Annotated in this window: 42 protein-coding genes and 6 pseudogenes (2 of these 48 running past the window's edge); 29 read left to right on the top strand and 19 right to left on the bottom strand. The window is 68.3% G+C overall.

Going from position 1 to position 57,671, the window contains the following annotated elements:
* The 3 genes in view from SM418_RS07480 to SM418_RS07470 are tightly spaced (each overlapping or abutting the next) and all read right to left on the bottom strand, a layout consistent with a single transcriptional unit that may run on beyond the window.
* Positions 1–262, bottom strand: partial view of a DUF8175 domain-containg protein gene (locus SM418_RS07480; protein WP_371939920.1) — the 5' end (the start) only. The gene continues 482 nt to the left of window position 1, outside the view; 262 of the gene's 744 nt are visible here — the first part of the coding sequence; the start codon lies at positions 260–262; the stop codon falls past the left edge of the window.
* Positions 259–564 carry a hypothetical protein gene (locus SM418_RS07475; RefSeq protein ID WP_371939919.1) on the bottom strand — a complete coding sequence of 102 codons (306 nt, stop codon included), beginning with the start codon at positions 562–564 and terminating at the stop codon, positions 259–261. Before SM418_RS07475 ends, SM418_RS07480 begins: the two co-directional genes overlap by 4 nt.
* Positions 561–1,052: a hypothetical protein gene (locus tag SM418_RS07470; protein ID WP_371939918.1), complete on the bottom strand. Its 492-nt coding sequence runs from the start codon at positions 1,050–1,052 to the stop codon at positions 561–563. The genes SM418_RS07475 and SM418_RS07470 overlap by 4 nt, the downstream gene beginning before the upstream one ends.
* Positions 1,053–1,236: 184 nt before the next feature.
* Here SM418_RS07470 and SM418_RS07465 point away from each other — a divergent pair, with 184 nt between their 5' ends.
* Both SM418_RS07465 and SM418_RS07460 read left to right on the top strand, forming a co-directional pair.
* Positions 1,237–1,542: a helix-turn-helix domain-containing protein gene (locus tag SM418_RS07465; RefSeq protein ID WP_371939917.1), complete on the top strand. Its 306-nt coding sequence runs from the start codon at positions 1,237–1,239 to the stop codon at positions 1,540–1,542.
* Positions 1,543–1,575: 33 nt separating this feature from the next.
* A complete protein-coding gene (locus tag SM418_RS07460; protein ID WP_371939916.1) occupies positions 1,576–2,550 on the top strand; it encodes a C40 family peptidase in 975 nt (324 codons plus the stop codon).
* Positions 2,551–2,849: 299 nt separating this feature from the next.
* Here SM418_RS07460 and SM418_RS07455 read toward each other — a convergent pair whose 3' ends face one another.
* Entirely contained in the window at positions 2,850–3,026 is a 177-nt protein-coding gene (locus SM418_RS07455) for a hypothetical protein (RefSeq protein WP_371939915.1), read from the bottom strand.
* Positions 3,027–3,130: 104 nt separating this feature from the next.
* Between SM418_RS07455 and SM418_RS07450 the strand changes: the two genes are divergently transcribed.
* Both SM418_RS07450 and SM418_RS07445 read left to right on the top strand, forming a co-directional pair.
* On the top strand, positions 3,131–3,349 hold the full coding sequence (locus tag SM418_RS07450; protein WP_371939914.1) for a helix-turn-helix domain-containing protein: 219 nt from the start codon (positions 3,131–3,133) through the stop codon (positions 3,347–3,349).
* Positions 3,350–4,325: 976 nt separating this feature from the next.
* A complete protein-coding gene (locus SM418_RS07445; protein ID WP_371939913.1) occupies positions 4,326–8,867 on the top strand; it encodes an NACHT domain-containing protein in 4,542 nt (1,513 codons plus the stop codon).
* Positions 8,868–9,716: 849 nt separating this feature from the next.
* Here SM418_RS07445 and SM418_RS07440 read toward each other — a convergent pair.
* The 3 genes from SM418_RS07440 to SM418_RS07430 form a co-directional block, all read right to left on the bottom strand.
* Entirely contained in the window at positions 9,717–10,019 is a 303-nt protein-coding gene (locus SM418_RS07440; RefSeq protein WP_371939912.1) for a hypothetical protein, read from the bottom strand.
* A gap of 93 nt (positions 10,020–10,112) precedes the next feature.
* Positions 10,113–10,700: a hypothetical protein gene (locus SM418_RS07435; RefSeq protein ID WP_371939911.1), complete on the bottom strand. Its 588-nt coding sequence runs from the start codon at positions 10,698–10,700 to the stop codon at positions 10,113–10,115.
* Complete coding sequence (locus tag SM418_RS07430; RefSeq protein ID WP_371939910.1) at positions 10,697–13,882, bottom strand: CHAT domain-containing protein; 3,186 nt, start codon at positions 13,880–13,882, stop codon at positions 10,697–10,699. Before SM418_RS07430 ends, SM418_RS07435 begins: the two co-directional genes overlap by 4 nt.
* Before the next feature lie 2,738 nt (positions 13,883–16,620).
* Between SM418_RS07430 and SM418_RS07425 the strand changes: the two are divergent.
* Positions 16,621–17,664 (top strand): annotated as a pseudogene (locus SM418_RS07425) (IS701 family transposase); the annotation flags it as partial.
* Between the two features lie 1,028 nt (positions 17,665–18,692).
* Here SM418_RS07425 and SM418_RS07420 read toward each other — a convergent pair.
* A pseudogene (locus SM418_RS07420) lies at positions 18,693–20,060 on the bottom strand (IS1380 family transposase).
* 353 nt (positions 20,061–20,413) lie between these two features.
* On the opposite strand from SM418_RS07420, the pseudogene SM418_RS07415 reads away from it, so the two are divergent.
* Positions 20,414–20,866 (top strand): annotated as a pseudogene (locus SM418_RS07415) (transposase); the annotation flags it as partial.
* An 868-nt stretch (positions 20,867–21,734) separates the two neighbouring features.
* Here the strand turns inward: SM418_RS07415 and SM418_RS07410 are convergent.
* A pseudogene (locus SM418_RS07410) lies at positions 21,735–22,334 on the bottom strand (transposase family protein); the annotation flags it as partial.
* Positions 22,335–22,435: 101 nt separating this feature from the next.
* Here SM418_RS07410 and SM418_RS07405 point away from each other — a divergent pair.
* The 9 genes from SM418_RS07405 (at position 22,436) to SM418_RS07365 (ending at position 31,709) form a co-directional block, all read left to right on the top strand.
* Complete coding sequence (locus SM418_RS07405) at positions 22,436–22,870, top strand: hypothetical protein (RefSeq protein WP_371939908.1); 435 nt, start codon at positions 22,436–22,438, stop codon at positions 22,868–22,870.
* Between the two features lie 32 nt (positions 22,871–22,902).
* A complete protein-coding gene (locus SM418_RS07400) occupies positions 22,903–23,301 on the top strand; it encodes a hypothetical protein (RefSeq protein ID WP_371939907.1) in 399 nt (132 codons plus the stop codon).
* A gap of 286 nt (positions 23,302–23,587) precedes the next feature.
* Positions 23,588–24,214 carry a hypothetical protein gene (locus tag SM418_RS07395; protein ID WP_371939906.1) on the top strand — a complete coding sequence of 209 codons (627 nt, stop codon included), beginning with the start codon at positions 23,588–23,590 and terminating at the stop codon, positions 24,212–24,214.
* Complete coding sequence (locus SM418_RS07390) at positions 24,211–25,506, top strand: nucleotidyl transferase AbiEii/AbiGii toxin family protein (RefSeq protein WP_371939905.1); 1,296 nt, start codon at positions 24,211–24,213, stop codon at positions 25,504–25,506. The genes SM418_RS07395 and SM418_RS07390 overlap by 4 nt, the downstream gene beginning before the upstream one ends.
* Before the next feature lie 726 nt (positions 25,507–26,232).
* Entirely contained in the window at positions 26,233–27,138 is a 906-nt protein-coding gene (locus SM418_RS07385; RefSeq protein ID WP_371939904.1) for a phytoene/squalene synthase family protein, read from the top strand.
* Position 27,139: 1 nt separating this feature from the next.
* On the top strand, positions 27,140–28,132 hold the full coding sequence (locus tag SM418_RS07380) for a phosphate acyltransferase (protein WP_371939903.1): 993 nt from the start codon (positions 27,140–27,142) through the stop codon (positions 28,130–28,132).
* Between the two features lie 171 nt (positions 28,133–28,303).
* Positions 28,304–29,089 carry a carotenoid biosynthesis protein gene (locus tag SM418_RS07375; protein WP_371939902.1) on the top strand — a complete coding sequence of 262 codons (786 nt, stop codon included), beginning with the start codon at positions 28,304–28,306 and terminating at the stop codon, positions 29,087–29,089.
* Positions 29,077–30,546 carry a phytoene desaturase family protein gene (locus SM418_RS07370; RefSeq protein ID WP_371939901.1) on the top strand — a complete coding sequence of 490 codons (1,470 nt, stop codon included), beginning with the start codon at positions 29,077–29,079 and terminating at the stop codon, positions 30,544–30,546. Before SM418_RS07375 ends, SM418_RS07370 begins: the two co-directional genes overlap by 13 nt.
* Entirely contained in the window at positions 30,543–31,709 is a 1,167-nt protein-coding gene (locus SM418_RS07365) for a glycosyltransferase family 2 protein (RefSeq protein ID WP_371939900.1), read from the top strand. Before SM418_RS07370 ends, SM418_RS07365 begins: the two co-directional genes overlap by 4 nt.
* On the opposite strand, the gene SM418_RS07360 is transcribed toward SM418_RS07365, so the two are convergent.
* Positions 31,615–32,343, bottom strand: coding sequence for a glycerol-3-phosphate acyltransferase (locus SM418_RS07360; protein WP_371939899.1), 729 nt, complete (start codon positions 32,341–32,343; stop codon positions 31,615–31,617). The two genes, SM418_RS07365 and SM418_RS07360, sit on opposite strands and share 95 nt — an antisense overlap.
* Here SM418_RS07360 and SM418_RS07355 point away from each other — a divergent pair.
* Positions 32,342–33,007, top strand: coding sequence for a spheroidene monooxygenase (locus tag SM418_RS07355; protein ID WP_371940126.1), 666 nt, complete (start codon positions 32,342–32,344; stop codon positions 33,005–33,007). The two genes, SM418_RS07360 and SM418_RS07355, sit on opposite strands and share 2 nt — an antisense overlap.
* A gap of 50 nt (positions 33,008–33,057) precedes the next feature.
* Here SM418_RS07355 and SM418_RS07350 read toward each other — a convergent pair whose 3' ends face one another.
* From SM418_RS07350 to SM418_RS07340, 4 genes and pseudogenes are all read right to left on the bottom strand, one after another.
* On the bottom strand, positions 33,058–34,527 hold the full coding sequence (locus SM418_RS07350) for a phytoene desaturase family protein (protein ID WP_371939898.1): 1,470 nt from the start codon (positions 34,525–34,527) through the stop codon (positions 33,058–33,060).
* A 545-nt stretch (positions 34,528–35,072) separates the two neighbouring features.
* Positions 35,073–35,321, bottom strand: a pseudogene (locus SM418_RS37955) (IS982 family transposase); the annotation flags it as partial.
* 24 nt (positions 35,322–35,345) lie between these two features.
* Positions 35,346–36,770: an aldehyde dehydrogenase family protein gene (locus SM418_RS07345; RefSeq protein WP_371939897.1), complete on the bottom strand. Its 1,425-nt coding sequence runs from the start codon at positions 36,768–36,770 to the stop codon at positions 35,346–35,348.
* A gap of 480 nt (positions 36,771–37,250) precedes the next feature.
* Positions 37,251–37,973, bottom strand: coding sequence for a hypothetical protein (locus tag SM418_RS07340; protein ID WP_371939896.1), 723 nt, complete (start codon positions 37,971–37,973; stop codon positions 37,251–37,253).
* Between the two features lie 216 nt (positions 37,974–38,189).
* On the opposite strand from SM418_RS07340, the pseudogene SM418_RS07335 reads away from it, so the two are divergent.
* A pseudogene (locus tag SM418_RS07335) lies at positions 38,190–38,311 on the top strand (IS5/IS1182 family transposase); the annotation flags it as partial.
* A gap of 394 nt (positions 38,312–38,705) precedes the next feature.
* Positions 38,706–39,170, top strand: a complete 465-nt coding sequence (locus SM418_RS07330; protein ID WP_371939895.1) for a hypothetical protein — start codon at positions 38,706–38,708, stop codon at positions 39,168–39,170.
* Positions 39,171–39,442: 272 nt separating this feature from the next.
* Here SM418_RS07330 and SM418_RS07325 read toward each other — a convergent pair whose 3' ends face one another.
* Positions 39,443–42,130 (bottom strand): TIM-barrel domain-containing protein, encoded by a 2,688-nt coding sequence (locus SM418_RS07325; RefSeq protein ID WP_371939894.1) that lies wholly within the window; start codon positions 42,128–42,130, stop codon positions 39,443–39,445.
* 131 nt (positions 42,131–42,261) lie between these two features.
* Between SM418_RS07325 and SM418_RS07320 the strand changes: the two genes are divergently transcribed.
* Complete coding sequence (locus tag SM418_RS07320; protein WP_371939893.1) at positions 42,262–42,705, top strand: transposase; 444 nt, start codon at positions 42,262–42,264, stop codon at positions 42,703–42,705.
* Positions 42,706–42,875: 170 nt separating this feature from the next.
* On the opposite strand, the gene SM418_RS07315 is transcribed toward SM418_RS07320, so the two are convergent.
* Positions 42,876–43,070 carry a DUF2795 domain-containing protein gene (locus SM418_RS07315; protein ID WP_371939892.1) on the bottom strand — a complete coding sequence of 65 codons (195 nt, stop codon included), beginning with the start codon at positions 43,068–43,070 and terminating at the stop codon, positions 42,876–42,878.
* A gap of 12 nt (positions 43,071–43,082) precedes the next feature.
* Entirely contained in the window at positions 43,083–43,508 is a 426-nt protein-coding gene (locus SM418_RS07310) for a ChaB family protein (RefSeq protein WP_371939891.1), read from the bottom strand.
* A gap of 908 nt (positions 43,509–44,416) precedes the next feature.
* Between SM418_RS07310 and SM418_RS07305 the strand changes: the two genes are divergently transcribed.
* Together SM418_RS07305 and SM418_RS07300 are read left to right on the top strand one after the other, a co-directional pair.
* Positions 44,417–46,840, top strand: a complete 2,424-nt coding sequence (locus SM418_RS07305; protein WP_371939890.1) for a pentapeptide repeat-containing protein — start codon at positions 44,417–44,419, stop codon at positions 46,838–46,840.
* A 515-nt stretch (positions 46,841–47,355) separates the two neighbouring features.
* Positions 47,356–47,691 (top strand): YkvA family protein, encoded by a 336-nt coding sequence (locus SM418_RS07300; RefSeq protein ID WP_371939889.1) that lies wholly within the window; start codon positions 47,356–47,358, stop codon positions 47,689–47,691.
* 30 nt (positions 47,692–47,721) lie between these two features.
* On the opposite strand, the gene SM418_RS07295 is transcribed toward SM418_RS07300, so the two are convergent.
* On the bottom strand, positions 47,722–48,063 hold the full coding sequence (locus SM418_RS07295; protein WP_371939888.1) for a hypothetical protein: 342 nt from the start codon (positions 48,061–48,063) through the stop codon (positions 47,722–47,724).
* Positions 48,064–48,080: 17 nt separating this feature from the next.
* A complete protein-coding gene (locus SM418_RS07290; protein ID WP_371939887.1) occupies positions 48,081–48,509 on the bottom strand; it encodes an aminotransferase class I/II-fold pyridoxal phosphate-dependent enzyme in 429 nt (142 codons plus the stop codon).
* Between the two features lie 68 nt (positions 48,510–48,577).
* Between SM418_RS07290 and SM418_RS07285 the strand changes: the two genes are divergently transcribed.
* The 8 genes from SM418_RS07285 to SM418_RS07250 all read left to right on the top strand — a co-directional run.
* Entirely contained in the window at positions 48,578–49,189 is a 612-nt protein-coding gene (locus SM418_RS07285) for a LysE family translocator (RefSeq protein ID WP_371939886.1), read from the top strand.
* Between the two features lie 26 nt (positions 49,190–49,215).
* Entirely contained in the window at positions 49,216–49,947 is a 732-nt protein-coding gene (locus SM418_RS07280) for a B3/B4 domain-containing protein (protein ID WP_371939885.1), read from the top strand.
* An 833-nt stretch (positions 49,948–50,780) separates the two neighbouring features.
* Positions 50,781–51,251 carry a hypothetical protein gene (locus tag SM418_RS07275; RefSeq protein WP_371939884.1) on the top strand — a complete coding sequence of 157 codons (471 nt, stop codon included), beginning with the start codon at positions 50,781–50,783 and terminating at the stop codon, positions 51,249–51,251.
* Positions 51,252–51,444: 193 nt separating this feature from the next.
* Entirely contained in the window at positions 51,445–51,879 is a 435-nt protein-coding gene (locus tag SM418_RS07270) for an NUDIX hydrolase (protein WP_371939883.1), read from the top strand.
* Positions 51,880–52,052: 173 nt separating this feature from the next.
* Positions 52,053–53,567: a DUF3375 domain-containing protein gene (locus tag SM418_RS07265; RefSeq protein WP_371939882.1), complete on the top strand. Its 1,515-nt coding sequence runs from the start codon at positions 52,053–52,055 to the stop codon at positions 53,565–53,567.
* On the top strand, positions 53,560–54,231 hold the full coding sequence (locus SM418_RS07260; RefSeq protein ID WP_371939881.1) for a DUF4194 domain-containing protein: 672 nt from the start codon (positions 53,560–53,562) through the stop codon (positions 54,229–54,231). Before SM418_RS07265 ends, SM418_RS07260 begins: the two co-directional genes overlap by 8 nt.
* Positions 54,228–57,584 carry an ATP-binding protein gene (locus tag SM418_RS07255; RefSeq protein WP_371939880.1) on the top strand — a complete coding sequence of 1,119 codons (3,357 nt, stop codon included), beginning with the start codon at positions 54,228–54,230 and terminating at the stop codon, positions 57,582–57,584. The genes SM418_RS07260 and SM418_RS07255 overlap by 4 nt, the downstream gene beginning before the upstream one ends.
* Positions 57,536–57,671, top strand: the 5' portion of a protein-coding gene (locus SM418_RS07250; protein WP_371939879.1) for a Wadjet anti-phage system protein JetD domain-containing protein. It continues 1,142 nt past the right edge of the window; the window shows 136 of its 1,278 coding nt (coding positions 1–136); the start codon lies at positions 57,536–57,538; its stop codon lies beyond the right edge, outside the window. The genes SM418_RS07255 and SM418_RS07250 overlap by 49 nt, the downstream gene beginning before the upstream one ends.

Raw genomic sequence — 57,671 nt, 5'->3', positions numbered from 1 at the left:
CCGCAGCGGAGTAAGGCAGCAGAACGCCGTGGTAGTCCCGCCACGCCACCCCGGCGAAAGAGACTTGCGGCGCGCTGACCATCTGCCCGGCTCGCGCCGTCGTTCGCACGATCACCGGAGTCGTCGCGGGAGGCGTCCTGAAGACCGGAGGCGCCAGAAGCCCGACCAGCACTCCGCCGCCGATCACCGACGCCGCGATCACCGGGCCGCGACGCCACCAAACGACGTTGTCCGACGACTTCGTGTCGTTCGCCCGGGTCATTTGAAGAACACCCCGACGATCGGAGCCGCCGTCGCCGCCAGACTCAGCCCGCCCAGCACCCACGGGATGCCGGTCGCTCCATCAGCGGCGAACGTGGACCGGTTCTTGCGACCGATGGCCATCTGACCAGCGCAGATGAACAGGCCGGCGACGCCGCAGATCAGCACACCCCATTTGCCCCACGACAGCAGCGTCTCCATCTTGCTATCGAGCCCAGGCGGGGGAGCCGGGGGCGGATCGGGCACATCGACATCCGCGCCCACGAGCAGGACCGCGGCGAGCATCGACGAGACCAGAGTCATCGGCGCTCCTCACTGACCAGGCGCCGGATCTCAGCGAGGGCCTGGTGCGCCTTGCCCGGCAGCGCGACCGTCGAGGGATCCTCGACGAGCCGCAACGTCCGCACGTGCGGGACGCGCACCACGCCACCGACCCGCGCCGTCAGCAGTCCGTACCGGGCCGTCGCGTCCCGCGACTCCGGACCGCCGTCACTGACGATCGCCAGCACGGTCACGCGCTCGCCCCACTCGTGCAGCGCACCGATCGCAGCGGTGGCGTGCGTGGCCGCCACCGCGGTGTTGCGCGCCGCCAGCAACACCGGACGCCCCTTGGCCTGCAGCGGCGCCTGGCCGAGATCCAGCAGCTGGCCGATCGAGCCCATGTCCCACGCCGCGGGCAGCAACGCGGCCAGCGTGGAGGTCCCGGCACCGCCGTGCGCGCCGGCCACGACCACGTCCATGACCTCGGCCGGCTGCTCAGCCGGGATCGTTCCGGTTTGTCGAAGACTCACCCGCATACCCCCAAATCAATGCGCTGGGTCGTTGGTCGCTTACAGTACGTGGCAAGATTATGGAGCGCAAGCAACGTCAAACAGTTTCTTCGAGAACCAACCGACCTCAAGAACGTGCTTCCGCAGCGCCCGTCCACCACACTGGACAGGACGACCCGTGACCGCCGAACCAGGAGCCCCCGCGATGACCGAGACACCCGGCCGCGACCCCGACGTCCTCACCACCGCCGAACTCGCGACCAAACTCGGCCTCTCGCCCCAGACCGTCCGCCGGATGGCCAACGCCGGGCAGATCCCCGCCCTCAAGACCGGCAAGGACTTCCGCTACTCCTGGCAAGCGGTCCGCGAGGTGCTGCGGCAGCCCCACCACCCGGGGGAGACCGCACATGAGCCACCCGAACCCAAGAAGGGCGCCGGATACCGCGCCCAACGCCGCGCCCGCACCGGCGCCCAGAACCAGACCACCCAGGAGCAGGTCAGCCAGGAGTAACCCGCCCCGGCGGCCGGTGCAGCGGCCGACGCGGTGAAAGCCGCCGCCACCGCATGCGCCGCCGCCCTCGCCCTCCCGCTGGCCCTGGTCATCCTGCTCGCCGGCCAGAACTCCGCCGCAGGAACCGGCTCAGAACTGGCAGGCGCGCCCACCGCCCAAGCCGAACACGACATCCCACCGGCCTACCTGCGCTGGTACCTCGACGCCGCCACAACCTGCCCCGGCCTGCCCTGGAACGTCCTGGCCGCCATCGGCAAGATCGAATCCGACCACGGCCGCTCGACCGCACCCGGCGTCCACTCCGGCCAGAACTTCGCCGGAGCCGGCGGGCCCATGCAGTTCCTCGCCGCCACCTGGGCCGCCTACGGCATCGACGGCGACCACGACGGCCGCAAAGACCGCTACAACCCCGCCGACGCCATCCACGGCGCCGCCCACTACCTGTGCACCAACGGCGCCGGGAAAGGCGGCAAGCACCTCTACCGGGCCATCTGGCAGTACAACCACGCCGACTGGTACGTCCGCAAAGTCCTGGCCCAAGCCGCCCTCTACGCCGCCCCCACCGCCACCGGACGCGGCGCCACCGCCGTCGGCGCGGCCCTGCGCTGGCTCGGCACCCCCTACTCCTGGGGCGGCGGCGGACCCTCCGGTCCCACCTACGGCATCGCCCAAGGAGCCGGCACCAAAGGCTTCGACTGCTCCGGCCTCACCCAGAACGCCTGGGCCCAAGCCGGCATCCGCCTACCCCGAGTCGCCGCCGACCAGTACAACGCCGGAAGCCACATCCCCCGGCCCCAACTCCAGCCCGGCGACCTGCTCTTCTTCGCCACCAACCCCCGCAACCCCGCCACGATCCACCACGTCGGCATCTACTACGGCCGCGGCCGCATGATCCACGCCCCCCACACCGGCGACTTCGTCCGCATCTCCCAGTTCACCGGCAACCCCTACCGCGAACGCCAATACATCGGCGCCACCCGCCCCGCACCCCACACCACCGGAGCCTGACCGGAGGCCTACGCATGCACCGACGCCACCACGCCAACCGCTCCGCCCATGCCTCCAAGATCGCTCGCACGCGTGCCCACGGACCAGTTCACCGCCAGTACCTGAACACCTCACCGCCACCGAAGGGGGTTAAGACCTGCTCGCCTCACGAGCCCATCCGGGCCAGCGGTAGCGGCTGGCAAACAGCGGATGTCCTGGTCCTGCTCACCCGCGTCAAGATCACCTTTCAGGCCCTCCCGTTCGCCAACGTCGGCGACGGCTCCGGAGACGCCGCCATCCTTCGCTCCAACCGTGACCACTCAGCCGCCCCAGGCATCGAACTGCCTCAGGCCCGCTGCATCCGCCACGACGGTGCTGTCGAGCCCCTCGACAGTCATCTCCTTCGCGAAGTGGCTCTCCTTCACGAAGACGGAAAGGGGGAGGTCATCAGCGACTCCGGGTGGTGCTCCGAGTGACCACTTGTTGCAGATTCCCATGCCATGCATGTGAACGCTGCGGTGCTCCGATCTTGTCGGAACCGGTACAGACCTCCGGTGATAGGGGTGGGTCGATCGCCCGCTCTGAGCGCGGCGGGGCACGTATGAGCGATACGGCAGCCAAAAGTGGCTCCACGGATGACGGGGTTCGGGTGCGCGTGTACACCGTGGAGCAGGTCGCCGAGATCCTGCAGGTCGGCCGCGACAAGGTCTACATGCTGCTCCGGACCGGACGCCTACGCAGTATCAAGATCGACAGGCTCCGACGGATCACCGATCGGCAACTCGACGAATTCATCGCCTCAGTTGAACACATGAGGTGACTCGATGCCCGGCTACTTGGCCTCGCTGGCATGGATCGGCCCCTGAGAACTACTGGGCGGTTGGGCTGGCCGGGACCGGTAAGTACCAACATTCCTCATCGGGTTCGGTGTCGCCGCAGTCCAGACCAGTCACAAGGTCTGCTGCTTCACCGCCGCCTACCTGGCCGAGACCCTCTACCGCGGGTTGGCCGCCACCTCCGTTGGCCGCGTCATCAAGGCCCTCCTGTGCGGGGACCTCGTCAGTCTCCACGAGGTTGAGTTCGCGCCACTGGCGATCGGCTCCCATTGACTCTTCGGTCAGTAGGGCCGGTTGCCGCCCGAACATCCCTCGCCGTAAGCCTCCTCGGCGGGCTCCTGCGCCCCAGCAACCACCGTGATTGCGAGGTAGGCGGATGTTGATCGGTGCCTTGCTGCGCGTGCTCTCGCCTTGCTGGCCCTGTCCCCAAGTCAGACTTGGCCCTCATGGCGGGCATTTAAGGTATTTACTCTTCGAATGTGCTCCCAAAATAAGATACTCACTGGTCCGTGAGCTCGCCGAGAACGACATCCCCGTCGCGGTGGCCTGCCGAGTGTTAGGAGCTTCCCGGTCCGGTTGCACCGACTGGCTCGGCAGGCCCGCCTCCATCCGGGAGCAACACAACACCGAGCTGGTGAAAAGGTGTGTTCATTCACGTGGTTCTTCGGCGCCACCCCAATCGACGATTCCCGTGCATCCACGATGGACGACCACGGATCATGGCAGTTTCAGGCAGGTCATGCATTAGGTATAATGAGAAGTGTTATTGCTAGTCGTCCGTCATTCGGGCTGGAGAAAGCTGTTTGAGTCACGACCCAACTATTGAGGCTTCGGTCCCGCGTATCGAGTCCCGCGTATCGAGTCCCGCGTATCGCGCCGTCCTTCCCGTATACTCGGCCCCCTGTTGACCGCCGCACTCGGGGCGGTTCGCTCGGTGGCTTGGAGTCGAGAGGTTGCGGCATGGCAAAAGTAACGGCGTCAAGCTTCGACACGCTGCGTACCTGGAACGGCGAGCAGAGCCGGGCCTTCGAGGAGTTCTCGTTCCAGCTACTCAAAGACAAGGTGCCGTCCGGAACACGGGCGATCCGGACGGGCAATCCCGACGGTGGGGTGGAGTGGTACGCCACGCTGTCGGATGGCACCGAGCATGGTTGGCAGGCTAAGCATGTCCACGGTATCGATGCACTGTTGACCGCGATGGCCAACTCGGTGAAGCGGGTTGCTAAGGAACGATCGAACCTACGCAAACTGACTTTCGTTATCTCCTGGAACCTGGCCACTAGCAAGGCAGGCAAGGGTGGCGCTGAGCGCAAGTCTCAGCGACAGAAGTACGAAGATAAAATCAACGCTTGGCAACGAACCATTCCTGGCGCGGACAAGATCGAGTTCGACCTGGTGCAGGAAAGCGACCTGCTGGATGAGCTGGCCAAGCCGGAGCACAACGGCCGGCGCTGGTTCTGGTGGGGCGACCTTGTCTTCGGCCACGACTGGCTGGTAACTCGGTACGACCAACAGGCTGCTGCGGCTAGTGAGAAATACCGACCTGACCTTCAAGTCGACGTCCCTATCCAGGAAGACCTGCTCGCGCTTGGCTTCGACCAATCAGTCCTCACTATCTTCAATCGCCTTCTCCGCGACGTCATCTCGGCCATAGCCGACGTACATATCTGGGCGAAGGACGAGGATGCAACGGCGGTGGCGCTCTACCAGGCAATCCAAGACGCGGCCACCGTGTTGAACGCCACCGCCGGAGCTCTTACGCTGCAGGCGGGCGATTCGCCGGCCGTGCTTGATCCTCTGCTCGCTGAAGTAGAGGCATGCCGGAAGGCGATCTATGCCGCCGAGGAGCACGAACGCAAAGTCGAGGCGGAGTGGCGGAAACTGCCCAACGATGACCCGAAGAAGGTCAACAAACCATCGGAGCGGACCAGCGGCTACGGCGTTCGAGGCCTAGCCTCCGCTATGGACGAGTTGATCTACTGGCTCGAATCATCAACGGGCCGCTCGCTCCTGCGCCGGGCCTACTTCCTGACCGGGCAGGCGGGGTCGGGCAAGACGCACCTGTTGCTCGATGCCACGAGGCGAGCCCTCGACGCCGGTCGTCCCGCAGTGTTCCTTGCGGGTGCACAGTTCGGTCAAGGCAATCTGTGGGCAAGCATTGCGGATCAGCTCGGTCTGGAAGCGGTCGGGGCGGATGTGCTGTTGCGTGCTATGGACGCAGCGGGTGAGGCTGCTTCCACCACCGGCAGCCGGTTCGTAATCTTCATTGACGCCCTCAATGAGACCACTCCGCCGGACTTCTGGCGCGTCCACCTACCTACGCTGCGCGCGGCCATTGCGCCCTATCCGCATGTTGCGCTTGTAGTCTCCTGCCGGGACACCTATCAAGACCTCGTTCTGGAGGGCGCCGAGGGATCTCACTACATCCGGCGCACACACCCTGGGTTCGCTGAGCGGGAGATCGAAGCCACGCAGCGGTACTTCGCGCATTACAAGCTTGAAGCACCGAAGCTTCCGCTGCTGACTCCTGAGTTCACGCTGCCGCTCTTTCTACGGCTGTACTGCGAGAGCTTGTCGCAGGCGGAAACCGGTCCGCTCCCGGATGGTCATCAAGGGCGGGTCGCCATCTTCGAGCGCTACCTTACGGCCAAGATCGCGACGGTCGCCAGGCGCTTCCGGCCTACCGCAAGTTCCAGCTATGAACTGAATGCGGCGAAGTCACACGTGAGCCGTGTTCTCGACGGCTTGCTCGACGAACTGTCACGCCTCGGCCGCGAGAGCATGAGCACCGATGCGGCCGAGGCGGTTGCCCGGGCATCATTGGGTGACGCGAGTGCCGATGCGACGAGGGTCCTGGGTCTTCTCCAGGATGAGGGGGTCCTCACCCGCGAGCGCCTCTACCTGGGCAGCGGTAACTTCGACGAAGGTGTCCGGATTGTCTTCCAGGCTTTTGCGGACTTCCTGCTCTTGAAGCGTCGTCTGGCGCTGTCCGACGACCCGCTCAATGATCAAGCGGTCAAGACGTGGTTGGCCGAGGAGTGTAGCTGGGGCATCAATGAGGCAGCAACGATCTTGTTCCCGGAGGTGTATGGCGTTGAGGTACCGGATCTCCTGGGCATCAAACTAGGCGCTGAACCAAAGCAGCATGAGGACCAGGACGCTTGGGGTCGCCACCACCGCGCCCGCCAACTCTACCGCTCGCTGGTGGAGACCTTGCCATACCGCGACTCGCGAGCGATCTCCCAGCGCACTATCGATCTCTTGAACGACGCGCAACGCTACCTATTGCGCGATGAGTTCTACAGGGTGCTGTTCATGCTGGCTCCGCAGCCGGGCAACCGCCTGAATGGTGACAGGCTGCACCGCTATCTCATCAGGCAGCGTATGCCACAGCGGGACAGCGACTTCGGGTTTGCTACCTATTACGAGTTGTTCGAGACGTTCAGCCCCGCAGCCCGCCTTGCTCGCTGGGCGGCGGGCGGCCCGTACCCGGCGTATGACGCCGAGGTGATCGAGCTGGCCTGCATACCACTGTGCTGGCTGTTGTCATCTCCCAACCGCTTCATGCGCGACTGGGTCACCAAGGCGCTCGTGCAGTTGCTGCGCGGCCACCTCGACGTCATGCGTGCCCTCTTTGAGCGCTTCTGGAATGTCGATGATCCCTACGTGATACAACGGGTGGTTGCCATCGCCTATGGCGCAATTCTCCGCAGCACGCCAGCGGAGGCCAACCAAGCGAAAGTGCTCGCTGAAGCTATACACATGCGTGTCTTCACTCGCCCGGTCCGAGCAGACGAGCTACTGCTGGATGCCGCGCGGGGCATCGTCCGGTGGGCGGTGGCCCACCGACTGCTGCCGGACACTGCGTTGGACTTGTCTCAACGTCCGTACGGACTGAAGCCACCTGGGCCGCCACCAACGGAAGCTACGATCGAGGCCAAGTACGGCTGGCACAAGGACCAACCGGATGATGAGAGCTACTCATCCATCACCTTCTCGTTGCTGAGCATGGGCGACTTCGGCCGTTACGTTGTCGAAGCGGGCCTACACCACTTCTCGCGCTACCGCATCGGGCAGGAATACCCCAAGCGCGAATACCGCAAGCCGCGGTTCTTCAAGAGCCGATGGGAGAAGTTTGTAGCGTCACTCAGCGGTGACCAGAAGGACGCGCTGAGTGACTGGTTGTGTAACCCCGAGCAGCGGAGCATGAGCCGCCTCGACTTCTTGCTCCGGCGAGAAGACGATCCGCTCAGCGATGAGCAACATGAACTACTCGACGCGGTCTTTGTGTACCCAAAGGTGGTCAACGACGAATACCCGGCCGATGGCGCTCGGCGCTGGATCTTTCGCCGGACCCTCAGTCTTGGCTGGACACCAAAGCTTTTCGGCCACAGGGACCGCAGCATTGGGCACGGTCGCATGGGGCGGGAAAGCCACAAGGTCGAGCGCTGGGGCAAGAAGTACCAGTGGATGGCCTACCACGAGTTGCTTGCCCGCGTCGCGGACAACTATCAGGCCTCCCGGCGCTTCGATGACAGCGGACCGTACGAGGGGCTGCATCAGATCATCGGTGACCGAGAGATCGACCCCAGCCTCCCACCGATCGACTTCCGAGCCTTCAGCGAGAACGATGGCAACGGTGCGACAGCCTGGGACCCACCGCTGATCCAGCTGGAGGAGTGGCCGCCGGCACGCCTCGACTTCAGCCGCTACCAGGGAGACATCAAGCGGTTCCTGGCCGACACCGAGTCAGAGCCAACCATCGCCAGTTCTACGTTTGTCCGTGACCGCGATGGCAACGATTGGGTGGTGCTCGAAAGCTTCGTGAAGAAGGTAGATCCGCTAGCTCACAAGGGGTGGCGTGGTCTCCGGGAGCAGAATGCCATCGACACGCTGCTCCTCACGGCCGATGACGCCCAGAGATTCCTCGCCGCTCTACCGGACGAGCCCCGTCACGAGATTCGCGACCTCCTTGATTCCCATGGCCACACGGACTGCTGCTACGTCGGTGAGGTTGGCCGCGTCGGTCCAACCTGCTACCACCGGCACGACAAGTTCCGGCAGGCAGGCGTCGGAGGTAAGTCCTTCCGAGTTGTGGCTACTGTGGAGCAGTACGCCTGGGAGGGCAACATCCTCGACTGTTCCATTGGCGAAACAGCCAGTACGGTTTTGCCCTCGACGTTCATTCAGCAGGCTGCAGAACTGACCTTCGACATGCGCGGCCCGAGTTGGCTGGATGCAGAAGGTGCTCCGGTCTTCACGTACTACGAGGAGAGAGGGAACGACAGCCGTGCGCTGCTTGTGAGAGCCTCTTTCCTGCGGGAGTTCCTGGCGGAGCACAAGCTTGAACTCATTGTGCTGCACGGGTTCGAACGGATGCGGCTCAGCGACGACCATAGCGGTAAGCACCCCTTTGTGGAGTCGAGCGTCAACGCCCGGCTGACCGCTGAGCTGGTGCTACACCTGGGCAAACCGAGGAGGACGACGCGGGACTTGGCTTGAGGTTTGCCCTATCAAGGACCGAGCAGCGGCAACCGCCTACGCTGACCGATCGATCAGCGTTATAACCCGGAGGGCTCAGAACTGTACAACTTCAGCGCTGCGCGTCCCAGAAGTACCGGATAGATAGGTGCCCGGGCACAGGTCCAGGACCCGGCAGACCGCGGCCGCAAGGTCCGCACCACCGTCTGTGACGACGAGCATGAGCGGGCCATCGACCTGCTGCGCCAGCAGCCCGAACCGCCCCACTTGACCACCTGGGCCGGCGTCGTCTACATCGCGTTCGTGGGCGACATCTTCTCCCGCGCCATCGTCGGCCGGGCCGCCTCGACCGCCACGCGGACCCGGCTGTGCCAGACGCGCTGAACATGGCGCTATGGCGATACGACCAGGCCGGGCGCTCCGTCGGGCACGGCCTGGTGCGCCACAGCGACGCGGGGCCGCAGATACACCTTTGTCTGGTTCACCGCGCATCTGGTCGAGGCCGGGATCGACGCCTCCATCGGCACCGTCGGCGACGCGCTCGACAACGCGCTGATGGTACGTACTGGCCACAGCGCAGCTTGCGAGCGAGCCCGAAAGGGCCTCTATACATGGTCGGGACGCGGCGGGTACGCGGCCCCCGGCGCGCGCATCGAAACCGCTGTTCAGGACCAGTACGAACCCGCTGAAAGTTGGCGGCCGCGGAGTAAGCCCGTGAAGCTGCGTCCGCCGAAGCCGCGACCGCAAGGCCGAGGCCGACCGGCAGTGAGCGCGCGGACATCGTGGTTTTGCGGGCTTGTCGTTTTCGGGCACGGCCCCCGAATCGGGGCGGGGGTGACGTGTGGTCCCGGGGATTCTGGCCGGTGGCTGTTACAGCATCCGGTGGGCCCAGGCCCGGTTGTCCTTGAGCACGTCGCGGTAGGTGCCGTGGTGCGAGGGCTGGCAATAGCAGTCCGGCCGATCGAGCAGATCGGCGAGCCGGGCGCAAAGGCGTAGCACCGCCTTTGCGTCTTGCCGGTACACGCGCCAGTGCCTAATCTCGCGTACGAGGAGAGCGAAGCGCGCGTGGTCTCCCTCTGATGGAGCGGTTTCTGCCTCACGGGCCTGCACGTCCCAAATCCAGGGGCGTTCGATGTGGAAGCCGCCGTTCTGATCCCATTTGATGCGGCTCATGTCGTTTTTTCCTCGGGCAGCGTGCGCGATGTCTCGGAGGTCCGCCAATGGCAGTTGAGAGGCCTTGGCGGTCGTGCGTCCTGGCGGGCCTTATCACGGCTGGGGAATGGAGGACTGCGGGTCGGCGGAGGCTGCAGGAGCCTGTGGGTCAACCTGACCCGGTGCCACGGTGGGGGTCTGCTGCTGGGGGTCCAACTGGCTGAAGAGCTGTCCCAGGTCCTGTAGAGGACCCGAAGTCCGGTAGTACTCGACCTTTTCGACCGTCTTCCAGGTTCCGTCGCGGTGGTACTCCGTGGTCTTCTCGACGCTTTTTCGGCCGCGTGTCGCCAGGAGGTAGGCGCAATAGATTACTGCGGCGGCGACGACGAAGACCGTCACTGTGGGGAGGCGGTTCTTGGCTCCCGACACGGCTTCGCGAACTAGGTCACGGGTGGCGGCATCCGCCCACAATGCTTCCAGGACCATCAGGTCACCGGCGAGTAGGGCGGTGCCGCTGGCCTGGAGCCCTGCCATGACGGACTGGACCGTCTCCGGGTCTCCGGTCACCTCCGTTACCCTCTCGACCATCTCTTCCTCGGGCAGGTAGTCCGAGAGGCTCGCCGCCAAATAGCGAACCGCGTGCTGCACCGTCACTGGGTCGGCCTGCTGATCGTTCAGAAAATTTGTAAGGCTCTCGGTCATCTCCAGTCCCCTTCCACTGTGAAACATGCGCCGCGCCATCTCGGCACGGTGGACTCCCGGGTCGTCTTGCGCAGCGCCATCGGCAGTGGGACGGCGTCCCGCAAGTGGAGGCGCAAGATCGAGGTGATCAGCGTTGCTGCGTCGGACGGAACCAGATCCCAGAACGGCGCCACGACCGCCCGTGTGCCGCGCAGCCGCATGGCCCCGTAGAGGCCCAGGCGCTCCCCCAGCCCTGCGATGTGGCTGGTACCGGACGAGCACGCGGCGGAGACCACCAGCGCGGGAGCCGCGGGCAGGCGGGCGGCGTCACGCCAGGACCAGCGGTGGGCGCGGCCGGCGGGGGAGCCTGCGGCGATCGCGTGCGTGGGCGGTAGTTGGCCGCCGTTTGCGATCATCAGCGCGATCTCGTGGTCTTCCGGGGCCACGTAACCGTGGCATAGCAGCACCGCCACATCGACGGTCGCGAGCAGAGCGCCGAGGCTAGCGTGGTCGGCGTTCGGCCCGTTTAGCCGGACGACCCGCAGACCCAACTGGGCGCTCAACTCCTGGACACCATCTGCGGCTGCCGATAGGGCGGCGACGGTGGCGTCGTCGTCCTCGGCGCCGGGTACCGTCACGACGCCGATCGACGCCGGTACCTTGGCAGGGGCCAATCGGGCGGCCAGGAGCGACGACCAGCTTGGCGCGTAGGAGACCGTCCAGGGCGCGTCGACCATGGCATGCGAGGGCACGCCGACGTACCGAGGGTGTTCAATGACAATCACGTGGTCGCCGGGGTCCGGATCCAGCATCTCCGTCAGGGTAGCGGCTTCGAGGCGGCGCCAGGGGTCGTAGGCGAACGGATCACCGGGATGGTCTGGCAGCCAGCCATTCAGCCGAGCCTTGAGCCCGCGCGCGACCCGGTCCAGCGGCGCGTCGGCGGGCAGCTGAACGGCAGCGGTCTGGCATGGGCCGATGGCGGGTATGGTCGTCTTGATCATGATCGGTTCGGAGCGGGCGAGGCCGAGCCACTCCAGGACGTGCAGGGTGGCTGTGCCGGGCCGCAAAGCCCCGATGACATCCTCGCCGAGTCCTTCGCCGAGCAATGCTGCGTCGATGAGTACCTGTCGGGTCAGCTGGGCCCGGCCGGCCGCGTCGCGCTGCAGCTCAGCGATAAGGCGAAGGATGTCCTCCTGGACGGGCCGGTTAGTCAGCGTCTCGGCGAGCTCGGCGAGTTCGCGCCGCAGAAGGGAGGTTGCGTCAAGGAGGAGCCCGACATGAGCGCCTTCACCAATCGTGCCGGCCAGCGCGGCCGGGATCCGCGCAAGCAGGGCCGCGCACTCTGCGACGTCCGAGCAGCGGGCCGCGTAGCGCGCAACTGCGGCCAGCGTGACGGCCTCGGGTTCGCCGACCTCGTTGCCGAGTTCCATCTCGGCCCGCCAATGCTCTTCGGCGCGGGGGTCATCCACGAGCTCCGCCAACCGAGCCGCAATGCTGTGGTGGACCCGAGCGAGCATCCCATCGCCGCGGGCCCGCGCGTTTCTGGCTGCACTGGCCAGCGCAGTGATGATCTGTACCGGGAGAGTCTCGCCGACCGCCTGCCCGGCGGCCGCGACGTTGCACCATGCGGACCCTGCGGCGCTGAGGGACTCTTCGTCGTCAGGGACACCCAGGCCGCGCAGCTCTGCGGTGATCTGTTCGAGATCGCCGTTTCGGATGACCTCCAGGCCAAGCCGGAGAGCGGTCAGGTAATCGCGCTGGGAGCGCCAGGGTCCGACAGCAAGGGGCTCTGCCTCCCGAACCGCTGCGAACACGTGGTCTCCGTCGCCTAGCGCGCTGTAAGACGCGATGAGCGACCGGAGTGTCTCCAGCCGCTCACCGCCCACCGTCCCGGCGAGCTGCGCTTCGAGTACCGTCACCGACTCGTCTGGTCGGCCGAGTCGGCGCAGCAGGAGCGCTCTGTTGCGGGCCAGCAGGCGACGGGTCGCGGCGTCATAGGCGAGGGGAGCCAGACAGTCAAGAACTTCCAAGGCGTCACGGGTCCGACCGACGATCCGCAACGCGTTGGACCGCTCAATGCCTATCGAGAGCTGAACGTAAGGGGAGACCGCCCCCTCTTCGGGCAGGGGTTCGTTGCCGACGCGAGCGAGGAATCGCAGTGGTGTCCGTACTTCCTTGCATGTTTCGCCGAACCTGGCGAGCAGTAGCAGCGAGGTGTCGGGGTCCTCGGCATGGTGCGCTAGGAGCGCGTCGAGGACCTTCTCCAACTCGTCGAGCCGTCCCGCAGTCCCCAGCGCTACGGCCAGAAGTGAGAAGGAGTTGGCGAGCCTGTGATCGGGGCTCTCGCCGCTCCCGGGCCCCAGTTCCTTGACCATCTCGGTAACCGATCCGTTCGGTCCGCCGCCCGACCGGGCCATGTAACCCATGGCGCTGTGAAAGAGTCCTCGATGCCCCAGGTCGGCGCAAAGCTCGGGGAGATGGGCGAGCAGGTCTGTGTCGGCAAGACCCCCTCCGATCAGCCTGCGGTTCACAGCCTGCCAGAGAGCAGCGAACTCCAGCGTCGGCACGACCTCGGCGGGAGGGAGGGCGAAACGCTCAAAGAAGCTGTCGGTCATCTTCCGCCGCCTGAGCTCGAAGCCGACGTAGTCCTCGGCCCACTGGTAGGCGTGGGGATTCGGAACATTGGCGGCTAGGCATGCGAACGCATAGACCGCTTGCACGACATAGCGTGCCTCATCGGGCAAGTCGCCGCTTATCTCGGCAACCTTCTCGGCGGTTCTCTCGGGAACGGTCGGCAAAAGCACACCGGGAAGAAGTAGTCTTCTAATCTCTTCATGCAGGGAGGTGGACTCATCGACCATGACCGCCGGTGGGATCGCGACGAGCAGTTCCTGCTGGAAGAGTGCCAGCCTTTCGAAAATCACCTCGGGGGTGCTGGCACCACTGACCTTCTTGCCCGCGCTACGGGGGGCGGCGACGACGAGTGCGATGCCGGGCAGCTTCTTTGACGGGATTTGGGACAGAAGAGCGATAAGCGAGGCGTCGATCGAGCCCAAGTGTGCCATGAGCCAGCCCACACGTTCATCACCGTCCATGGTGAAGTACTCATTAAGCCGCAGGAGACGCGGTCGAAACCGGGCGACGACCGCCTTCCTGAAAGCATCGAGCGACAGGTGCGCGATGAAGCCACGGTCGCCGAGCACCTCTCTGACTTCGTGAGCGCCAGCGCCCGGCAGAACGTCCGCTACATCCCGTTCGGCGCAACCGTCCCAGACTAAGTAGGTAGGACGGAAGGACAGCCCCCCGCCGCACAGTCGGCACACGGCGTTGAGAGAGGAACCGGGAAGGCTCGAAAGCGTCGCCGGGTCCCCCAGATCGATGACGACCAGCCGCGCCGTCCGCGGAACCTCGCTACCACAATGCCGGCACCTCCGTTCCACAGCCACCGAGCGCGCCCCCTCATGAGTCCCAAATATTCTGCACAAAGAGCGGAGCGGAACCCAGGTTTTGGCAGAATACGGCCTTTGACAGGCTCCCTAGGGAGACCTGATTGCTGTGACCTGGAAGAGAGCCGCAACACCGTCCACCGGTTCGTGTGGGCAGCCGACCTCGCCGTCGAGCCCGACCTGTGCCCTCTGGCCCCACAATGGCACCGGCAGACGTCCCATAGACCTCCAGGGCTATGATGCCTACCTGCGGGAGCGCCGGTTCCAGCGATGCACCCCCGGCCGACGGCGCCACCAGGAACTGCGGGACCTGGCGTATCGAGGTGCCTTCACCGCGGTCCACCAACACCTCCAACCCTGGTGGATCAGCCGCCCCGCACCCGCCGCCTCACGGCCGCCGACGGTCTGTCCAGCCACCGCCTGGTTCCCGGCAGTCCGCCCCCTGAACCGCAGGCGACCAGCACCGCCTCGACACCCTCTGCGGCGGCTTCGTCTCGGGGTCCTGACTGAATCCGCGACTTCGCCGAGACGTTGGGGCAGCGCCAGGGATGGCGCCTCCCAGCGTGGATGCAGTCGACGCTGTCACCGCCAACTCAGCCTGCCCTACAGCTCCGGCTCCGTCGAAGACACGTCAACTGCATCGAAATGGATCGGCTGAGAACGGCTACCGCTACCTGGTACAGGTCGTGGCACCACGCAACCGAATAATGCACTCGCGCTGCACCCTAGTGTCGTCGGGCGGTCATCCAGGGGCACAGCGAACGGGTTCATGGTCCTGGCCACGCTCAGTTGGCTCGGCAAGATCCGTAGGATCTTAAGTCTCGCCCAGCAATCGCCTGCGTGAGCGGCTCCAACTCGGGCGCCGTGCGATCGAATCTTCGTCGGCCGCCTGACACTCGTCTGCGAGCGCCTGGCCGTGCTCGTCATGGTTTCGATGTCGGGACTTCCAGCGCCGCCCCTGCGGGAGAGGGCTGTATCACCTGACCGCCCTCCGCGGGTTGCCACTCACCAGGGCTCCAAGGTGGGAGAGCAATCGTGGTGAGCTTCGGGCCACTACATATTGAACTGCGGGAGCCAGTTTCGGGAGCCACCGCAGTCAGGCTCCGATCGACTCAACGCGACGTAGTCAGAGCGTTTTTGCAGGTGAGAGGCTCCCCGGTCGACTCGGATCGACCTAGATCGACTTGCCTGCTTTGCTTCACACCGAAGAGGTCACTGGTTCGAACCCAGTATCGCCCACCTTTTGCCAGGTCAGAGGCTTGCTTGGATGAAGAGCATGCCTCTTTGGCGTTGTCGCAGCACCGAAGAGGTCACGGGTTTCGGTCCAGCAGTGCGCGGCCTCGCTCCCGCAGGGCGGCTTCTTGGGCTCCGGTGGCGGCCACTGGTGGCCCGGTGGGAGGAATTTGGGAGATCCTGCTTCTCCCACCGCGAACGAGGCCACAAGAAGACCGTGCTACCAGTCACTCTGCGCGGTCGAAGTCGGGTTGAGTGCTCGCCGCATGTCCGCTAAGGAACCACGAGCCGGGTGGCCTGGAGTCTGCCTTGCGGCATGCCCGACGGGCCGGTGTGCAGGGGGCCTGCGTCCCGCTTTTGGTCGGGTGCAGATAGCAGGTCACCTGGATCGTCTGGAGGCGTCGCTGCTGCAACGTCGAACCGTCAGACCCGTCCCGAACGGCCCGGTCCGCGAAACCGGAACGGACTGCCGAGAGGGCTGCGGGAGACCTCTGTTTCTCCGCTTGGGGCGGTGAGCGAGCCTCCGTGGAATCGCTGGTTACTCGCTGCGTAGAGGACGTTTGAGGTGCGTACCAGAGTGTTCATGGAATCCTCCGATCGTTTTGCTGATGAGCAACAATGAAAGCCTGAAAATTCAGGTTGTTAAATGAGGATAACGTTCGCTGGGCACAACTGACCAGCAGTGCGTTGCGGCTGCTGAGCACTGAGGGTGCGTAGGGAACCCCGGTCCAGGGGTGAAGGCTTGAGTTGTCGCTGGTGGCTACTTGTGTTGATTGTCAGGAACACTCGCTGGCAGGTGGGTCCTGGCGAGGATAAGGGTGTCCTCTTAACACCTATCTAAAGATGGGGAGCAGGCGCTCGCGGTGCCGCGCATTGATCCCGACTTTGGTCTTCGTGATCATAATATTCCTGGGCTACTGGATGCCATCATTCCGGGATCGGGCCGGATCGTTGGGTAGGATGGATTTGATGAGTCGTTACGATCTTGCAAGTGAAGGGCGTCGCCTGGGGCGGCGCCCGTCGGAAGACCCGATCGCCCTGCTTGGGTTGCTGGTGGTCACACCCGTGGCGGACGGGGTGGAGTACGCCCAGCGTCTTAGTACTCCAGCCGCACTTGGAGATCTCGGTCTGATCGAGGCCGGGACGTAAGACGGCCACCGCTGTGATCGTGTGGGTGTGTGTGAACCAAACGATCGGCGGTGGCCGTGCCGCCTACTGTAGAAGATGTCGACCCGGCCGGGTGGGTTGATGGGTTCGATGAGCTGTTTGCGCAGGTGGTGGCTCCGTTCTTCGGCCGTCGGGAGCCGCGGTTGCGGGCCCGGTGGTATCTGCTGGGACTGTTGAGCGCCCTGGAGCGCAAGAACGGCTGGTCACTGGCGGAGTTCGCCGGGGACACGCGGCCGGACGGGATGCAGCGGCTGCTCAACCACGCCCGCTGGGACGCCAACCAGGTGCGGGACGCGCTGCGGGCGCAGGTGGCCGAGCGGCTCGGTGACCCGGGCGGGGTGCTGGTGGTCGACGACACCGGGTTCGAGAAGAAGGGCCACCGCAGCGCGGGGGTGCAACGCCAGTACACCGGAACCGCAGGAAAGATCACCAACTGCCAGATCGGGGTGTTCGCCTCGTATGCCAACCCCGACCAGCAGCGGGTTCTCATCGACCGGGAGCTGTATCTGCCCGAGTCCTGGTTCGCCGATCCCGACCGGCTCGCCGACGCCGGCGTCCCCGAACACACGCGGTTTGCGACCAAACCGGAACTGGCCTGGCGGATGATCGAACGCGCCTGCGATGACCCGCTGCTGGTGTTCGGGTGGCTGACCGGCGACGAGGCCTACGGCGACAACACCGCGCTGCGCCAACGCTGCACCGCCCGCGGGGTGAACTATGTGTTCGCGGTCTCCTGCGACCACTCTGTCGTGCTCGGCGGCGCCCGCACCAGGGCCGACGCAGCCTTCGCCGGCCTGGACCAGACGGCGTGGCAGCGGGTCTCGTGCGGGGACGGCGCCAAGGGCCGCCGCTGGTACGACTGGGCGTGGATCGGCCTGGACGACCACCACGGCCAGCACCAGTGGATGCTGGCCCGCCGGTCGATCAGCGACCCCACCGACCTGGCGTTCTACCGGTGCGCAGCGAACCGGCCGGTCGGATTGCCCGAACTGGTGCGGGTGGCCGGATCCCGCTGGAGCATCGAGGAATGCTTCCAAGCCACCAAGAACGAGGTCGGCCTGGACCATTACCAGGTCCGCAAGCACACCGCCTGGTACCGGCACATCACCCTGGCCATGGTCGCCCACGCCCACTTGGCCTTTCTGGCCGCCGGGCCACCCCCAGACCCCGGCGACACCGACGATGGCGAGGCCGCCGACCTCGCCACACAGGGGGCCCGCCCACCAGGGACGATCGCATTCCAACGACGCGGACGGGGACGAACCCGACGAGCTGGTCCCGCTCACCGTCAACGAGATCCGCCGCATGCACGCCCAACTCCACCAGCCCCGGCATCCACCCCGACACCGAATCCACTGGTCACGCTGGCGACGCCGCCACCAAGCCCGCGCCCGCCGCAGCCACTACCAACGACAACGCCGCCTCATCGATCACTAAATGCGGCTGGAGTACTAACACGCACGAGGACGGATACATCAAGTTCACTTTTAGGCGATCTGAGTTTGAAGAGCACTTTGGTGCGGGCCTAAAATATGAGGGCGGCCCAGGCCTTGAGTGGGAGATTTCCCACGAAAAAATTGGTCTCTTCAATCAGTTGACGATGTCGAGAGATTGGCTGTGGGCTCCTTGGTAGAAACATCAGACATACATGATCTTGCGCCCTCCCAGTGGCCCCAGATGGACCCTGACTTGGTCGGGTGTGTCGTCGAGGTTAGGATCCGGTGCGTTCATGCCTTCGGAGTTGGCGTTGACCTACCTAATCAAGGAGGGTACGGACACGTCAATTCGCCTCGCGTTACGGACGGACGATACACGGTCGATGAATTTTCGCGCCATATAGGTGAAATGAGGATGGCGCTCGTGCTGGCAGTGGAACCGGGGCGTCAGGCGACGCTGACGATTCGTCCGTCTGAAGTTCCGAAATCTTGATCCGGGCTGGGTCGAGGAATAGTCAATAACTGTGGATCGGGGAGCAATAGTCAAGACCTGTGGATCAGGCTCTTAGCCTCGATCTTTCGTGAGGTCGGTTGGGCCGCGGAGCGGCCCAACCGACCTTTGTCTTTCAAGGGCCGGTCAGCCGCGGGGCCCGACTGTCGCGTCGGGTGGGCGGGGTTCCACGGGCCCCCGAGAGTCTCCTTCCTGGTGTTGATGGGGCGGTTCGTGCTGGTCAGGGCGCCGGGAGCATCTGCAGGCGTCCGATCGCGGTAGTGATCAGGCCGATCCAGGGCCAGTGGCGGGCCAGCCGGAGCCGGAGCCGCCGTCCACCCCGGGCCAGCCGGGCGGCGGCCGAGAAGACGCGCAGACGCAGGCGTTTGGGTTCCCAGCGGCGGGCCGGATGGTCCTTGAAGGCGAGCATCTGGGCCCAGGCGGTCAGGTCGGCGGCCAGCGCCACGAGTTCGAGCCAGATCTGGTTGGTCGCTGCGCCGTGCAGGGGCAGGTTGCGCAGCCCGGTGTCCTTGGCGCAGCGGATGCGGTCCTCGGCCCGGGCCCGGCGGCGGTGACGCAGCTCCAGGTCGGCGAGCTACCCGCGCCGGGTTCCGGTGACAAAACAGGTGAAGCGGTGTCCGTTGATGTCGGTGAAGCGCAGTTGGGCGCCGGGGTGGGGTCGTTCGCGGCGGACGATGACCCGCATCCCCTTCGGCCAGCCCGTCAGGTCGAGCATGCCGGTCAGCTCGGCCACCCACGCCCCGGGGCGGGGCTGCCGGTCAGCGTCGTAGGCGCACTGCCACACGTGCTCGGGCAGGGCACCGATCGCGGCGCAGACGTCGTCGGTCAGGTTGAACCCGATCGAGTACTTCAGCCGCCGCCGGGAGACCCAGTCGAGGAAACCGTGGGTGCCGCCGCCCGCGTCGGTCCGGATCAGCACTTGTTTGTGCAGGTGGGCGGGGATCTGCTGCAGGGCCAGGCGCCCGGCGGCGATGTGGTCGTCGGCGGTGTTGGACCCGGCGTTGCCCGGCCGCAGCACCAGCGCGGCGGCCTCACCAGTCCCGCCCGCACCGTGGTCGATGAACGCGCACATCGGATGGAACCCGAAGGTCCGCTTCCACGTCGGGGCGGCGTATTCCTTCTCCGAGTGCGCCAGCACGATCGTGGCGTCCAGATCCACCGGGATCAGGCCCCCACCCGTCCCGGGGGCGTGCTCGCCGGCCAACTCCCAGACCCGCGCACGCGCGGACGAGCGGGCCCTGCGGATCGCCCGCAACGCCTGCGGGCCGGCCTGGGCCAGAGTGGTGACCAGCCGCGACACCGTCGGATCCGACGGCACCGGCCCAAACAGCTCCGGCTCGGCCCGCAGGATCGCGATGTCGGACAGGCAGCCCCCGCCCAGCGCCAGCATTATCGCCAGGTCCGCGATGACCTTGCCCGGATCATGGATCGCCCGCGGCCTGCGCCAGCGTTCCAGACCGGCGGAAAGCGCCTGATCGAGCCCGGTCGCACGAAGCGTTTCAGTCAGCAGCAGCCCGCCGGCCTGCCCGACGATCCCGGCCCCGTCCGAAGACACCACGAGCCTGGCATGACGACCTGTAGTCTTCACGTGAAAAGTGCCTTCTGGACTGGTGCGGACAGGACCTTCGACAAGCCCTATCCTCCCAGCTCGAGGGAACTTTTCTTGTCTAAACGGTCACTCCCGACTCGCTGTCCGGTGAAAGCCCGAGGTTAACTGGACACACCCGTCTGACGCCGGGAGCATTGTCCGAGCAAGTGCGTCACCGGACGCTTATTTTCGGTAGACGTTATCTCCGCCCGATGTTCGGGGGAGTGTCTAATTAACGGCGGACCCGATGATCAAGGAGACGCCAGGTGACCGACACCATCGTTGGAGACGAGTCCGGTGAGCAGCCGGTCCAGGCGCCGCAGGGTGCGGCGTCGGAGGAGCAGTTGATCGCGATGCTGGTGGACCGTGCTCGGACCCAGGGGTTGCAGTTGACCGGTGAGGGCGGGCTGTTGCAGCAGCTGACCAAGCGGGTGCTGGAGTCGGCTCTGGAGGGCGAGATCACCGACCACGTCGGCTATGACAAGCATGACTCGGCGGGCCGGGGCAGCGGCAACAGCCGTAACGGCACGCGGGCCAAGACGGTGCTCACCGACGTCGGCCCGGTCGAGGTCAGGGTGCCCAGGGAGACCGGGGGCACCTTCGAGCCGCAGATCGTGCGCAAGCGGCAGCGCCGGTTGGCCGGGGTGGAGGAGATGGTGCTGTCGCTGTCGGCGAAGGGCCTCACACACGGGGAGATCAGCGCGCACCTGGCCGAGGTCTACGACGCCCAGGTCTCCAGGCAGACGATCTCGACGATCACCGACAAGGTCATGGACGGCATGGCCGAATGGCAGAACCGGCCCCTGGGCCGTGCTTGAGTTCTATCGGTGGTTGCGAACGCCCTGGCGGGAGAGCGTTCGGATGCCGAGGTACGCCCCGAACAAGATGCCGCTGTCGGTGAAGAAGAGGTACTTCGAGCTGCTGAGGGAGGGACGCAAAGGTGCGGCGGGGCGAGGGCGGGTCACGTCCAGAGGATTAGTTGCATGAGCGACTACTCAGTGCTAGATCTGTCGTCAGCCTGCGAGCTGTTAACCGTGGGAGATCACAACAGACCTGATCTTCTTCAAGGCGCGCCGTGCTGCGCTGAAGTATTGTGTCTGACCTGCGGTGATGTTGGTAAGCCAGATATTTGAGGCGTGATTGATCGTGTTCACACCGAAGAGGTCACTGGTTCGAACCCAGTATCGCCCACCCCTTACCCCACAGGCCCTCCCGCACATCAGCGGCAGGGCCTTCCTGGTCCACTGGGGCAGATTTGGGGCATGATCTTGCCCCACCTCAAGTGTGTTCACGAGATCGCCGCCCATGCCGCTCACTGTGCGTAGCAGAAGGCGCGGTGATCCGTCCGGACCACCGCGCCGCGACCTGCCCTCAGGCGCTTCGCAGGGAGGCCACCGGCCCCTGCTTGTCCCTCCTCGCGGCTAGGAGTTCGGAGAGGATCGAAAGCGACGATCCCGGCGCCATTTCCGCACACTCGTCGAGAGCCTGTTCCCAGGCTCCACCTACGAAGGTGTCGCCCGGTCGATGGCCGAATACAACGACGACCTCGGAGGGCCCAAATACCAGGACATGTACTCGGTGCTGCCGCTAAGCGGTCCGCAGAACGAAGCGGCGGGGCGTGCGCTGTGCTCGTTCTACAACGACGACCGGATCCTCAACATGGATCCCTACCACTTTGAAGCCCTTGTCGGCGATCAGCAGTAGGCCCGGCCGGTCGGCCACCAGCTCGGCGTCGACCTCCAGCATCGCCGCCAGCACCTCCCTCTCGTCCAGCTTGGGATCGGCCAGCGCCCACATGATCGGCATCCCGGCCGGAGTGCACGCCAGATACAGCCGCAGCCCCCAAAAGAACCTCGAATGCGAAGCGCAGTAGCCGTAGCCGGCCCAGCCGGCCAGCTCCGACCGCTTGACCGTGGGGCGGGACCGGCCGCACTCCACCGGGGTCGAATCGGCGATCCACACATCGTCCAGCCAGAAGTCGGTGTCGGCCGCCAGCATCCGGATGGCCCGTTTGAACAGCGGCAACGCCGCTCTCAGCCGCTTGTTGTAGCCGGGACGCTGCGGCAGATACGGAAACATCCCCGTCAGGCGGGAGGCGACGAACCGCAGCCACCGGGCCTCGGACCTGCAGCCCAGCAGCGCCTGAGCAACCGCCAGACACAGCAGTTCGGAATCGGTCAGCTTCGGCGGGCGGCCCAGACACCGGCTTCCTCCCAACTCGTCATCGATCTTCACGTACAGTGCGGTAACGAGGGTGTTCAGGTCTGTCGTCACAAACGGATCTTGGACACCCTCGCTTGCGTCCGGGACCGAAACTTCGGAACTACTCGTCTAGGCCCCGCCCCCAGCCAAGCCGGAGGAGAACAGGCCACGCCATGCCCGCAACCAACTCTGCCGAATACCGCACCAGTGCCGACCCCGTGATCTTCGGCATCGGCGTCGACGCCGAGTACGACTACGGACCGGTCCCGCAGCCGTCACCACACGGCTGGTTCGGCGCTTGCGAGCACGAGATCACCATCCGCGTCGCCCACCCCGACCAGGTCGCCTACCCTCTGCTCCTCGAAGCCTGGGACAGCGAACCCCCCACCCCCGAGCTGCTGCCCGACGTCGAAGGCACATTCCTGCTGAACATCTCCAGCGGCTCGCTCGGCGTCAACGAAGGCGGCGGAGGGTTCGAACCCGAGGTGATCAGCCTCGAGCCGGGCAAGTACTACGTGCGGATCAGCGGATACGGCCGTGACAGCGGCACCAGCGCCGATGACGGCGAAGAACGGTACCTCGCACAGATGTGGCCAACTGGGTGGTAGGCGCCCTCCAGCGCACTCGCGAGGTCGGCCAGATGACCGGCCGGCTCCTCCTCCAGCTCCAGCGCTGCCAGCACCCGCGGGCGGGCGGCCTCCCAGCCGGCGCCTTCCAGCAGGCGGGCCCGCTCTGGGACGAGCTTGAGCGCGCCTACGAGTGGTGGCTTGATTCCGGCGAGCCTTGGTTCGAGGCGGGTCCGCCTTCGGTGACGGCCGAAGAGCAGACCGTCAGGCTGGATTCACCAGCCCCCTGGTTCCCTGTCCCCGGCTCCATCACCTCTGGACTCCTCCTACCGTCGAACCTCAGCAGGGACGAAGAGGCAGTAGCGGCCACAAGCAGCAGCCAGCTGTTGTGTAGGGAAACCGGCCTGCCCGATGAGGGGCAGGCCGGCCTGGTGCAGTTCCTCGCGCGTGCCTGGGGCACGCGCGATCGTTGATCACACACCCTCCGTCTCGAAGACGGTGGGTGGGGTGCGGCAGAGCCAGGATGTGGCTCCGTCACTCTTCCCAGTCCCCGCGGTCGGCGGAGGCCATCAGCGCTTCGACCACCTCGGCGTGAGAGGCGTTGAAACGCTCGCTCCTTTCGGAGGTGTACATCCACGGGGGGATGCCCGTAAGGCAGACCTCCAGGGCCTCCTCGTGCGAGTGCCGGGGGTACTCGCAGGACCGCCTGGCCGGGAATTCGGATGCCCGTACGCAAAGCGGTCTGGGATCATCCGGTTCATGCAACTAGCCGGCGACTTCGAGGCGCATTTCACCGTGCGGTGCTACGGTGACGCCGACATCGAAGCCCTTGCCTGCTATGCCGACCACCACGGACTGAAATTCGCTCACATCGTGCTCGACCGTGGCCGTGTGCCGTCCCAGCCCATGCTGACGCTGCGCATGAAAGGCACCTTCACCCAGGCCAGGTCCAAGGCCGAGCACACCGCCGACGCGCTGCGTGTCGACGGCTTCCTGGTGAGCAGGACGAAGATCGAGGCGGCCCCCTGGAACGAGGGCGTGCCCGCGTCCGATGCCGAGGCCGACGGCCTGTGCTATTTCGAGCACCACATCAAGCTCCTGCTCGACCCCGGCGACGACACCGCGGCCCTGGCCGAGACCGTCGTCCCGCGCTGCGCGCACCTGTCGCGCAACGCACGCCGTGTCCGAGCGGACGGCAGGTCCGAGCGGTTCGTCACCCAGCGCTGTCATCGCGTCGGCGCGCGGACGGCTGGGCAGCGCCTGGACGCGCTCACCTCCGTGCTCCGCGCCAGCGGCCACCACATCGCGTCGGTGGAACGCGAGTTCGTGGTGTTCGACGGAAACGCCTCCCTCGACGACGGATGGATCACGGAGGGCGCGCCATGACGGGCAGATGGGATGATCTTGGATTCGGCCCCTGGCCGGACGACGCGGAGGTCCCGCACACCCCACCCGACGACCGGACGCGCGGTCGCCTCGGCCTGCCCGCGACGCTGCGGCCCGTGCCCGGCGCCGTCCAGCGGCCGGTGTTCGACCCCGCACTCAAACACCTCACCAAGGCGATGCGGACGGGTGAGCCGCAGTTCGCGTCTGTCAAGGAGGGGACGCGCTGGTACGCGGCCCGCCGCCGCGCGGTCGGCCATGTGCTCGCCGCGATCTCCCACTCGCGGTGGGTGGACCACCTCGTGCTGCGTGGCAGCGTTCTGCTGCGCGCCTGGTACGGCGAGGCCGCGCGCGAGCCCGGCGACCTCGACTTCGTGGTGGTGCCGCCGTCCTGGCGCATGGCCGAGCACCGCACGCGCCAGATGCTGGACGGCATCGCCGAGGCCGCGGCCGAGGCGTCCGAGTACGAGCAGGTGCGGCTGGACGCGGAGAGCACGGTCGTCGAGGACATCTGGACCTATGACCGCGTTCCAGGGCGCCGCCTCCTCCTGTTCTGGCAGACCGACGGCCTGCCGAGCGGCACAGTGCAACTCGACTTCGTCTTCGGTGAGGAGCTTCCCGTCCCGCCCCAGCCGACGCCGATCTCGTGCGCGGACTACGGCGATTCCGTGATCCTGAACGCCGCCACACCGGAGCTGTCGCTGGCGTGGAAGCTGCTGTGGCTGTTCGACGACCCGTACCCGCAGGGCAAGGACCTGTACGACGCCTGGCTGCTGGCCCGGCACGTCACGCCCCCGTTCCGGCTGCTGACCGACACGCTCGTGGCCGCGAACGCCTCCTTCGCGCGGCGGCTCCCTTCAGCCGAACGGATCATCGGCCTGGACGCCGACTGGAGCGAGTTCCGCAAGGAGTATCCGGACGTGCCTGGCGACGCCGCCGACTACCTGCGGGAGTTGGCCGACGCCCTGACACCCGCCCTGGCCGAGGTGTCGCAGCTTCCCGATGACGGGTACGGGCGCTGCGCGGAACTCCTGCGCGACCGGATCACCCGGCTCCGGCCGCTTCTCTCCGAACAGGGTCTGCCCGCCGTTCAGACGCGGCTGATGGAGGACCAGGTCCCGTTCGTCGAGGCGGTCGTCATCACCTGTGAGCTGCTGGGACGCGACGCGCACGGCCTGGACGACGTGGCCCGGATGGTGTTGGACGCCCGCGCGAGCGCTGGATCGGGAGAAGCGGCCTACTACCGCCGCAACCCCAAGAACCTCAAGGAAGACCTGCGCACCCTCCGGCGATGATGGCGACAGCCCCCTGCGGACGATTTGACGGTCGCGATAGCTAACCGCTAGCTATAGCAATCGACTGGAGGGACGGGCCGTGCAGGGCATCGTGCTGGCGCTGCTGGTCGCCTGCGCGAGGATGCGCTCCACATCGCGGCCCCCCACGATCTCGACCATGCCGTGTCCCCGAAGGCCACCGTCGCGCCATCGATCGCGGCCGCGTTGGTCATCTTCCGCGCGGCCACGGGCAGGATCGAACCACGATCGCCCGGGCTCGCTGAGCCCATCCGCTGACAGCCGGACCGATCCGTCTAGGCTGTCGGCCGCCCCCAGGAACACGAAGTCCTCATCGTCGCTCGGCACTATCGGAGTGTGACCGCCAAGCGGTCAAGACCCACTGTGAAGCGCCCCGGGTCGGATGGAGGCTCGTTTCCCTGACGCGCCGGAACTACCGCCGGACGTTCCCGGCGCCGACCTGCGAGCGGGGTCCGGGTGGCGAAATAGACGCGTGTGCGGCCAGGAGCGCTGCACGCGCCGTCGTCAACGTGCGCTCAGCAGGCAAAGTTCCGTTGAACACTCGCTTGCGCGTCACGTCGCCGGGTAGGACGCGGCCGACAGGAGGGGGAGGGTTCGCCGGTAACGCGTTACTTGGTGGTCTTGCGGAGGTTTGCACCCGATCGACCGTGGTGCGCCGCAAAACAGAGCAGGACCCGACCGGCGACGAGGGAGAACAGAGGCCAGTCGATGACGCTGACCGCGAGCTACGAGTACTGCCGCCGCCTCAACGCCCGCCACGGGCGCTCCTTCTACCTTGCCACCCTGCTGCTGCCCGCGTGGAAGCGCAGGCACGTGCACGCGCTCTACGGTTTCGCCCGCCATGTCGACGACATCGTCGACGAGCGCGGGACCACCGCACCGGTCGGACGGGGCGCGGCGCTCGACGAGGTGAACACCAGGCTGAACAGCTGTCTGGCCGGTGAGCCGGTCCGGGATCCGGTCCTGCCGGCCTTCGTGCACACCGTGCGCTCATTCGGCGTCGAGCAGGCCGACATAAACGCGTTCCTGCGGTCGATGCGCACCGACCTGACCGTCACCCGGTACGGCACCTATCAGGATCTGCTGACGTACATGGAGGGCTCGGCGGCCGCCATCGGCCTGATGATGCTTCCCGTCCTGGAGACGGTGCCGGGCGCCGAGCGCGCCGCCCGGGAGCCCGCCCGCGAACTGGGGCGGGCCTTCCAGCTGACGAACTTCCTCCGGGACGTCGCCGAGGACTTGGCCCGCGGCCGGGTCTACCTGCCGAAGGAGGACCTGGCCGAGTTCGGGGTCACCGAGGAGGACCTCGCCGCCGCCTCGAGCGGCCGTGCCCTGCGCGACCTGGTGGCCTTCGAGGCGGTCCGTGCCCGCGACCACTACCGTCGCGCCCTCGACGGTGTGGAGTTGCTCGTGCCGTCGTCCCGCCCGTGCATCAGGGCCGCATGCGAGCTGTACGGCGGCATCCTGCGGCAGATCACCGAGGTGGGCCATGACGTGCTGGTGGCGCGTGCGCGGGTACCGCGCCGCCGGCGAGCGGTGATCTTCGCGCGGCACCTGCTGGCCGCGTCCGCCGCCGGCCGCGCCGAGCGCCGCACACCGTCCGAGGCGGCCTGACATGGCCGGTGAGCGACCGGGCGGGGTGCCCCCGGTGGTGCTGGACGCGATGGGCGGCGACCACGGGCCCGCCGAGACGGTTCCCGGAGCACTGTCGGCGTGCCGCGAGCACGGAGTGCCGGTGACCCTCGTGGGCCGGGCCGAGGAGCTGCACCGCGAACTCGGGCGGTACGGCGGCTTGGGCGAGGTCGGCGTGGTGCATGCGGACGGCGTCGTGCCCATGGCCGAGCGCGGTGCGGGGGCGGCCGCTCAGCGGACGTCCAGCCTGATGGCCGGATGCGAGCTGGCGCGTCGAACGGGCGGCCCGTTCGTCTCGGCCGGTTCGAGCGGTGCGGTGGTGACGTGCGCGGTCCGCGCGTTCGGCAGAGGGGAGGGCGTGGTGCGTCCGGCGTTGGCGGTGGCGTTGCCGACGCTGACCGGTTCGACGGTGCTGATCGACGCCGGGGGGACAGCCGACCCGACTCCGGAGATGCTGGCGCGGTTCGCGCTGCTGGGCGCCTCGTACGCGCGAGCCGTCCTTGGCGTGGCCGACCCGTCGGCCGGGTTGCTGTCCATCGGCGCCGAACCGGGCAAGGGCAACCGGCTCGTCCGGGAGGCCGCCGTCCGGCTGGCGAACCTGCCCGTTCGCTTCCACGGCAACGTCGAAGGCCACGACGTGCTCGCCGGGGTCGTCGACGTCGTCGTGACGGACGGTTTCACCGGCAACGTCGTGCTGAAGAACATCGAGGGCTGCGTCCGCACCACCCTCGAACTGGTCGCGCGGGCCGGCATCGCGCCGCCGGAGCGGCTGGCTGAGGTCGCGCGGCTGTACACCGCCGACACCCACGGTGGCGCGGCGCTGCTGGGGCTGAACGGGACGGTCGTCGTCGCGCACGGCTCTTCGGCCGCCACCGCGATCGCGCGGGCGTGCGTGGTGGCGGCCGACCTGGCCGCCGGCTCGCCACCGGTGAGCGACCGCGACGTGAGAACGGCGAGGTCGTCATCAGCGCGCTGAGCTCCGACGGCCTCCCACCGGGGCGGCGGAGGGCGGATGGGCCGATTCCCGCCGACCTGCGGCGAGTCAGGTGTCCGCGAGACGGGTGAGTCCCGAAGGAGAAGTGTGGAATCCATGCGTGGCGCTCCGGCCGCAAGGCCCGTGCGGGGCGGACGAGGACCGTCCGGTCCGGTGATCGCGGGTGCCGGCTGCCTGGCGGCGATGGTCGCGGCACAGGTGGCGTCGGGGGTGAGCGCGGACCCGGTGCGGTTGACCGGTCCGGTGGTCGGTCTGATGGCCGCGGGAGCCGCCTGCTTCGTGGCGTCGCGGCGGGGACCTCGGCGTGCGGCCGGGGCTGCGGGCGCGGTGGCGGCGATCGGGTACGCGGCGGAGTGGGCCGGTGTGCGGACGGGTGTCCCGTTCGGGAGGTACACCTATACGCCGGTGCTGCGTCCGCAGGTGGGCGGTGTCCCGGTGGCGGTCGCGGTGGCGTGGGCGGGCATGGGCGCGGCATCGCACGCGGTCGCGGCCACGCTCGTCCCGGCAGGGCGGACGTGCACGCGCATGGCGGTGGGAGCCGCGGCGCTGACGGCGTGGGATCTGTTCCTGGATCCGCAGATGCTGCGCCAGGACCTGTGGAGGTGGGCGGACGGCGGGGCCTACCGGGGCGTGCCGGTCAGCAACTACGCCGGGTGGCTCGGGGTGTCGGCGCTGCTGATGGGCGTGCTGGAGTCGATCGTGGGGTGGGAGCGCGACGCCCCCGGGTCGCTGGTGGCGCTGTACGGAGTGATGGCGGGCATGGAGACGCTGGGGTTCGCGGCGGTGTTCGATCCGCCCGACCGGCTCGTCGCGCTCGCCGGCGGGTCGGCGATGGGATTGTTCGCGGTTCCGGCTGCGGTGGCGGCGTTCCGGCGCCGACCGGCGCGGAGCCCGCAGCGTGCGGGAAGAGCGGCCTGGAGGCGCGGATGGCGGAGGTGATCGTGGTCGGCGGCGGGGTCGGCGGGATGGTCGCCGCGCTGCTGCTGGCGCGCGGCGGCCACCAGGTCCGGTTGCACGAGAAGCTGGCGCGGCTGGGCGGCAAGCTCGCCGAGCGCGAACGGGACGGTTTCACGTTCTCGCTCGGCCCGTCACTGCTCACCCTGCCGGGCCTCTTCCGGGAACTGGGCATCGACCGCGAGTTCGTCCGGCTGGACGAACTGTGCCGGTACCGCTTCGCCGATGGCGCGCGACTACGCGCCTTCCGCGACCCCGCCCGGATGGCCGCCGAGGTGGACCGGCTCGCCACCGGCCAGGGTGCCGCCTGGCGAGCGTTCCACAGTTGGGCTCAGGGCTGCCTCGCGGCGTCCGAGCGCACGTTCTTCGCCGGCCCGGTGGGCCGTCCTCCGGACGGGGCCCGGCTCGGAGATCTGCTGGCGGTCGCCCCCGGGCGGACGCTGCACGGCCTGGCGCGGCGCTTCTTCACCGACCGAAGGCTGCAGCAGTACGTCGGGCGTTACGCCACCTACGCCGGGTCGAGCCCGTACCAGGCGCCGGCCGCGCTGGGCTGCGTCCCGGCGATCGAGCACGGGGACGGCGGATGGTACGTGCCGGGCGGCCTCGCCCGGCTCGCCGGCGATCTGGCGGGGCTGCTGGCAGCGGCGGGGGTGGAGGTCCGCACCGGCAGCGAGGTCACCCGGATCCTGGCGGACGGCGAGTCGGTCACGGGCGTGGTCCTGGCGTGCGGTGAGCGGGAGGAGGCGGACGCGGTGGTGGTCAATGCCGACGCCGCCGCGCTGTACGGTCGGCTGCTCCCCGACCGGCGGAGGGTGCGCAGGATGGCCCGTCTGGGGCCGTCCTCGTCGGCGCTCCTGATCCTGGCGGCCGTCGAGGGACGGACCGACGGGCTGCCGCACCATTCGGTGCTGTTCTCGGCCGACTACCGCCGCGAGTTCGACGACATCTTCCAGCGCCGCGTGCCGCCGCGGGACCCGACCGTCTACATCGGCTGCTCGGCGGTGGACGACCCGTCCCAGGCACCGCCCGGGGCGGAGAACCAGGTGATGCTGGTCAACGTTCCTGCGGGAGATCCCGGGCGATGGCCGATCACGCCGGAGTCCTACGGGGAACTGGTGCTGGAGCGGCTGGCGCGGCGCGGGCACGACCTGGCGGGGCGGCTGCGGTTCGTGGAGTTCTTCACCCCCGCGGATCTACGCGACCGGTATGGCGCGCCGGGCGGCGCGATCTACGGCACCGCCTACGGGGGCCGGACCGCGCCGCTGCACAGGCCGGGCAACCGCGGGCCCCGGCGCGGCCTGTACCTGGTGGGCGGTTCGACACACCCGGGCGGCGGGCTGCCGATGGTCGCGATGGGAGGCCGCATCGTCGCGTCCCTGCTGGAGCGGGACTTCGCCGCCCCCGGCGCGGCGGCGGCCGGTCGCGGGGGAGTCCGGCGGTGAGGGCGCTGACCGCCGCCCAGTCGGTGGCGGCGCTGGTGGTGGCGGCCCGGCTGGCGCGGGGCCGGCACCGCCCGCCGCCGCTGACCTCCTCCCGCGGCGTCCCGGCGGAACCGATCTCGGTGGTGATCCCCGCCCGAGACGAGGAGGACCGGATCGGGGCGTGCCTCGCGCCGCTGCTGGCCGATCCGGCGGTTCGGGAAGTCATCGTGGTGGACGACAGGTCCACTGACGGCACCGCGCGGCGGGCCGCCCGGGCGGGCGCGACCGTCGTCTCGGGCGCTTCGCCGCCGACCGGTTGGGTGGGGAAGCAGTGGGCGCTGCACCAGGGTGTGCAGGCGGCGGCCGGTCCCGTGGTGGTGCTGCTGGACGCCGACACCCGTCCCAAGGTCGGATTGTGCGCGAAGCTCGCCGAACTGCTGGACACCTGGGATCTGGTCAGTGCCGGTCCCCGGTTCGTCACCGGCGGCGCAGTCGAGCAGGCGCTGCACGCCGCGTTGCTGAGCACGCTGGTGTACCGGTTCGGTCCGCTCGGCCCAGCCGCGAAGTCTCCGCACCGCCTCCTGGTCAACGGCCAGTGCATGGCCTTCCGCAAGGCGCCGACGGTGAGGGCGGACGCGTTCGCCCGCGTCCGCCGCCACCTCACCGACGATGTCGCGCTGGGCCGGTTGCTCGCGCGGGACGGCTGGAGCGTCGCGTTCGTCGACGCGGGCGCGCTCCTGGAGGTCGACATGCACACCTCGGCCGCCGGCGTGTGGCGCGAGTGGGGGCGCTCGATCGCGTTGCGGGACGTCACCGCGCCTGCCCGCCTCGCCGGTGACCTGGCAGTGGTGTGGCTGACGGCGGCGCTGCCGGTCCTGCGGCTGGCCGGGGGACGGCCGACACGGCTCGACCTGGCTCTGCTCGGGCAGCGGCTCCTGCTGACCGCTGCCCTTCGCGGCAGCTACCGGGAACCGGGCCTCGGCCTGGCGCTCTCACCGCTGCTGGACCCGGTCGCAGCGCTGCGGCTGGCGCTGTCCGTGGCGCGCCCGCAGCGCACCTGGCGCGGGCGAACCTACGGACGCGACGCGGTCAGCCCCGCCGGGCTCGCCGCCCGCCCCGGCGATCCGAGCCCCGCCGGGCCGCGCGGCCTGCGAGAGCGGCCTGGCCGAAGCGCAGTCCGATGAGGGACATCAGCGCCCCGGTGCCGGCCACCTGCTTCGCCGGAGCGAACAGCAGTTGCAGTGCGGGGAGCGAGAACACCGCGACGCGCGCGCCCCGGGCGAACGAGCGCCCGCCGACGCCGGTCGCGGCAAGCAGCCCGAGACCGAGCCCGAAGGCGGGCGGGCAGATGACCGCGAAACCGCCGACGAAGGTCAGGACGCAGCGCCCGCCCTTCCGCCCGGCGAACAGCGGCCACGCGTGGCCTGCCATCGCGGCGCCCACCGCCGCGTACACAGGCAGGACCCCGGACCCGGTGACCGTCCCGAGGCGGCCCGGCCGGCTCCCGCCGGCCGCGCGCCCCAGGAGGCCGGCCGCCGTGCCCTTCAGCAGGTCGCCGGCGAACACGGGCGCGGCCGACCGCCCGCCCACGCGTTGCATGACGTTCCAGAAGCCGGGGTTGCGGTCGCCGACCGAGCGCGGGTCGAACCCGTGCGCGCGCCCGACGAGCACCGCGACCGGCACCGAGCCGAGCAGGTAGCCGCCGATGACGGGCACGAGCAGAGATCTCACAGTAGGGGACGTCCCACGCGGGGACGCCTCGGGCAGCGGTGTCATCGCCTCGTTCCACCTCATCAGGTACGCGGGTGTGGACGCCATGAGGTACATGGCGTTCGACCGGCCCGAACTGCGCGCCGCACGCGGGCTGCGGTTCTGGCGGCTGCTGGGCACCGGCCGGGGCCGGTCCATGAGCCTGGGGGCCGACCTGCGCCGCTGGGCCCTGTTCGCGGTCTGGGACGGCGCGCCGGCACTGGACGGATTCCTGGAGCGCTCGGCGATCGCCGCGCGCTGGCGTGCGGAGGCCGAGGAGTCGTGGCACGTGCGCCTGGCGCCTCTGGCCTCGCGCGGCCGCTGGGGCGGCCGCGACCCGTTCGGCTCGCCGGCGGTCTCCCCGCAGGTTGCCGGCCCGCGCCGTCCCGGTCCCGTCGCCGTCCTGACCAGGGCCTCGATCCGTCCGGCCCGGCTGGCGGCGTTCTACCGGTCGATCGCCGGCGTGGACCGGGCGCTGCGGCGCGCGGACGGCTGCGTCGCCTCGATCGGGGTGGGGGAGTGGCCGCTCGCCCGGCAGGCGACGTTCTCGCTGTGGGAGGACGAGGCGGCCATCGCCCGCTTCGCCTACGGGGAAGGCGCGCACCGTCACGTCATCGCGCGGGTCCGCGATGAGGACTGGTACGGCGAAGAACTGTTCGCACGCTTCGCGCCCTATGAAAGCCAGGGCACCTGGGACGGTCGCGACCCGCTGCGCGACCGGGGCCACGGTTGAGCCCGCCGCCCGGCTGCTCTCGCGTGCGGGACGTCCCAGGCGCGGCTCCGTCACCGGCCGCCCTCCAGGATCCGTGTGGCGGCCAGCCTCCCGGAGATCAGGGCAGGTGGGACGCCGACTCCCGGAGCGGTGTACATCCCGGCGAAATGCAGGCCGGGAACGCGGCGGCTCCGGCCCGAGGGCCGCAGCCACGCCGTCTGCCGGAAGCGGTGGTCCAGGGCGAAGGGAGTGCCGGCCGAGTGGCCGAGGCGTGCCCAGGCCGGTGGATCGAAGGTGATACTCGGCGCCGCGGACAGGTCGCCGTAGCCCAGGTCGGCGAGGCGGCTCAGCATCCGCTGCTCCAGCCGCGGCGTGAGACGCCCCCAATCCGCCCCGGAGGCCAGATTGGGGGCGGGCTCCAGCACGCTCAGCGTCGCGTGACCGTCAGGTGCGGCGGTGGCGTCGCCGCTCGGGCAAGTGATCAGCAGGCTGGGGTCGGCCTGCGGACGTCCGGACGCCAGCGCGGCGAACGTCGCTGCCCACTCCCGGCCGAAATGCAGAGTGTGGTGCGCCCGACCCGGCGGCCGGTGGTTCAGACCGAAGTGCATGACCAGGCAGGACGGTGAGTAGCGCGGCCGCCGCAGCCGCCAGTCGCCTGCCGCCTCCGGCAGGAGGCCGGTGTGGGCACGCACCAGATCGCAGGCGATCACCGCGTGGCCGGCGGTGATGCGCTCCCCGGTGTCGAGGCGGACCGCCGACACCCCGGACGGACCGGTCTCGACGCGCTCCGCGCGCACGCCGTACCTGAGGTGGGCGCCGGCCTTCTCCGCCGCCGCGGCCAGGGCTGCCGGGATGGCGCGCATACCGCCTTCGACCGGGAAGTAGACGCCGCCGACGGTGTCCATATGGGAGACGGCGGCGTAGATGGCCAGCGCCCTGTCCGGGGCCAACCCGACGTACAGCGCCTGGAAGGTGTGCGCCCTGACGAGCCGCTCGTCGGTCAGCTGCGCGGACACGAACCTGTCCATGCGGCGGAATCCCCCCGCCGCCGCCAGCCTCAGCAGCGCGGCGGGACGGGCCATGGCGCGCAGCCGGGTCATGTCCGCGTCGATGAACGACGACCATTCCGCGTCGAACATCGCGCCGAGCCGCCGCCGGAACCGCAGGTACCGAGCGGCCTCATGCGGTCCGCACAGGGCCCGCACGTTATCGGCCATCTCCTGCGCGCCGGCCACCACGTCCAGGTGGGAGCCGTCGTGGAAGGCCATCCGGTAGAACGGGTCCAGACGGCGGAGCGGCAGCGAGTTCTCGACGTCCTCCCCGGCGGCGCCGAGCGTGTCGGTGAGGACGTCCGGCATGGTCAGCACCGAAGGGCCGGTGTCGAACCGGTAGGGCCCGAGGCTCGCCGAGCCGCAGCAGCCCCCCGGCTCGTCCCGGGCCTCGACCACCACCACCTCACGGCCCCGGGCCGCCAGATGGATCGCCGCGGACAGGCCGGACAGGCCCGCGCCCACCACGACGACCGGACCAGTCGCCGCCATCAGCGGGGCTGCGGCGAGCCGCCGCGCTCTGGCCGAGGGTGGCTCGAGAACGGTTCGCGGCGCACTGTCTCCTCCATTGCCGTCCGTAGGTTCTGTCCAGTTCTTCGGGCCGGTGCGGCCGAGCGGTTGCAGACCGTCCTGGCAGGCCGGCGGTCGCAGGGGAGCGACGGTGGCCGTCCAAGGCCGGACGGCCCGCGTGCCGTAAGTCCACTGTCTGCCCGATGCGCAGCCGGAGCGGGTCCCGGCGTCCTCGCCGCAGCACGAGACCGCTCACGAGCTGGTCGAGGACGCCCCGCGCCCGCCAGGCGATCGGGAAGGAGCACGAGCCGCGTTCCCCGCCGGTCCCTTCCTTCTGCCGGTCTGCGGGCTGCCCGCGTTCCGGCATGGCCATCGCATCACCGCCGTTGGTCAGCCTCGCCCGCCGGTCGGACGCTGCCTACCCGGGCTCCGGCGCTCACAAGCGCACGGGGACCGGATTTTGCCGTAGCCGGGGGCGACGAGGTGATCGGGACTGTCCGTCCAGGTGGCGGGGGCGGGATGATGCTCTCCGATGGGTCCGCGCCCCGAGAGGTGCTGAAGGGCGCCTCGGCAGTGGTGACCACATCAGCTCGGCGCCCCAGTAGAAGGCGTGACGCGATTCGTCCATGCCGTAGCCGCCGATCTCACCCAGCGGCGAACGGTGCATGGTGGTGCGCGAAGCGCCACACCGCAGCGGGGGCCGTCATCAACCGCAGCCGGTCGTGCCAGGACGGAATCCGCCACACCAGCCACATCGCCGCGCCGAACGGTGTCGGCGGGCGGGACGGCCCCGCCGCGTGTCAGGCGTCGTGGCCCATGATGGCCTTGATCTCCAAGAACTCGTCGAGGCCGTACTCGCCCCATTCGCGGCCGTTGCCCGACTGCCGGTAGCCGCCGAACGGCGCGTTGAAGTCGAGCGGGGCTCCGTTGAGGTGGACGTTGCCGGTGCGGATACGGCGGGCCATCGCGCGGGCGCGCTCGGTGCCGCCGGAGATGTACCCGGACAGGCCGTAGGGGGTGTCGTTCGCGATGCGCACCGCGTCGTCGTCGTCCTCGTAGCCGATCAGCACCAGCACCGGCCCGAAGATCTCCTCGCGGGCGATCGTCATGTCATTGGTGACATGGGAGAACACCGTCGGGCGCACGTAGTACCCGGTTTCCAGACCGTCCGGCTTGCCAGGCCCGCCGGCCTCGACCCTGGCGCCCTCGCCGATGCCCTTCTCGATGAGCTGCTGGATCCGGCTGTACTGGGTGGCCGACACCACCGGGCCGATCGTGGTGGTCTCGGCGCGCGGGTCGCCCACCACGATGTTCCGGGCCGCCTCCACGGCGATCGCGGCGGCCTCGTCCATACGGGCGGCCGGGACGAGCATCCGGGTCGGGGCGTTGCAGGACTGTCCGGAGTTGGTGCACAAGCCCGCCATGTCCCGGGCGATGACCTCCGCGAAGTCGGCGTCGTCCAGGATGATGTTGGCGGACTTGCCGCCGAGCTCCTGCGCGACGCGCTTGACGGTCGGGGCGGCCGCACGGGCGACCTCGATGCCGGCGCGGGTGGAGCCGGTGAACGACACCATGTCGACGCCCGGGTGCGCCGCCAGCGGCGCGCCGACGCCGAGGCCGTCGCCGTTGACGAGGTTGAATACACCTGCGGGCACGCCCGCCTCGTCCAGTATCTCGGCGAACAGGACCGCGTTCAGCGGCGCGACCTCCGACGGCTTGAGCACCATCGTGCAGCCCGCGGCGAGGGCCGGTGCCACCTTGCAGGCGATCTGGTTGAGGGGCCAGTTCCACGGGGTGATGAGTCCGCAGACCCCCGCCGGCTCGCGCACGACCAGGGTGGTCCCCATCTGCCGCTCGAACTCGTAGTCGGCCAGCACCGCGCGGGTGGCGGCGATGTGCCCCAGGCCGGCGACCGCCTGCGCCGCCCGCGACAGCGACAGCGGCGCGCCCATCTCCCGGCTGATGATGTCGGCCAGCTCCTCCATCCGCCGGCTGTAGACGGCGATGATGCTGTCGAGCAGGTCGAGGCGTTCCTGCTTGCTGGTCAGCGAGTAGGACTCGAACGCGTCCTTGGCCGCGGCGACAGCGGCGTCCACGTCGTCCGCACCGCCCATGGCGATGGACGCGATGGGCTCCTCCGTGGCGGGGTCGATGACCTCGGCGGTCCGGTCGGTGCGCGGTGCGACCCACTGGCCGCCGATGTAGAACTGCTGGACGTGGTCCACGGACTTCCTCCTTGGGCGCGGCGTGCTCCGGGCCGCCGGCGACAGCACCGAACCCGGTTCTACTCACTTCCGGGCCTCAGCATAGGCCGCCCACCGCCTTAAAGACCATGAAGTGAGGACTTCTTCGCGCCGCCGAGGTCCCGCCGATTCGCGCCGCCGAGGTCCCGCCGACTGTCGGTGGCAGACGGAGTCTTCACGCCCGGGGGAGTGCTTGTGAGGGCTCACCGGGCACTACAGCGTGGCGTGCTCGGACCTGCGCGGTTACGGCAGCTCCTCAACCGCCGACCGATGCTGAGAACGCCCTGTACTCCAAACGGGCCATGGCCGGTGAGCTGGCCGCATTGACAGATCGGGTCCGGACCGGGGGCCGCCCGGAACCAGCCTGGTCGGCATTCCGCTGCTGGACGAGGGCGCCAAACGCGCTGGCCGCGCGGCCATTCTTAAAGGCCCTGGAAAGCGACGATTTCAGCGTCGTTGAGTTCAGGAGATGTAGTTGAGGTTCCATTTCCAGAGGAAGAACGGGAAGAAGACGATCCTTGCCGGCAGGGCGATGATGAAGACGGTAAAGGACAGGATCCATCCGACCGTCCTGATCGGAGCGGAACGGACGAGGTCGGCACCGTCTTCACCTGAGAGTTCGGCGACCGCCGCGAGCCAGTGGGAGCCGACGATCCAGTTGATGCCGAGGAAGGCCGACACGGCGAGGACGGTCAGCCAGAGCGTCCACCCGGTCGGCCAGACCGGGTGACCGTTCTTGAGGGTCCACGGCAGCGCAGCAGTGAAGGTGCCGATCTGCGCGAGGTAGGCCACCCAGTAGGACGGGTCGGCCGGGTCCAATCGGGCTCCTGGGCCGGGTCGCAAGGGCCGGGGGCGAAGGCCGTGGATCAAGGGGTTGCTCTCGGCCCGGATCGCCTTGTAAAGCGTCCGCTCCGCGGCACGGTCGAAGCTTCCGTAACGGGTGTACTCGCTGATGTGCCTCATGATGAAGATCCCTTTGAAGAGATGGATCACCGAGAACACCGCAAGCAAGACCCATGCGTACCGGACGTTCAACTCGATACCGGCCACCGTGATCACGTCCTTGGCAGCCAGCAGCTTGGTGGCCAGCACCGCGACGGCGGCCATCCAGCCGAGAACCACGATCCGGCTGGTGTCCTTCACAGCATTGAAGACGAGACGCTGCTCCGCTGACAGTTCCTCCACGCCCGTTGGACGGCCACCGGGCCGGCAAGGTTCAGTGCGCGCCCAACCCCCGCGGGGCTCAGTCACCTTGCTGCTGAAGAGTCATCAGTAGCTTGTGCTCGGTGTCGTGGTTCATCCAGGCGTCCATGAGGCTTTGGTGGACATGGTCGCCTTGTTGAGGTGTGAGTTCGAGCGTGTGGGCGGTTTCGTGCAGGAGCGGCAGGTGCCGTTCGCATCGCCGAGCTGTGCGAACCCGGCGAACGCGCGTACGCCGAGTTCAAGTCATGGCGCATCCTGCGGAAGCTGCGCTGCTGCCCCCACCGCGCGGACGCCTCGCCAAAGCCGTTCACACCCTGAAACTCCGCGAGACCGCAGCATGCTGTAAAGGCTCTGTGGTTCGCTCAATCTGCTGCAGGACGCGGCGACATGGACCGCGAACATCGGCTATCCGGGACCGTCCAACCCCGCCATCGGCGAGGTGTTCACCCGACCGGTCCTGCCGCAGGTCGACCAAGGAAGGCAGACGCCCGAGGAGTCGGTGGCATTGGCCGAGATCAAGCCGATCTGCGAAGGTGGCGCTCCCGCGGCCTGGTCGGCGGCTGCTGACGCTGGATCTCAGGCGCCTGTGTCCGCAGAATGCGGGGTTGCTGCGTCTGGGGGGCGGAAGCCGGGGGGCGGATCTTCACATGCTCTCCACATTTCACCACAACGTCTACATTCGAAAGCCTGCCGTAGCGCGTAGCATTTCCGCCCATGACACGCCCGCGCCCGGCGGCTTGGATCGCCATACTCGTGATCGCCGTACTCGTGACCGGCTGCCTCATCGAAGGGTGGTCGTTCGTCTCCGGGGGCAATGCCATGAAGAAGCGAGACGAGGCCCGAGCACGCGCAACCCTGGTCGCCTATCTGCACCTCGTTCACCAGCGTAAATGGATGAAGGCCTGCGACATGCAGGACGACACCTCCGAATTGGCGTTGGAAGGCTGCGAGGGGTATCTGTCGAGCGGGGCACCCCTCGTGTCCTTCGACGTCGGAGGCGCCCGCTCGACGAGTTGGAACACCGAAGGCACCTTCATCAAGTTTCCGGTTTCCCTCGTCTACGCTGACGGGAGCCACGAGCAGATCGAGTTGGAGGTCGGCTCGAAGGCCAGTGGCTACCCCGACACGGTCCTCGACGGCCCGTTTTCTCACACCCGCAGACGCCCGTACGACGGGTGAACGGTGTCAGAGTCTGCTGGCTGATACTCCAGCCAGGCTGGGTGTGACCATGGCTGGCCGGCGGCTTGCTGTTGGTGGTGAACGTCGCCCACCGGTACCAGAGCGCCAGCAGCGGACTTGCTCCGACTCGCCTTCCCCCCAACTGGCAGCCGCGAGGCGGGCTTTGGGGGCGCCGAGCGCGAAGAGGCCTCCGGCACCGACGCGGGGGAATTCGCTGTGAATGCCGGTGTGATAAGCCCCGTCTACCAGGGGCTCTGGTTCCGGTGATTCGTCTAGGAGACGGGTGTGATGGTGTGCTGCGCGCTGGCTGGCCCGGCCGGTAGGCGGATCGTGAGGGTCCTGGTGGCCAGGTCGTAGTTCCACGCCGTTGCAGACAGGGTCTGGCCGTCAGCGGTGACCGTGCGGGGGCGCGCGGAGCCTCGCAGGCTGACGGTATAGGCGCGCGCACTCGCTGCACCCGGATATGCACCCTTCCGCCCGCTGATGGCGAGCGTTCCAGAGTTATAGGTGACCTGGGTCGTTGTGTATTCGCCTCGCTGGTACTGGCGACCGTCTCCGGCGTCCTCGTAAAGCGTAAAGGTGCCGTCGGCGCCGGCGCCTACTACGAGTGTGACCTCGTTGAGGGGATTTTGGGAGGCGTTGTCGACATAGTTGGTCCGCTGAGCGACGATGCCTCCTGCGCGGACGAACAGCGGCATGGTTTCCAAGCCGGAGACGATGGTGTGGGTGCTCGGGCCCTGGTAGGTGCGGCCGGTGAAGTAGTCGGTCCACGATCCGGGTGGGAACCACACTTCCGTCGCCGCCGTTCCGCCGGTGTTCGGCCGAGTCACCGGTGCGACCAGCAGCGCGTCACCGTAGGTGTACTGCGTCGGGTTCTCGAATGCCTCTGCCTGGCCGGGATAGGAGAGGTAAAGCGGGCGCGCCATTGGCAGCCCGGTTTCTCGTGCCTGCCATGCGAGCGTGTAGGTGTAGGGAAGCAGAGCCTCCCGCAGTTGGAAGAACTTCGTTGCCGTCCGCTGCGCCTGCCGGCCGTACTCCCAGGGCAAGCGGTCCCCGTTGAAGGAGTGGACGCGGAAGATCGGTTGGAATGTGCCGAGTTGGATCCAGCGCACGTAGTAGTCGTCGTCCAGGTGTTGTTTGCGGAAGCTGCCGATGTCATGGCTCACGTACGGCATCCCGATGGCTGCTTCGGCCGCGGTCATCTCGGCCGCGAACGCCAGGAGCGGCCAGGTCGATTCGCTGTCGCCGGTGAAATGCACGGTCGAGCGGTGCTCGGCCCACGGTCCCGACGGGTACACCGGGGAGTCGCCCTGTCCTGCGAGGCCGCCGACAAGCGCGCTTCCCATCCGGGAGAGGACGTGTCCGCGGTCGCCGAGGCTGTCGCCATGCGCGGCGTAGAGGTGGTTGATCCAGGAGTCGGGAGTCATGCCGGGGGTGGTCACCCGGGCGTCATCGCAGCACCAGTCCAGCCACCAGCTGTCCACGCCTTGGAGTTCGAAGGGACGATGCAGGGCGACGTAGGCCTTGACCTGGTCCGGGTCGCCCCAGTTGAATATTTTGCAGAGGTTGATCCCGGCCGTGCAGAAGGAGTACTCGAGCTTGCCCTTGGCCAGCGCGTCGGCTTCGGTGAGGCGAGGGTCGTTCAGCGGGATGCTGGGATGGACGTTGAAGTTCAGTTCGAGGCCCTGGTCGTGTGCCCATCGGGTGAACTTCTCCGGGGCTGGGAAGAGCTTGCTGTTCCAGTTCCAGCCGTTCCAGGTGGATGGGGACTTGAAGTCGGTGTCCACAGAGAGAGTGTCCAGCGGCACCTTCTCGGCCCGGAACCTCGGCAGCAACCGCTGCTGGTAGTCCTCCGCGCTGTAGGGGTGGTACCTGGAGAACCAGACTCCGAAATGGGACCGGGGCAGCAGGGGAGCGGGGCCGGTCAGCGCGGTCAAGTCGGCCAGGGCCTGCCGGTAGTCGCGGCCGTAGCCGAATAGATAACCGTCCTGGTAGGGCTTGCCCGCATGGCCGTGGCGCTGGATGATCCGGTTTGCCGCCGGGTCGAACAACGCGGTGCGGCTGTCGTCGAGGAGCGCCCACCCTTCGCGGGACAGGATTCCGGGCTCCAGCTCGGCGGGGCCGGACTTGTAGTCCAAGCCACGGCGGTAGCCCCCGAGCTGTGAAGGCGCGGGGTATGCCGTTCCAGCGGGCACGACCGTCAGGTTGTCGATGTTGACGTGCCCGGAATCCTCTGCTCCCCGCTCCAGTGAGATCGCCGCGCCACCCTTCTTCAGGCGCACGGTCGTCTCCGCGACACGCCAGTTGTCCCAGCCGCCGGTCCTCGGCAGGGTCAACTGCGCGGCCCGGGTGCCGCCGACCCGGACGCCGAGCGTGCGGATCTCGTTCTTGAGATCACCGCCCCGGGCGTTGGCGTAGCGCACCGCGAACCGGTAGTCGCCGTCCGCCGGGACGTCTGCGAGACGGAACGAGGCGGACGCTCCCCGCCGGTCGAAACCGGTGGTGAAGCCCGTCCCGGTGAACCCCTTGTGATCGGACTCGACCTCAGCTCCTCCGGCCGGCCGGCCGTCTTCGGCCTCGCAGCGCGTACTGAAGGAGCAGACCTGGTCGGCCGTGCTCCATGCGGGCCGGGCGACCGCGCCGCCCGCCAGTTTGACCCGCAGGTTCGCTGTGGTGAAGGCACCGGAGCCGCGCTTGTAGCGCACTGTGAGCCGGTCCGTGCGGATCACCCTGTCTCCACTGTCGGTCCAGGTCCGGAAACGGGTCGGGACGGCCTGGCGGAGGGCCGCGTTGAACGTCGGACGGTCCTCGAAAACCCCGTCGCCGGCGTATTCCAGCCGGATCAGCGTCGGACTCAGGATCTGGAAGCGGGCATTGCCTTCACGTACCGACGGAATCGACACCGCCCTTGCCGTTTGGAGCGGCACCGCCGGTACCGCCGCGGCGAGCGATACGGCCATGACGCCGGCGGTACCACGGCGTCGCCTCATGAGGGCTCCCACATGTTGCGAACAACTTTCACGAAAACTAACTAGGCTCGCAGCCTCCCGTCCAGGCGCCGCCATATCACAGGTCGATCACAGCAGCCGGAATGCCGCCGCCAGGAGTGCGCGGCGTCCAGTTCGTCCGGGGGACGCCCTGGGCGGAGGCGGCCAGCAGGGCCTGGGCGTCGGCAGCGGAGGGGCGCCCCGAACGGGCACGGCCAGGCGACCTCTGGCTGTCGGCCAGAGGTCGCCCGGCGACCTGGCCCGCTGCCCGGAACGGGACACCGTCGCCGGCTGCGGGCCGCCTTCAGGGAGAATGGTCGACCTGGATCGAGTCCGGTGAAAAAGGCCGAGGCCACCGGCTTCCCGTCCCTAAAAGCCTGGTCAACAGGATCCGCCAGGACTTTGACGCGGTGACGGCGGGATTGAGCATGCGCTGGATCTCCGGCCGCGTGGAAGGCAACGTACATCGGATTGAGCGGATCAAAAGGGACGGCTACGGGCGTGCGTCCTTCGAACTTCTTCGCCTTCGAATCCTTCACGCCGACTGAGTGTCGGCGACCGTAAGTGACCGGTTCACAACAAGTGGATCAGAGGCCATGGTGAAGAGTGGCTGCTTGGAGGCGGCGGATCCGGGCCATTCAAGCCTCCAGCACATCCGAAGGAGCAGTCATCCCCGGATACAGTCGGCATCACGACCAGCGCATCCTGGCCCGGCATGTCAGGACGTCTTGGTGATCTCCTTGCCGGCCGCGCTCGGATCGTCGTACTCCTGACCGGGCATGGCTTGGAGCGTCTGCAACGTGGGCTCGTCAGCGCCGTGCTCCTGTGCGTGCTGAGCAGGTCGTCCCGGGACGCCGGATAGTTCATCCCCCAGGCACTTCTGGGTTCCGATGAACGACGGGTTGTCTGCCATGGCCCCCCTGATTCATGATCTCGACCGAGCGGTTTTGCGGTCGTTGGCCTTTTCGATCGCCTTGACGAGTTCGTCCTTGGACATGGTCGACCGACCCGAGATGTCGAGCCGCTTCGCCACGTCATAGAGGTGCTTCTTGGAGGCGTTGGCGTCTACGCCGCCCGCGGTCTTGCGTGCGGTCCGCCGGCCGCCTTCGGCCTGCGCGTCGGACGGCCCCTTGGCGCCCTTGGCCTTGGGCTCCCAATGATCGCCGACCTTCTCGTGGGTGTGCTTGAGCGCCGCATACGCGACGCGATGGGCCCGCTGTCCCTCGCCGTACTCCTCGACCGCCGAATCGTGCGCCTTGGCGAACGTGCGCTGGGCCTTGGCATCTGAACGCTTGATGGTGTCGGGAAGCTCGCTCTTCTTGGCCTTCCCCTGACGGGTGGTCTTCGGCATCCTCCTGGCTCCTCCGTCGCTCACACGTGTCTTCTTAGGCCCTGGTTATCCGTTGGACGTCGATTCCCACCTGCCCGCTGTACCCGCTGCTGGTGGGGGCGAGCGAGTGCAGCGAGGCGGTGCAGTCCGCTGCGTCGGCCTTCGGCGGAATCCGCCGCTTGTCGCGGCCGCGAGGGAGCGGCTGGGACGGTTCGGGTCGTTTCTCATGGCACGGGCGGGGGCGGCGAGGCCATCCGGACGGGGCGGCGAGCGGGTCGTGAACTCGTTCGTTCCTCTCGAATCCGGTACATGCACGTGGGTGGCCAGACCCGACCGAACTGCAACCGGCCGAGGCGTTGCAAGCCGTGGCCGACGTCAACGCCGCTGGCTCGTCTTCTGCCTCTTGCGAGCCTGCCTGAACTGAGTGTCAGGCCGGTCGTCCGCTGCGGCGGGCCGGGTTCGGGGGTGCCGCCCTCAACCCCGTCTTCTGACCCCGCCTAGTAGCGGAGGGACAGTTGGACGTCCCGGCCTCCGGCCAGGGGATCGACGCCGTCAGAAAGATCGTCCGCAAGTGCGGCATCGTGGTCGACACACCCGGACTCCCTGCTGACGGTCCTGGTCGCCGCCCCTCAGCCCAGGACTCGGCCGCTGGCGTCGCCCTGATCGAGCAGATCGGCAGCCGCCATCCCAGCGTCCGCGAGACCTTGGTGGACGGTGGACACCGCCGCCGCCTCACCGGCGAAACACTCCCGCCGGGCACGGAACCTGACCGGAATAAAACAGAATTTATAGGATCAAACGCCCACTTAGCCCACCAACTGGCTTATTCGGAGACCCCTGGTGATCTAGTAGGCTCATCGGAAATTGCTTCTTGTTGGGTGAAATTTGTCGTACCTTCTGGAGGACCGATTGTGGACGAGGAATCGCACATGAGCCCGGAAGTGCGGCGGCTCCGATCGTCTGGCCTGGTCAGGGAGCCGGACGTCCGGGCCGCGATGACCATGCTGGCCGCAGGTCCTGCGGGGCTTGTGATTACCGGGGGGCCGGGCATGGGCAAGAGCGCCTTGGCTTGCGAGGTTCTCGGGCAGCTTGAAACCGATGGCTGGGCAGTAGCCGCCATGGTGGGCAGATGGTCTCCGCAGGCGCTGTTCGAAGGTGTCAGGGAGGCCTTCTCAGGATGGGGCGAAGAGCTCTCCCTGGAACAAGCGCGCGTGATGGGGGACCTCAGCCCGGCCCTGTCGGACGATGCGATGTTCGACACGACCTGCCGACTGCTGGAGAGCTTCCCCCTCGTCCTGCTGTTCGACGACCTGAGCCAGAACCTCGGCGGCACGGGCTACCTGGATCCCGGCTTCGGCGAGGCGTTCGACCGACTGTGCCAGTCTGCTGATCGGGGCCGGGTGCTGGTGACCAGCCGGACGCTGCCGCCATCGACGACGGACGACCGGCTCGGCGTCCTACGGCTCGACCCCTTGGACCTCACCGCGGGTACCAAGTTGGCAGCCGGACTGCCTTTCCTGTCCGCGGTGGATCCGGCCGCCCGCGAGCGAGTGGTCCGCTCGACCGCGGCGCATCCACGGTCCTTGCAACTGGTCGATGCCTGGCTGTCGGCGAACCCCGAGGATGGGGGAGCACGGCTCGCGGCCCTGACGGAGGAGGCCGTACCGCTCGACCTCATCATGGCCGAGCTGACAGGGCGACAGCGAGAGGCCCTGCTCCAGGCCGCGATCTCCACCGTCCCCTTCACCGCACACGACCTCGCCGTTGCCTGCGACCCCAGCGAGCCGGAACGGAGGCAGCGCCCGGCGCCCGATCAGGCGGAGCTCAAAAGCGTGCAGGCCACCGCGGCCCGGCTGGCCGAGTTCGGACTGCTCAACGCGTGGGAGGGGTGGGACGGGGACACCGTCTACTTCGCCGACCGCTGGATCGCGGAGATGCTGGCGCCGCACCAGGGCCCGGCGATCGCCGACCGTTACGAACGTGCCATGAACATGCACTACAGCCGGACACACGACGGCGGCACGTTCGACGACTACGTCGCCGTCTGCCGGAACCTGGTAGCGGTTCAGGGGATGGGCGATCTGACGCACTTCGTCCTCGCCATCATCGAGAGCCTGGAAACAGACTTCGAGTACGCAGGGATGGCGCTGCTGGGAGAGATCGCGCCGTACGTGCCGGCAGGCAACGGCCACCACCGTCCCATCCGTGACCACCTGGTCGCCATGTTGATCCGGCACGGCTTCCCGCGCGCTGCGCGAGAGGTGGCCGAACGATCGCTTGCCGGCGTCAAGGAGTGGGCCGCCACACACCCGCAGCGCGACGAGGCCAGGTTCTGCCTCGGCGCCGCGCACGACACCTGCGGCCAGGCCCGGTTCGCCGACGGCCGGTTGGTGGCGGCCGAGGCCGTGCTCACGGTCGCCGTGGACATCTACCACGAACTCGCGGCCGAGCACCCGACCTTCATCGAAGCAGACCAGCGGCTCGCTGGTTCGTTGCAGCACCTGGGCGAGGTGTACCGCGCGCTCGACCTGCCGGAGCACAAGGACAAGGAATACGAGACCTGGGCCGAATGCTCTTCGATCCGTACCCGGCTCTTCCAGGCGAATGCGAGCCCGGAAACGGCCATGGAAGCCGGCCTGGCCTTCCAACGCCTCGCCGAACTGGCCAAGAGCAACGGCGATCGGGAGAACGCGCTGAAACTGCTGAGCACTCGCCTTGTGATGACGGAGGCGATTGCGGAGATGTATCCGTACGATGACGAAATCGCCGCAGGACTCGCCATCGCGAGGGAGGACGTCGCCGCCCTCGACGCGCACGTCGCGTACACCGTCGACAGTCCTGAACGGGTGGGGCGTCTCGACGGGGAGGTCGGCGCGATACGGGGAACAGCGGACGTTATCGGGATCCTGAGACAGGGGCCGTTCGTCTTCAATCAGTGGCGCGCCGACAACGCGGAGGAGCAGCTCGATCTTTCCGGTGCCGATCTGCGCGGGTTGGATCTCGACAAGATGGTCTTCGCCGGTGCCGACCTCGCGGGCGCAAATCTGTCGCGAGTCTCCGCACGCGGCGCTGTCTTCTCAGGTGCCGACCTTACCGGTGCCGATCTGACCGGCGCCGACCTTACCCGGGCGGGGTTCGGCTACAGCGAGGTGGTCAACGCGACCATCGCCTTCACTCTGCTGGGCAAAGCGATGATCCAGCCGGCGACCTTGACCGGCGTGGCCTTCACCGAGGCGATCCTTGACCACACTTCTTTCCGTGAGTGTGACCTGACGGGCGTCGACCTGCGTGGGTGCGACCTGAGCACGCTGGATCTGAAGCGCTCCGGCCTGGACGGTGCGATCACCGACTAAAGTGCCCTGAATCTTCCGGAAAGCTCCCCGACCAGCCACGGGTGTTCACCGACGGTTGGTCGGGAATGGGCGTTCTTTGCCTGCGCGCATTCCCGACTGGACCTCATTGTCTACGGCGTGCCAGCGCGCAGATCGACCAACGCTCACTGCCAGATCGGCGACGATTTTCCCGGGAACTCGGACAGCAGAATAATTGCTGAAAAGGGCTCAACGAGGAGCTCAGAATGAATGGCGACGGAGTAATACGCGTGAGTATCCAGGGTACGCGTCGAACTTCCGTGAAATGGCTCGTCGGGGACTTCGGGGACTTCGGGGACTTCGGGGAAGTCGGGGGAGGGGCGCCGGGCACAGAGGAGGCGACGCCTCAGGATCGCCGCGCCGGTGACTGCCGGTTCGGTCTCCGGTGGAGTGAAACCGTGTGGGGCGGCAATACCGGAGTACACGTCCCCCCGGAGGTGCGCATGGTGTGGCTTGGAGTTGTCCTCGTTGTCGCGGGTGCCGTCCCGGCACTTACTGTGGACGGTGACCTGGGAGGTGTCGACATCACCGCGGCGGGGGCTGCCGTAATGGCCGTTGGTGCGATCCTGCTGGTCGTCGGCATCCTACGGCTGCGCGGGCGCCGCCGTGGTGGGCCTTCCGGTGCGGCCGCTCAGGCTTTCTACCGGACGTCCACCGGCAAGATCGTCGCGATGGTGATCGCGGTGATTTACATCGTCTCTCCGGTCGACCTGATCCCGGACGTCTTCCTGCCGTTCGGAATCGTCGACGACGCCACCGCCCTCACCTGGCTGCTTTTTGCGCTCGGCCAGGAGTACACGCGACGGTCTCGCTCGCAGCGCCGTGCCCCATGATGCTCCGATGGGGCGGCCTGCGGAGTCGCGTCAGCGCACTCGGCGCAGTGCCTCGCCGATGACCGCCACGGCTTCGGCGATGACGGTCGGGGTGCTCGCGGCGTAGCCGAGCACGAGCCCCGGGCGGCCGGGACACGGCCGGTGCCACGAGAGCGGTTGCACCTTCACCCCGCGTGCGAGCGAGGCGGCGGCGAGGTCCATGTCGGAGAACCCGGCGTCGAAGGTGATCGTCAGGTGCAGTCCCGCTGCGGCGCCGTGGACCGTCGCGTCCGGTAGCAGGCTTCGATCATGGCGTCCCGGCGACGGCGGTGGCGTCTGCGGAGTAGTCGTAGATGGCGTTCCAGTTCTCCTGACTCCATAGGCCGCCGTCATCGACCCACCGCATCAGCTCACGGCGCCGATCTCCGCTGAGCACCACCCCTGTCGGGAACTGATGCGCCGGCGTGAGCAGGACAGCCGGTGCGCCCGTCGCGCGCAGCGCGCCGGTCCTCCACCGCCACCTCGCGGATCCCGGTCCCGGCGAGCACCTCGGCGAACAATCCGAGCGCCTGGGCGGTGCCGGAGGTGATGATCACGTCTGCGGGGTCGGCGAGGATCCCGCGGTTGCGGGCGAGCCGGTTCGCCGCGGCGCCGCGCAACGCCGGGGATCCGCGCGGATCTCCGTATCCGGGGGCCGAAGACACCAGGTCGGCGAGCAGCGACCGTTCGGCGCGCAACCACGCGGCCCGCGGGAAGGTGGCCAGGTCGGGCACGCCCGGTGACAGGTCGATCCGTGCCGCGATGGCCCCCTCGAAGGAAGCTTCATTGGACCTGTCCATCAGGCCATTGTGGCGGCAGAGTTGCGGTCACGAGAACGGCCGTCACCGGAACCCATAGGGGAGCCCCTTTGAGCATCGCGTTCCTGGTCACCACGCTCATAGTGGTCGCCACGCCCGGCACCGGGGCGATCTACGCACTGTCGGCGGGCCTGTCGCACGGCCGTCGTGCGAGCGTCGTCGCCGCGCTCGGATGCACCCTCGGCATCGTTCCCCACATGGTGGCGGCGATCACCGGCATGGCGGCACTGCTGCACACCAGCGCGACGGCGTTCCAGTTCGTCAAGTACCTGGGGGTGGCCTACCTGCTGTACATGGCGTGGGCGATGCTCAAGGACACGGATCCGATCGTCGCCGAGGCGGAGACCGCGCCGCGCCCGGCCGGACGCGTGATCGCCTCGGGCATCTTGCTCAACCTTCTCAATCCGAAGCTGACGATCTTCTTCTTCTCCTTCCTGCCGCAGTTCGTCGACGCCGCCGAGCCGGGCCACGTGCTGCGGACGCTGCAACTCGGCACCGTGTTCATGCTGGTGACACTCGCGGTCTTCGCCGCATACGGCGTCCTCGCCGCCTCGGTGCGGGACCACGTGACCACGCGGCCGCGGCTGATGGCCTGGCTGCGCAGGAGCTTCGCCGGATCCTTCGTCGCCCTCAGCGCCAAACTCGCACTCGCCGCCCGATGACCGCCGATCCCAGGACGGACCCGAACATGTACTTCCAACATTCGGACGAGATCTGGTCTGAGCACCCCGAACTCGTCGCCGGCGCGCTCGTCGCCACGGGGATCACCGCCGACGCGGTCGTCGAGCCCCGGGTCGAGGCGTTCACCACGGTCGCCAAGGCGCGGCTCGCAGCGGGCACGGAGGCCGACCTGCCCGAGATCCAGGCCTGGCGGCGCACCTTTTCGAAGATGGGACTCAAGCCGACACGGTATCGATGCGCCTCGGAGTCACTGCTGCGACGCTTCCGCAAAGAAGGCGCCCTGCCGCGCATCCACCCGTTGGTCGACCTCTGCAACGCCGCCTCACTCGCCTTCGCCATCCCGGTGGCCGCGCTGGACGTCGCCAGGATCTCCCGGCACCTCGAAGTCCGGCGTGCGGCGGGTGACGAGAACTACCTGACACTGTCGGGAGAACCGGACACCCCGGAACCGGGAGAGGTGACCTTCGTCGACGCCGCCGGGCACGCGCACGCCCGGCGATGGACGAACCGGCAGAGCGGCCACTCGGCCGTTCGCGACACGACGCGTTCGGCCTTGATCATCGCGGAGGGGATGCACGCCTCGGCGGCAAAGGACGTCCCGGACCTCATGGCCGCCCTGTCGGAGGCGCTGAACAGCGTCTGGCCGATCTCGGTGCCCACCGCGACGTTGAGCCGCTCCGCGCCGCGTTTCGACTTTGCCGCCCGAGCAGGCGGGGCCGGAGACGGAACCCCAAGCTGACCAGCCCGCCTCCAGTCCCAGGGCCGTGTTCCCCGATCCATGGCCAGTGACTCCCTGGCAACAATTACACCGATCCCTCGCCGACCTTAATTCGGATGTCGCTATTCGCATTGCCGTCCCATTTTGCTGATCCGAGGCGTTTGAAATTGATGGTTCGACTGAAGCTGATCACTTCATGCACTGCAAGCGCCTGTGCATCAGTGATGTGATAAGACCACAAGTGATCTTCACTTGGGTGTTGACCTCTCTGTCGTCATTGTTTATGTTCGCCGTAGAACGCGTTCTACGAAAGACTGGAACGTCTGTCGAGCCGGCACGGCGCTCCCGCTCCCACCCTCGATTCCGTGCGTCCGTGTTCCTGTGCTGCAGGGACGAAACGACGCGCGCATCGAACCCCCACCCCGCGGCGCCCGCATCGGCGCCTACCTCTGGAAAGAGGGCTCCCTTGTCCCGCCCCACCTAGCTCACCGCGATCGCCTCGGCCATCGCCGGCCGCACCTTCACCGGGTTCACCATGAGCGCCAGCGGCTGTACCCGCCGTGGCGACCTCACCGGTACCTACGCCACTGGCATCCCCGGCACAGCGACCTTCACCGACCAGCCCGCCACCCGCACCAGCGGTTTCCTGTGCCCGGAGTCAGTGACCCTCAGTGCCGCCTGCGACTTTCACCCAGCCGTAACCGCGAGCTCGGCCGACCGAGCTCATGACCGGGCCGTGCCCCCGGCGCTCTCCGCTGGTAGCGCGGCATCCCGGACCAGGACACTCACACGCCCACCCCAGGTTCCGCGTGGGGCGGAAGACCCGCCGCACGCACCGAAGAGGAGGACCTCGCATGAGATCGCGCACCCTGTTCGCCGGCCTCGCCACCATGGCCGCCACCGTGGCTCTGGCAGCGGCCCCCGCCCACGCCGCCACCCCGGGCCTCGTCGATGGCACCCTCTCCGCGCTCGGCTATACCTGCACCTTCACCAATGCCACCACCAGTGACAAACCGCCGAACACCCTCAGCGTCGACCACACCACGGTCGTCCCGCAATGCGGAGCCGGCGTCACCGTGACCCTCGCCGCCTCACCGACGATCACCTTCAACGACGCCGCCGGCACGGCCTCGTCCGCACAGATCGATGTCAGCGGCAGTGCCCTCGGCATGACCTGCAAATACCGGGTGACCAACGTGTCGGTCACCCGGAGCGGGACGACGCGCACCTACACCGGCGGCCCCTTCACCGCCACCAAGCTCTCCGGCGGCTTCCTCTGTCCGGCCACGGCACAGGTGGCAAGCGCTTCCTTCACCTTCCACTGATCTCCTGACACAGATCCCCGACGGCCCGGCTACCAGGACGACGGAGGAACCCAGACGGGATCCCCGTTTTTGGAAGTCCCTGGTGGCCGCGGCCGTCAGCGGTGCCGCGGACGACCAGCCATAGGCGGCCTCGGAAAGCATCTGTGGTCACGTCGCATCAACCGTCGGCCTTGAACGCGGAGATGACGCAGCAGTGACGACTTCATTCGAGTCAGGGCCGTCGGTAGCCTCGGCGCTGATCCATAACGATCGCGGCGAGTACCTGCTGCATCTGCGTGACAACATCCCCGGCATAGTGGAGCCCGGCGCGTGGTCCCTGCTGGGCGGCGGGCGCGAACCCGGCGACCACTCCCTCACTGAGACGATCCACCGGGAGTTGCGAGAAGAGGCGGGGCTCGAAATTCCCGCTCTGGAGCCGTTCGCCGTGGAAGAGGCCGTGAACGGCGAACTCCCGGCCTTCTCGGTCCAGATCTTCGTCGGCCGCTGGGACGGTGACCCGTCTATGCTGACGCTGACCGAAGGCATCATGCTGCACTGGTTCCGCCCGGACATTCTGCCGCGCCTCAGGATCGCCCCGTCGATCGTGAGCCTGGTCCGGCGCCATGCCCGGACGATCTCCTGCCCATGAGCGCGGCCGAGCACCGCACCCTGCCTGCTCCTCCGGCCTGTGGCATCGTCACCGGACCAAGGTCCTCGTCGCGTCGACAGCCGTGGCTGACTGTCCCATCGGGTGTGATGAGGACGGTGGTTTCGGTTCTTGGATGCGTGGCGGGTGAGCCACAGGTCCTACTCTTGTCGGCGATGGGTACACGAGGTGTGGAGGGCGCGTATCAGGGTGCGCTCCGGGCGTTCCAGAACCCGATGCTCGATTTGCTCCACCGGACCTACGCGCCGTTCGTGGTGACGGTGCTGGCGATGATGTTCACGCCGGAGCGGCCGACGGTGGCGGTGGCGGATGCCCACGCGGAGATCGCCGACGCCCTCGACCAGTTGCGGGCCGCGGGCTACGGCGACGACGGCGACCAGCCGCTGCCGGCGGGGAACGCCCGTGACCTGTGCAGGCAGTGGGTGCACGCGGGCTGGCTGGTGCGGCAGGTCTCCGACGACGTCGAGGTGTACCGGCTGTCCGCCCATGGCGTCGGCGCGCTCGAGGTGGCCGGCCGGGTCGGCGGGGCACGGACGAGGGTGTCGGAGTCCCGGGTCCGGACGCTGCTGGAGGCGGTCGAGCGGCTCGCGCAGGACGCGGACCCGGACGTGATGGCCCGGATGGCGCGCCTGCAGACGGAGATCGACCAGCGTCGGCGGGAACTCGACCGGCTCGAACGGGGCGGCGCCGTCGACACCGTTGACGACGACCAGTTGCTCGAGGCGGCCGAGAACGTGCTGCATCTGGCGCGGGAACTGCCCGCCGACTTCGCCCGCGTCGCCGAGTCGATCAAGATGATGCAGCGAGACGTCGTCGCCGACCTGCGGCAGGATGTGCGGCCGACCGGGGAGGTCCTGCGCGAGTACCTGGAGCGCGGCCGGCAGATCATGGACGCGACACCGGAGGGCCGCGCGTTCGCCGGGGCGTTGCGACTGATCGGTGACCCGGCGCAGATCGACGACCTGTGGGGTCTGCTGCGCACCGTGCTGCGGCACGGTTTCACCGAGCTGATGCCGGAACCGCAGCGGCGGGAGCTCGCCGAGATCGCACGCCGGATCGAGCAGGGCGTCAAGGAGGTGCTGGCCGCGCAACGTCAGGCGTCGCACGTCATCACCACCCAGGTGCGCAACCACGACCCGATGCGGGACCGCCAGGTGGACGAGTTGCTGCGGGACGTGATGTCCGGATTCCACACCTGGGTGCCGGGGTCGCGCCGCGGCGCGGTCGTCGCGCCGCTGCGCCGCCTGCCGGTGGCCGACGTCGGGCAGCTGCGGCAGACCATGAGCGACCCGCGTCCGCCGCGGCCGCCCACGCCGCTGCGGGAATGGGACGAGGCGGAGGACGTGCCGTCCGCGGACACCCGGGCGTGGGGCGGTCCGCAGTACGCCGAACTGCGCGCGCATCTGGCGGCGTTCGCGGGCGGCGCGGACGGCGTCGACGTCGCGGCCGCGTTCCGTGCGGCGGCCGAGGAGATACGGCGGCCGGTGGATCTGCTCGGCCTGCTGGAGATCGCCCATGATCTCGGAATGACCGACACGGCGGAGGTCGCGGTGGTCGACGCGGTACGGCCGGACCGGACCCGGCGGCGGTTCGCGTTCGGCGGCGTGCTGGCGGCGAACCCGGCGCCGGCCCGCGCCGAGGACGACACACCGGGAAGCGACGATGAGTGAACCGGACGGCGCGGACGACGGCTGGTCGACCGGCGCGGCGGCCGGCTTCATCGACCCGGTGGCGATGGAGGACGACCCGACCGAACTGTTCGCCGGTGACAGGGGCACCCTGGACGTGGACGTGCGGCGGGTGCTGGTCCGGCTGCTGCAACGCAGGTTCCTGCTGGCCGAGAAGAACCCGGCGCAGTGGCGCACGCTGCTGGAGAACCATCAGATCATCGAGTCGCGGTTGCACGACCTGTTCGTCCGGCTCGTGGTCGATCACGATCGGGGCATCGCCTACAAACAGCAGGTGCGCTCGGCGGAGCTGGAGGTCCCGATCCTGCTGAGGGACGACCCCTACAACCGGGCCGAGACCCTGGTGCTGGTCTACCTGCGCACCGTCTTCCAGCGGGAACGCGGCACGGGCGAGACGTCCGCGCGGGTCGACATCGAGGAGCTGGAACAGACCGTCCTGACCTATTTCGATCCAGCCGACCACAACCTCGCCCGCGGCCAGCGCGAGATCCGCACCGCGGTGCAGCGCCTGGCCACCGAGGGCCTGCTCGCGGAGGAGTCCGCGGGCCGGTACCGCATCACGCCGCTGGTCGAGGTCGTGCTGAGCACCGAGAAGCTCACCGAACTGAACAGCTGGCTGCGAGAGCAGAACGAGGCCGCGCCATGAGCATGATCGACACGCTGTTCGGGCTGATCCCGGCGGCATCGCGGGGGCAGCAGTGGGTGGCGCGGGACCTGCAGCTGGTCAACTGGGGCGGCTACGACGGGTACCACCGCGTCCGGTTCGCTCCCGGCGCGACGCTGTTCAGCGGCGGCTCCGGGTCGGGCAAGTCGACGCTGATGGACTCCTACATCGCGTTGCTGATGCCGCACACCACGCCGTTCAACGGGGCGTCCAACGGCGGGGTGGTGGGGCGGCCGCGAGGCAAGGACCAGCGCAACATCCTCTCCTACGCGCGCGGGAAACTCGACGAGTCGCGGGCGGACGGCGAGACGAGGCTGCGGGTGCTGCGCGGGGACGGCCGTGACACCTGGTCGGCGATCGCGATGACCTGGGCCGACCGGAGCGGTGCGGTGTTCACCGCGCTGCGGGCCTGGTACGTGCCGTCGTCCGGGCGCACCCTCGACGACGTCGTCGTGGTCCGCGCCACCCGCGACGACGCCTACGACCTGCGCGAGCTGGACGGCCCCGCGGGCAGCAGGCTCGCCCGCGCCGCGGTCGCCGCGACGGGACTGACCTGCTTCGACACCGACCGGGACTTCACCGCCCGGCTGCACACCACGCTGGGCATCGGCGCCGCCGGGGACGGGCACAAGGCGGTCGGGCTGCTCGGCAGGATCCAGGCCGGACAGCAGATCACCACCGTCGACGCGCTGTACAAGACGATGGTCCTGGAGGAGCCGTCCACCCTCGCCACGGCGGACGAGGTGGTGCAGCAGTTCGACGAGCTGTCCGGCACCCGCGACCGGATGATCGCGGCCCGCCGGCAGGTGCGGGCGCTGACCCCGATCCGCGACCACCGGGAGGCCATCGACCTGGCGGTGACGCGGTTGCGGGTGATCGACGACGTCGGCTCGTTCACCGACCCGGCGTCCGCCGCGACGCTGTGGCGGCACGAGCGCCGGCTCGACCTGCTGCGTGCGGCCGAGCGGGACCTCGCCGGACGGCGCCGCCGGGCCGAGGAGGACGTGCGGGAGACGGCCACGCTGATCAAGGGGGCGGAGTCCCGGCGGGACGCGGTGCTCGACATCCTGCGCGCCTCCGGCGGCGACCGGCTGGACACCGCGCTCCGGGAGATCCGCGGCGTGGAGCAGCGGCTGGCGGACGTGGAACGTGCACGGACGCGATTGGACCAGGTCCTGGACACCATCGGCGCCACCGTGCCGACCGGTCGGGACTTCGCCGCGCTGGTCGACACGGCGCACCGGGCCCTGGCCGACTCCGGCGCCAGGAAGACCGCGCAGAACGAGTTCGCCGAGGCGACCGCGGAGCGCAAGGCCGCCGAAAGCGAGCTGGCCGGGCTGCGCGCCGAGCACCGCGCGGTCAAGGCCCGCCGCGGCAACATTCCCACCGACCTGCACGCCGCCCGCGACCTGCTGGCCGACGCCGCCGGGCTCACCCCGGACGACCTGCCGTTCGTCGGTGAGCTGATCGAGGTGCGCACGGAGTTCGAGCCGTGGCGGGAGGCGTTCAACCTGGCGCTCGGCGGGTTCGCCACCCGGATGCTGATCGACATCGGCCGGCTGAACTCGTTCCGGGAGGCGATCAACGCGGTGCCCGTCGCCCGGCGCATCCAGTTCGAGGGCGTCCGCACCGGCATGCGCGACGAGGTCGGGCTGAACGACAAGACGCTTCCCGGCCGGCTCGACTACCGTCCGTCGCCGTTCACCGCGTGGCTCAAGAGCGAGCTCGCTCGCGGGTTCGATTTCGTCTGCGTCGAGACGCCCGGGCTGCTGGTGCAGTACCCGAAGGCGCTCACCATCACCGGCCAGACGTCGCAACGCGGCCGGGGCGCGCACGGCGGCCACGGCCGGGCCAACCTGCTGGGGTTCACCAACACCAGGCTGCTCGCCGACCTCGACATCCGGATCGGCCACGCCCGGGAACGCCATGACGACGCCGTCGCGCGGGCGGCGAAGGCGGAGCAGGACCTCAACTCGTTCGAGGAAAGACGAACCGCTTACCGGACGGTGACCGAGCTGTCCTGGGACCAGGTGGACGTCGAGTCGGTCGCCGCCGAACGGAAACGGTGGGAGAGCGTCATCGCCGAGGTCCGCGCCGGCAACCCGGAGATCGACCGGCTCCAGGGCGAAGTGGAGGAGCTCAAGCGGAAGGTCACCAAGCTGACCGAGCACATCGGGGGACAGAAGAAGGACGCGGAGCGGCTGGAGAAGTCCTGGGAACAGATCGTCGACGAGGTGGACGGCGCCCAGCGGGCGCTCGACGCCGCCGCGGCGACCGGTACCGAGGTGAGCCGGGAGCACCGCGAGTACCTGGCGGCGCTGTTCGACGACGCCCCGGACGGCGCCGACCCGGCGACGGCGCTGGCGGAGTTCGACGCCGCGCACCGCCGCGGCGTCGAACGGATGCACGGCGATCGGAAGTCGGCGGAGGAGTCGATCAGCCGGTCGCGGAACGCGCTGCACGAGACGTTCTCGACGTTCGTCGAGCGCTGGCCCAACCCGAACCTCGGCACCGAACCGGAAGCCTCCTACCGCGACTTCGAGCGCCTGCTCACCGATCTGGAGACCAGCGGCCTGCACGAGCTGGAGACCGAGTGGCGCGACAGCCTGCTCAAACTCTCCGGCAACGACCTGACCAGCCTGGACAGCGAGCTCGCCGCGGCCGTCCGGGAGATCCGCGACCGGATCGACCCGGTCAACCGCATCCTCGCCGAACTGCCGTTCGCCGACGACGGCCACCGGCTGCGCATCGACCCGCAGGAAAGCCACTCGTCGGTGCGCGCCCGGTTCCGCAAGGAGCTGCGCGAGGTGCGCACGGTCATCGACAAGGCGGCCACGGACGCCGACCGGGAACGCGCCTATCACCGGATGGCCAAGGTGATCGACCGCATCCGCCGCACCGCGCCCGACTTCGCCGACCTGGTCGACGTGCGCAACCATGTCCGGATCAGCGCGGAGAAATGCGACCTCGCCGGCGAGCATGTCGCGGTCTACGACCACATCGGGGAGAAGTCAGGCGGCGAGTCCCAGGAACTGGTGGCGTTCATCGTCGGCGCCGCGCTGCGCTACCAGCTGGGCGACGCGGGCGCCGAACGCCCCCGCTACGCCCCCGTCTTCCTCGACGAGGCGCTGATCAAGGCGGACGCGCACTTCACCGGCCGGGCCATCGGCGCTTGGCGCGGATTGGGCTTCCAGCTCGTCATCGGCGCCCCCAACGACAAGCACAGCGCGATCGAACCTCATGTGGACGCGGAATACCTGATTCTCAAGAACCCCGAGGGGCGGTCATGGGCGAAACCCATCGTGGCGGTTCCGGACGCGTCACCTCCCGGCTGATCAGCCCGGACGACGCGATCGAGTCGCTCCGCGGCAAGGTCCACCGGAAATGGGCGGACGCCGTGTGCGCCGACCTCGGCGGCGGCG

Source organism: Actinomadura chokoriensis (assembly GCF_041463665.1).
In the GTDB taxonomy this organism is placed as follows: Bacteria; Actinomycetota; Actinomycetes; order Streptosporangiales; family Streptosporangiaceae; genus Spirillospora; species Spirillospora chokoriensis_A.
Note: the sequence above shows the minus strand (reverse complement) of the source record. Positions and strands in the feature narration are given on the sequence as shown.

Excerpts from the sequence above, each read along its gene's own strand:
- SM418_RS07475 (WP_371939919.1), bottom strand. The coding sequence starts at position 564 with ATGACTCTGGTCTCGTCGATGCTCGCCGCGGTCCTGCTCGTGGGCGCG.
- SM418_RS07465 (WP_371939917.1), top strand. The coding sequence starts at position 1,237 with ATGACCGAGACACCCGGCCGCGACCCCGACGTCCTCACCACCGCCGAA.
- SM418_RS07455 (WP_371939915.1), bottom strand. The coding sequence starts at position 3,026 with ATGGGAATCTGCAACAAGTGGTCACTCGGAGCACCACCCGGAGTCGCT.
- SM418_RS07450 (WP_371939914.1), top strand. The coding sequence starts at position 3,131 with ATGAGCGATACGGCAGCCAAAAGTGGCTCCACGGATGACGGGGTTCGG.
- SM418_RS07445 (WP_371939913.1), top strand. The coding sequence starts at position 4,326 with ATGGCAAAAGTAACGGCGTCAAGCTTCGACACGCTGCGTACCTGGAAC.
- SM418_RS07440 (WP_371939912.1), bottom strand. The coding sequence starts at position 10,019 with ATGAGCCGCATCAAATGGGATCAGAACGGCGGCTTCCACATCGAACGC.
- SM418_RS07435 (WP_371939911.1), bottom strand. The coding sequence starts at position 10,700 with ATGACCGAGAGCCTTACAAATTTTCTGAACGATCAGCAGGCCGACCCA.
- SM418_RS07405 (WP_371939908.1), top strand. The coding sequence starts at position 22,436 with ATGCCCGCAACCAACTCTGCCGAATACCGCACCAGTGCCGACCCCGTG.
- SM418_RS07400 (WP_371939907.1), top strand. The coding sequence starts at position 22,903 with ATGACCGGCCGGCTCCTCCTCCAGCTCCAGCGCTGCCAGCACCCGCGG.
- SM418_RS07395 (WP_371939906.1), top strand. The coding sequence starts at position 23,588 with ATGCAACTAGCCGGCGACTTCGAGGCGCATTTCACCGTGCGGTGCTAC.
- SM418_RS07390 (WP_371939905.1), top strand. The coding sequence starts at position 24,211 with ATGACGGGCAGATGGGATGATCTTGGATTCGGCCCCTGGCCGGACGAC.
- SM418_RS07385 (WP_371939904.1), top strand. The coding sequence starts at position 26,233 with ATGACGCTGACCGCGAGCTACGAGTACTGCCGCCGCCTCAACGCCCGC.
- SM418_RS07380 (WP_371939903.1), top strand. The coding sequence starts at position 27,140 with ATGGCCGGTGAGCGACCGGGCGGGGTGCCCCCGGTGGTGCTGGACGCG.
- SM418_RS07370 (WP_371939901.1), top strand. The coding sequence starts at position 29,077 with ATGGCGGAGGTGATCGTGGTCGGCGGCGGGGTCGGCGGGATGGTCGCC.
- SM418_RS07355 (WP_371940126.1), top strand. The coding sequence starts at position 32,342 with ATGAGGTACATGGCGTTCGACCGGCCCGAACTGCGCGCCGCACGCGGG.
- SM418_RS07360 (WP_371939899.1), bottom strand. The coding sequence starts at position 32,343 with ATGGCGTCCACACCCGCGTACCTGATGAGGTGGAACGAGGCGATGACA.
- SM418_RS07350 (WP_371939898.1), bottom strand. The coding sequence starts at position 34,527 with ATGGCGGCGACTGGTCCGGTCGTCGTGGTGGGCGCGGGCCTGTCCGGC.
- SM418_RS07330 (WP_371939895.1), top strand. The coding sequence starts at position 38,706 with ATGACACGCCCGCGCCCGGCGGCTTGGATCGCCATACTCGTGATCGCC.
- SM418_RS07325 (WP_371939894.1), bottom strand. The coding sequence starts at position 42,130 with ATGGCCGTATCGCTCGCCGCGGCGGTACCGGCGGTGCCGCTCCAAACG.
- SM418_RS07320 (WP_371939893.1), top strand. The coding sequence starts at position 42,262 with ATGCCGCCGCCAGGAGTGCGCGGCGTCCAGTTCGTCCGGGGGACGCCC.
- SM418_RS07315 (WP_371939892.1), bottom strand. The coding sequence starts at position 43,070 with ATGGCAGACAACCCGTCGTTCATCGGAACCCAGAAGTGCCTGGGGGAT.
- SM418_RS07310 (WP_371939891.1), bottom strand. The coding sequence starts at position 43,508 with ATGCCGAAGACCACCCGTCAGGGGAAGGCCAAGAAGAGCGAGCTTCCC.
- SM418_RS07305 (WP_371939890.1), top strand. The coding sequence starts at position 44,417 with ATGAGCCCGGAAGTGCGGCGGCTCCGATCGTCTGGCCTGGTCAGGGAG.
- SM418_RS07295 (WP_371939888.1), bottom strand. The coding sequence starts at position 48,063 with ATGACGGCGGCCTATGGAGTCAGGAGAACTGGAACGCCATCTACGACT.
- SM418_RS07290 (WP_371939887.1), bottom strand. The coding sequence starts at position 48,509 with ATGGACAGGTCCAATGAAGCTTCCTTCGAGGGGGCCATCGCGGCACGG.
- SM418_RS07280 (WP_371939885.1), top strand. The coding sequence starts at position 49,216 with ATGTACTTCCAACATTCGGACGAGATCTGGTCTGAGCACCCCGAACTC.
- SM418_RS07275 (WP_371939884.1), top strand. The coding sequence starts at position 50,781 with ATGAGATCGCGCACCCTGTTCGCCGGCCTCGCCACCATGGCCGCCACC.
- SM418_RS07265 (WP_371939882.1), top strand. The coding sequence starts at position 52,053 with ATGGGTACACGAGGTGTGGAGGGCGCGTATCAGGGTGCGCTCCGGGCG.
- SM418_RS07260 (WP_371939881.1), top strand. The coding sequence starts at position 53,560 with ATGAGTGAACCGGACGGCGCGGACGACGGCTGGTCGACCGGCGCGGCG.
- SM418_RS07255 (WP_371939880.1), top strand. The coding sequence starts at position 54,228 with ATGAGCATGATCGACACGCTGTTCGGGCTGATCCCGGCGGCATCGCGG.